Origin of the sequence: Anaeromyxobacter oryzae (assembly GCF_023169945.1) — a bacterium.
Taxonomy (GTDB): domain Bacteria; phylum Myxococcota; class Myxococcia; order Myxococcales; family Anaeromyxobacteraceae; genus Anaeromyxobacter; species Anaeromyxobacter oryzae.
In genome coordinates this window covers 4640852-4698522 of sequence record NZ_AP025591.1, presented here as the reverse complement: position 1 = coordinate 4698522, position 57671 = coordinate 4640852, and the positions used below count along the sequence as shown (strand labels likewise).

Annotated in this window: 51 protein-coding genes and 1 pseudogene (2 of these 52 running past the window's edge); 26 read left to right on the top strand and 26 right to left on the bottom strand. The window is 71.0% G+C overall.

Translation table 11 applies throughout. The features are described from left to right. The 4 genes from AMOR_RS20605 to AMOR_RS20590 all read right to left on the bottom strand — a co-directional run. Positions 1–2462, bottom strand: partial view of an efflux RND transporter permease subunit gene (locus AMOR_RS20605; protein ID WP_248353649.1) — the 5' portion only. It extends 622 nt beyond the left edge of the window; the window shows 2462 of its 3084 coding nt (coding positions 1–2462); its start codon is at positions 2460–2462; the stop codon falls past the left edge of the window. Between the two features lie 9 nt (positions 2463–2471). Next, on the bottom strand, positions 2472–3848 hold the full coding sequence (locus AMOR_RS20600; RefSeq protein ID WP_248353647.1) for an efflux RND transporter periplasmic adaptor subunit: 1377 nt from the start codon (positions 3846–3848) through the stop codon (positions 2472–2474). After that, the gene (locus tag AMOR_RS20595) at positions 3845–5068 is read right to left on the bottom strand and encodes a TolC family protein (protein WP_248353645.1); all 1224 of its coding nucleotides are present in this window, start codon (positions 5066–5068) and stop codon (positions 3845–3847) included. Before AMOR_RS20595 ends, AMOR_RS20600 begins: the two co-directional genes overlap by 4 nt. A gap of 116 nt (positions 5069–5184) precedes the next feature. Next, the gene (locus tag AMOR_RS20590) at positions 5185–5508 is read right to left on the bottom strand and encodes a hypothetical protein (protein ID WP_248353643.1); all 324 of its coding nucleotides are present in this window, start codon (positions 5506–5508) and stop codon (positions 5185–5187) included. A 214-nt stretch (positions 5509–5722) separates the two neighbouring features. Here AMOR_RS20590 and AMOR_RS20585 point away from each other — a divergent pair, with 214 nt between their 5' ends. From AMOR_RS20585 to AMOR_RS20570, 4 genes are all read left to right on the top strand, one after another. After that, positions 5723–6016 carry a GYD domain-containing protein gene (locus AMOR_RS20585; RefSeq protein ID WP_248353641.1) on the top strand — a complete coding sequence of 98 codons (294 nt, stop codon included), beginning with the start codon at positions 5723–5725 and terminating at the stop codon, positions 6014–6016. Between the two features lie 135 nt (positions 6017–6151). After that, positions 6152–7198 carry a 2-hydroxyacyl-CoA dehydratase subunit D gene (locus tag AMOR_RS20580; RefSeq protein ID WP_248353640.1) on the top strand — a complete coding sequence of 349 codons (1047 nt, stop codon included), beginning with the start codon at positions 6152–6154 and terminating at the stop codon, positions 7196–7198. Further along, positions 7195–8508, top strand: coding sequence for a 2-hydroxyacyl-CoA dehydratase subunit D (locus AMOR_RS20575; protein ID WP_248353639.1), 1314 nt, complete (start codon positions 7195–7197; stop codon positions 8506–8508). Before AMOR_RS20580 ends, AMOR_RS20575 begins: the two co-directional genes overlap by 4 nt. After that, positions 8505–9272, top strand: coding sequence for an acyl-CoA dehydratase activase (locus AMOR_RS20570; protein WP_248353638.1), 768 nt, complete (start codon positions 8505–8507; stop codon positions 9270–9272). Before AMOR_RS20575 ends, AMOR_RS20570 begins: the two co-directional genes overlap by 4 nt. 54 nt (positions 9273–9326) lie before the next feature. On the opposite strand, the gene AMOR_RS20565 is transcribed toward AMOR_RS20570, so the two are convergent. The 5 genes from AMOR_RS20565 to AMOR_RS20545 form a co-directional block, all read right to left on the bottom strand. Further along, on the bottom strand, positions 9327–10664 hold the full coding sequence (locus AMOR_RS20565; RefSeq protein WP_248353637.1) for a hypothetical protein: 1338 nt from the start codon (positions 10662–10664) through the stop codon (positions 9327–9329). A 126-nt stretch (positions 10665–10790) separates the two neighbouring features. Next, positions 10791–11984, bottom strand: coding sequence for a DUF3443 family protein (locus AMOR_RS20560; protein WP_248353636.1), 1194 nt, complete (start codon positions 11982–11984; stop codon positions 10791–10793). Position 11985: 1 nt separating this feature from the next. Further along, on the bottom strand, positions 11986–12444 hold the full coding sequence (locus tag AMOR_RS20555) for a DUF2844 domain-containing protein (RefSeq protein ID WP_248353635.1): 459 nt from the start codon (positions 12442–12444) through the stop codon (positions 11986–11988). A gap of 187 nt (positions 12445–12631) precedes the next feature. Continuing rightward, complete coding sequence (locus AMOR_RS20550) at positions 12632–13516, bottom strand: alpha/beta fold hydrolase (protein WP_248353634.1); 885 nt, start codon at positions 13514–13516, stop codon at positions 12632–12634. Further along, positions 13513–14916 carry a wax ester/triacylglycerol synthase family O-acyltransferase gene (locus tag AMOR_RS20545; protein WP_248353633.1) on the bottom strand — a complete coding sequence of 468 codons (1404 nt, stop codon included), beginning with the start codon at positions 14914–14916 and terminating at the stop codon, positions 13513–13515. The genes AMOR_RS20550 and AMOR_RS20545 overlap by 4 nt, the downstream gene beginning before the upstream one ends. A gap of 248 nt (positions 14917–15164) precedes the next feature. Between AMOR_RS20545 and AMOR_RS20540 the strand changes: the two genes are divergently transcribed. Beyond that, on the top strand, positions 15165–16250 hold the full coding sequence (locus tag AMOR_RS20540) for an aldo/keto reductase (protein ID WP_248353632.1): 1086 nt from the start codon (positions 15165–15167) through the stop codon (positions 16248–16250). Between the two features lie 38 nt (positions 16251–16288). Beyond that, positions 16289–16651: an MmcQ/YjbR family DNA-binding protein gene (locus tag AMOR_RS20535; protein WP_248353631.1), complete on the top strand. Its 363-nt coding sequence runs from the start codon at positions 16289–16291 to the stop codon at positions 16649–16651. Positions 16652–16762: 111 nt separating this feature from the next. Here the strand turns inward: AMOR_RS20535 and folB are convergent, their stop codons facing one another. The 8 genes and pseudogenes from folB to AMOR_RS20495 form a co-directional block, all read right to left on the bottom strand. Further along, positions 16763–17134: a dihydroneopterin aldolase gene (gene folB / locus AMOR_RS20530; RefSeq protein WP_248353630.1), complete on the bottom strand. Its 372-nt coding sequence runs from the start codon at positions 17132–17134 to the stop codon at positions 16763–16765. A 26-nt stretch (positions 17135–17160) separates the two neighbouring features. Beyond that, entirely contained in the window at positions 17161–17529 is a 369-nt protein-coding gene (locus AMOR_RS20525; protein ID WP_248353628.1) for a DUF488 domain-containing protein, read from the bottom strand. A 9-nt stretch (positions 17530–17538) separates the two neighbouring features. Further along, positions 17539–18105, bottom strand: coding sequence for a GTP cyclohydrolase I FolE (folE, locus tag AMOR_RS20520; protein ID WP_248353626.1), 567 nt, complete (start codon positions 18103–18105; stop codon positions 17539–17541). Further along, a complete protein-coding gene (gene folK, locus AMOR_RS20515; RefSeq protein ID WP_248353625.1) occupies positions 18086–18619 on the bottom strand; it encodes a 2-amino-4-hydroxy-6-hydroxymethyldihydropteridine diphosphokinase in 534 nt (177 codons plus the stop codon). The genes folE and folK overlap by 20 nt, the downstream gene beginning before the upstream one ends. Then, positions 18616–19398, bottom strand: coding sequence for an SDR family oxidoreductase (locus AMOR_RS20510; protein WP_248353624.1), 783 nt, complete (start codon positions 19396–19398; stop codon positions 18616–18618). The genes folK and AMOR_RS20510 overlap by 4 nt, the downstream gene beginning before the upstream one ends. 110 nt (positions 19399–19508) lie before the next feature. Then, complete coding sequence (dps, locus tag AMOR_RS20505; RefSeq protein ID WP_248353623.1) at positions 19509–20048, bottom strand: DNA starvation/stationary phase protection protein Dps; 540 nt, start codon at positions 20046–20048, stop codon at positions 19509–19511. A gap of 103 nt (positions 20049–20151) precedes the next feature. Next, positions 20152–21414 (bottom strand): TAXI family TRAP transporter solute-binding subunit, encoded by a 1263-nt coding sequence (locus tag AMOR_RS20500; protein ID WP_248353622.1) that lies wholly within the window; start codon positions 21412–21414, stop codon positions 20152–20154. A gap of 387 nt (positions 21415–21801) precedes the next feature. Next, positions 21802–22544: pseudogene (locus tag AMOR_RS20495) on the bottom strand (DUF899 domain-containing protein). Between the two features lie 290 nt (positions 22545–22834). Here AMOR_RS20495 and AMOR_RS20490 point away from each other — a divergent pair. Together AMOR_RS20490 and AMOR_RS20485 are read left to right on the top strand one after the other, a co-directional pair. Beyond that, entirely contained in the window at positions 22835–23293 is a 459-nt protein-coding gene (locus AMOR_RS20490; RefSeq protein WP_248353621.1) for a response regulator, read from the top strand. Positions 23294–23442: 149 nt separating this feature from the next. After that, positions 23443–27819 carry an acyl-CoA dehydratase activase gene (locus tag AMOR_RS20485; protein ID WP_248353620.1) on the top strand — a complete coding sequence of 1459 codons (4377 nt, stop codon included), beginning with the start codon at positions 23443–23445 and terminating at the stop codon, positions 27817–27819. Here AMOR_RS20485 and AMOR_RS20480 read toward each other — a convergent pair. Further along, the gene (locus tag AMOR_RS20480) at positions 27816–29255 is read right to left on the bottom strand and encodes a hypothetical protein (protein WP_248353619.1); all 1440 of its coding nucleotides are present in this window, start codon (positions 29253–29255) and stop codon (positions 27816–27818) included. The two genes, AMOR_RS20485 and AMOR_RS20480, sit on opposite strands and share 4 nt — an antisense overlap. Positions 29256–29678: 423 nt before the next feature. On the opposite strand from AMOR_RS20480, the gene AMOR_RS20475 reads away from it, so the two are divergent. From AMOR_RS20475 to AMOR_RS20465, 3 genes are all read left to right on the top strand, one after another. Beyond that, positions 29679–32660, top strand: a complete 2982-nt coding sequence (locus tag AMOR_RS20475) for a carboxypeptidase-like regulatory domain-containing protein (RefSeq protein WP_248353617.1) — start codon at positions 29679–29681, stop codon at positions 32658–32660. A gap of 172 nt (positions 32661–32832) precedes the next feature. Further along, a complete protein-coding gene (locus AMOR_RS20470) occupies positions 32833–33750 on the top strand; it encodes a substrate-binding domain-containing protein (protein ID WP_248353616.1) in 918 nt (305 codons plus the stop codon). Position 33751: 1 nt separating this feature from the next. Further along, positions 33752–35191: a sensor histidine kinase gene (locus AMOR_RS20465; RefSeq protein ID WP_248353614.1), complete on the top strand. Its 1440-nt coding sequence runs from the start codon at positions 33752–33754 to the stop codon at positions 35189–35191. Here AMOR_RS20465 and AMOR_RS20460 read toward each other — a convergent pair. The 3 genes from AMOR_RS20460 to AMOR_RS20450 all read right to left on the bottom strand — a co-directional run bounded on the left by AMOR_RS20460 (position 35188) and on the right by AMOR_RS20450 (position 37830). Further along, complete coding sequence (locus AMOR_RS20460; protein WP_248353612.1) at positions 35188–36795, bottom strand: sigma-54-dependent transcriptional regulator; 1608 nt, start codon at positions 36793–36795, stop codon at positions 35188–35190. The genes AMOR_RS20465 and AMOR_RS20460 overlap by 4 nt on opposite strands. Further along, positions 36782–37468, bottom strand: coding sequence for a hypothetical protein (locus AMOR_RS20455; protein ID WP_248353611.1), 687 nt, complete (start codon positions 37466–37468; stop codon positions 36782–36784). The genes AMOR_RS20460 and AMOR_RS20455 overlap by 14 nt, the downstream gene beginning before the upstream one ends. 188 nt (positions 37469–37656) lie before the next feature. Next, positions 37657–37830, bottom strand: a complete 174-nt coding sequence (locus AMOR_RS20450; RefSeq protein WP_248353610.1) for a hypothetical protein — start codon at positions 37828–37830, stop codon at positions 37657–37659. A 99-nt stretch (positions 37831–37929) separates the two neighbouring features. Here AMOR_RS20450 and AMOR_RS20445 point away from each other — a divergent pair, with 99 nt between their 5' ends. Further along, complete coding sequence (locus tag AMOR_RS20445) at positions 37930–38844, top strand: LysR family transcriptional regulator (RefSeq protein WP_248353609.1); 915 nt, start codon at positions 37930–37932, stop codon at positions 38842–38844. Between the two features lie 24 nt (positions 38845–38868). Here AMOR_RS20445 and AMOR_RS20440 read toward each other — a convergent pair whose 3' ends face one another. Then, positions 38869–39342 (bottom strand): cupin domain-containing protein, encoded by a 474-nt coding sequence (locus AMOR_RS20440; protein WP_248353608.1) that lies wholly within the window; start codon positions 39340–39342, stop codon positions 38869–38871. A gap of 192 nt (positions 39343–39534) precedes the next feature. Here AMOR_RS20440 and AMOR_RS20435 point away from each other — a divergent pair, with 192 nt between their 5' ends. From AMOR_RS20435 to AMOR_RS20425, 3 genes are read left to right on the top strand one after another with little or no spacing between them, the layout of a single operon-like run. Continuing rightward, positions 39535–39906 carry a YciI family protein gene (locus AMOR_RS20435; protein WP_248353607.1) on the top strand — a complete coding sequence of 124 codons (372 nt, stop codon included), beginning with the start codon at positions 39535–39537 and terminating at the stop codon, positions 39904–39906. Positions 39907–39953: 47 nt separating this feature from the next. Further along, a complete protein-coding gene (locus tag AMOR_RS20430) occupies positions 39954–40379 on the top strand; it encodes a YciI family protein (protein ID WP_248353606.1) in 426 nt (141 codons plus the stop codon). Positions 40380–40416: 37 nt separating this feature from the next. Beyond that, on the top strand, positions 40417–41715 hold the full coding sequence (locus AMOR_RS20425) for an RNA polymerase sigma factor (RefSeq protein ID WP_248353605.1): 1299 nt from the start codon (positions 40417–40419) through the stop codon (positions 41713–41715). Between the two features lie 573 nt (positions 41716–42288). Here the strand turns inward: AMOR_RS20425 and AMOR_RS20420 are convergent. Continuing rightward, positions 42289–42750, bottom strand: a complete 462-nt coding sequence (locus AMOR_RS20420) for a cupin domain-containing protein (RefSeq protein ID WP_248353603.1) — start codon at positions 42748–42750, stop codon at positions 42289–42291. A 339-nt stretch (positions 42751–43089) separates the two neighbouring features. Between AMOR_RS20420 and AMOR_RS20415 the strand changes: the two genes are divergently transcribed. Beyond that, entirely contained in the window at positions 43090–43473 is a 384-nt protein-coding gene (locus AMOR_RS20415; RefSeq protein ID WP_248353601.1) for a hypothetical protein, read from the top strand. A 7-nt stretch (positions 43474–43480) separates the two neighbouring features. Beyond that, the gene (locus AMOR_RS20410) at positions 43481–44443 is read left to right on the top strand and encodes an LruC domain-containing protein (protein WP_248353599.1); all 963 of its coding nucleotides are present in this window, start codon (positions 43481–43483) and stop codon (positions 44441–44443) included. A gap of 108 nt (positions 44444–44551) precedes the next feature. Here the strand turns inward: AMOR_RS20410 and AMOR_RS20405 are convergent, their stop codons facing one another. Next, entirely contained in the window at positions 44552–44767 is a 216-nt protein-coding gene (locus AMOR_RS20405; RefSeq protein ID WP_248353597.1) for a hypothetical protein, read from the bottom strand. Between the two features lie 149 nt (positions 44768–44916). Further along, positions 44917–45672, bottom strand: a complete 756-nt coding sequence (locus AMOR_RS20400; protein ID WP_248353595.1) for an SDR family oxidoreductase — start codon at positions 45670–45672, stop codon at positions 44917–44919. Between the two features lie 488 nt (positions 45673–46160). Here AMOR_RS20400 and AMOR_RS20395 point away from each other — a divergent pair, with 488 nt between their 5' ends. From AMOR_RS20395 to AMOR_RS20360, 8 genes are all read left to right on the top strand, one after another. Further along, a complete protein-coding gene (locus AMOR_RS20395; protein ID WP_248353593.1) occupies positions 46161–46790 on the top strand; it encodes an MEDS domain-containing protein in 630 nt (209 codons plus the stop codon). 35 nt (positions 46791–46825) lie between these two features. Then, positions 46826–48760, top strand: coding sequence for a sigma-54 interaction domain-containing protein (locus tag AMOR_RS20390; protein WP_248362569.1), 1935 nt, complete (start codon positions 46826–46828; stop codon positions 48758–48760). A 362-nt stretch (positions 48761–49122) separates the two neighbouring features. Continuing rightward, the gene (locus tag AMOR_RS20385) at positions 49123–50463 is read left to right on the top strand and encodes an epoxide hydrolase family protein (RefSeq protein ID WP_248353592.1); all 1341 of its coding nucleotides are present in this window, start codon (positions 49123–49125) and stop codon (positions 50461–50463) included. A 32-nt stretch (positions 50464–50495) separates the two neighbouring features. Next, the gene (locus AMOR_RS20380) at positions 50496–51185 is read left to right on the top strand and encodes a type 1 glutamine amidotransferase domain-containing protein (RefSeq protein WP_248353591.1); all 690 of its coding nucleotides are present in this window, start codon (positions 50496–50498) and stop codon (positions 51183–51185) included. 498 nt (positions 51186–51683) lie between these two features. Next, on the top strand, positions 51684–52739 hold the full coding sequence (locus AMOR_RS20375; protein WP_248353590.1) for an NAD(P)-dependent alcohol dehydrogenase: 1056 nt from the start codon (positions 51684–51686) through the stop codon (positions 52737–52739). 42 nt (positions 52740–52781) lie between these two features. Then, positions 52782–53759, top strand: a complete 978-nt coding sequence (locus tag AMOR_RS20370) for an aldo/keto reductase (RefSeq protein ID WP_248353589.1) — start codon at positions 52782–52784, stop codon at positions 53757–53759. A gap of 24 nt (positions 53760–53783) precedes the next feature. After that, positions 53784–54536 carry a carboxymuconolactone decarboxylase family protein gene (locus tag AMOR_RS20365; RefSeq protein ID WP_248353588.1) on the top strand — a complete coding sequence of 251 codons (753 nt, stop codon included), beginning with the start codon at positions 53784–53786 and terminating at the stop codon, positions 54534–54536. Next, on the top strand, positions 54533–54940 hold the full coding sequence (locus AMOR_RS20360) for an SDR family oxidoreductase (RefSeq protein WP_248353587.1): 408 nt from the start codon (positions 54533–54535) through the stop codon (positions 54938–54940). Before AMOR_RS20365 ends, AMOR_RS20360 begins: the two co-directional genes overlap by 4 nt. A 25-nt stretch (positions 54941–54965) precedes the next feature. On the opposite strand, the gene AMOR_RS20355 is transcribed toward AMOR_RS20360, so the two are convergent. Continuing rightward, a complete protein-coding gene (locus AMOR_RS20355; protein ID WP_248353585.1) occupies positions 54966–57017 on the bottom strand; it encodes a sigma 54-interacting transcriptional regulator in 2052 nt (683 codons plus the stop codon). A gap of 435 nt (positions 57018–57452) precedes the next feature. Between AMOR_RS20355 and AMOR_RS20350 the strand changes: the two genes are divergently transcribed. Further along, positions 57453–57671: the beginning of an epoxide hydrolase family protein gene (locus tag AMOR_RS20350; protein WP_404800908.1), read on the top strand. 1137 nt of this gene lie beyond the right edge of the window; 219 of the gene's 1356 nt are visible here — the first part of the coding sequence; its start codon is at positions 57453–57455; its stop codon lies beyond the right edge, outside the window.

Sequence of the window (57671 nt, the reverse complement as noted above, 5' to 3'; positions counted from 1 at the left end):
AACCCTCCGAGATCGCGCCCGCGGACGTTCGCCTCGACCACCACGCGGCGCATGCCGTTCTCGCGGCTCACCTGGGCCGGCGCCTCGACGAGCTTCACCCTCGCCAGCTGCGCGAGCGGGACCCGGGTCCCCTCCTGCCCCGGGACGAGCAGCCGCCCGATCTCGTCGATGTCCTTCCGGCTCTCCTCGGGGAACCGGACCGTGATGGCGAACCGGCGCTGCCCCTCGATGAGCGTGGACGCCACCCGCCCTCCGATGGCGGTCTCGATCGTGTCGTTCACGTCGCCCACGCGGATCCCGTACCGGGCGGCGGCCTCGCGATCGATGTCGAGGTCGTACTGCGGCATGCCCGAGACCTGCTCCACCTTCACGTCGCCGGCACCCCGGACGCCGCTCACGGCCGCGCCGATCCGGTCGGCGAAGCCCTTCAGCACGTCGAGATCGGGGCCGAACACCTTCACGGCGAGGTCGCTCTTCACGCCGGAGATCAGCTCGTTCACGCGGAGCGCGATCGGCTGCGAGAAGGACAGCCGGAGCCCCGGTACTTCGGAGAGCTCCTTCCGGATCGCCTCGACGAGCTCGGCCTTCCCGCGCCCGGTGCTCCAGGCCTTCCGCGGCTTGAGCATCACGAACACGTCCGTCTGCTCCGGGCCCATGGGGTCCTCGGAGATCTCCGCGCGCCCGGTCTTCGAGACGACCGTCTCGACCTCCGGGAACTCCCGCAGGCGCTTCTCCATGTAGCTCGCGACGCTCACGGAACCGGCCAGCGACGCACTCGGCAGCCGGACCACGTTGATCGCGATGGAGCCCTCGTCGAGCGGGGGCATGAACTCGGTGCCGACGAGCGGCACGAGCGCGGTCGAGAGGACGAGCAGCGCCGCGCTCACGGCGATCGTCCGGCGCGGGCGAGCGACGGCCCGCCCGAGGAGCCGGAGATAGCCCCGGTGGAACCGCCGGACGAGCCGGAACTCCCTCTCCGGCTCCTGATTCAGCAGGGTCGCGGAGAGCACCGGGACCACCGTGAGCGCCACGGCCAGCGACACCAGCAGCGCGATGAGCATCGTCGTCGCGAGCGGCGCGAACATCTTCCCCTCGACGCCCTGCAGCGCGTACAGGGGCACCAGGATGACGGCGATGACGAGGACCGAGAACGCGACCGGCCGGGCGACCTCCCGGATCGCCATCGCCACGACCTCCGGACGGCTCCGCCTCGTGTCCTCGGCGAGGTGCCTCCGCACGTTCTCGACGACGACGATCGACGCGTCCACCACCATCCCGACCGAGAACGCGAGGCCGCCGAGCGACATCAGGTTCGACGTCAGGCCCGCCCACCCCATCACGATGAAGGAGACGAGGAACGTGAACGGCAGCGAGAAGAGGACGACCACGGCGGTCCGCAGCTCCGCCACGAACAGGAACAGGACCAGGATGACGAGGATCCCGCCCTCGAGGAGCGCGTCCACGACGGTCTCGATGCAGGCCTCGATCAGCGAGGTCCGGTCGTAGAAGACGCTGATGCGGGCGCCCGGGGGCAGCGTGCCCCGGGCGGCCTCGATGGCGTCCTTCACCCCCGCGACGACGTCCTTCGCATTCGCGCCCTTCAGCATGATCACCATGCCGGCGACGGCCTCGCCGTTCCCGTCTCGGGTGACGGCGCCGAACCGCGGCTGCGCGCCGATCACCACGTCGGCGACGTCCCGGAGGTACACCGGCGACCCGTCGAACGCGCCGAGGACGATCCGCTCGATGTCGGGGACGTCGCGCACGAGGCCGACGCCGCGCAGGTACGTCTGCTCCCAGCCGGCGACGACGACGCCCCCGCCGGCGTTTCCGTTGGACCGCTCGATGGCCTCGGAGACGTCCCGCACCGTGAGCCGGTACTTCACGAGCCGGTCGGGAAAGACGAGCACCTGGTACTGCTTCACGGCGCCCCCGAAGCTGTTCACCTCGTTCACGCCGGGGATGGGCCGGAGCTGCGGCGCGAGGATCCAGTCCTGGATGGTCCGGAGGTCCATCGGCGAGAGCCCTTCGCCCTCGAGCGTGTACTGGAAGATCTCGCCCAGGCCAGTGGAGATCGGCCCGAGCTCGGGCTCCACGCCGGAAGGCAGGTGCTCGCGTGCGCCGGCGAGCCGCTCGAACACGACCTGCCTCGTCCAGTAGGTCTCGGCCCCGTCCTCGAACACCACGACGACCTGGGACATCTCCGCCTTCGACATCGAGCGCACCTGGACGACGCGAGGGAGCCCACGCATCTCCTGCTCGATGGGGAAGCTGACGCGCTGCTCGACGTCGACGGCCGCGAGGCCGGGCGCCTTCGTGAGGATCATCACCTGCGTGTTCGTCACGTCGGGGAACGCGTCGATGGGCAGGCGCTTCCACGCGATCCATCCCGCGATCGAGAGCGCCGCGGCGACGCCGAGCACGAGGAGGCGGTTCTTCAGGAGCGACTCGATGATGCGCATCGAAGGCCCCTAGTCCGCGCAGCCCGCGCCCATCTTCGAGCGCAGGACGTCCGACTTCAGGAGGAAGGAGCCGTCCGTCGCGACCGTCTCCCCGCCCGCGAGCCCGCCCCTCACCTCGACCCAGTCGACCCACCTCCGTCCGGGCTCGACCGGGCGGCGGATCCAGTAGTCGCCGTGGTGGTGCACGAAGACGAAGGCGCGCCCCTCGTCGGAGAGGACGGCCGCGGAGGGCACGGCGAGCGCCTCCTCCTGCCCGGGCAGGAAGATCCGGACGCTCGCGAACATGCCCGCGCGGAGCTTCGCGTCGGGGTTCGCCGCCGCGACGCGCACCTTCACGGTGCGCGTCCGCTCGTCCATCGTCGGTCCGACGAACTCGACGTTCCCCGGGAACGTCGAGTCCGGGAACGCCTTCACCCCCACGTCCGCGCGCAGCTTCCCGGCGCGCTGGGCGTCGAGCACGCGACCGAGCTGGTCCTCGTGCAGATCCGCCCAGACCCACACGGACGAGACGTCGCCGATCGTGAGGATGCTCTCCTCGGGCTTGACGAGCTCGCCCGGCACCGCGTGCATCTCGAGGACGATCCCGTCCGCGGGCGCGCGGACGACGAGCCCGCCGTCACCCGAGCTCCGGCCCGCGCTCGCGAGCCGCTCCACGTCACCCTTCGCGACGCCCAGCCGCGCGAGCTTCTCCTCGGCGGCCCGGGCGCGGATCTGCGCCGCCTCGAGCTCCTGGCGCGCCAAGAGGTACTCCTTCTCCGACGAGATCTGCTCCTTGCGGAGCTGCGCCTGCCGGTCCGCGCTCGCGCGCGCGAGCCGCAGCGTCGCCTGCGCCGAGAGGTAGTCGCTCTCCGCCTCGCCGATCTGGACGCTCTCGAGCTCCACGAGCCCCTGCCCGCGGCGAACGTGCTCGCCGAGGGTCGCGTGGACCTTCCGGACGGTCCCCTCGATGCGCGGCGAGACGTGCGTGACGCGGCGCTCGTCGAACCGGACCTCGCCGGTCACCGCGATCGGCGCCTCGACGCGCCGCCTCGAGACGATCGCCTTCCTCAGGAGCCCGCCCTCGACCAGCCTGGCGGGCGCGCGCACCACCCCGACCCCGTAGCGGCACTCGTCGCACTCGTACGTCTTCTTCCCGTGCTCGCAGGTCGCGGCGAGGAGCTCGTCGACCGGTCGATCCAGGTCGGAGACCTCCGCCTCGCGCCCGTGGCCGTGCTCGTCGTCCGCCGCCGTCTTCGCGGCCGGGGCTGGCTCGGAGCCGTGATTCCCGTGCTGGGCTTCGCCGGCGCTGCCGGCCGGCTCCCCCGAGTCCCCGTGCCCACCTCCGCGGCACGCGATCGCGACCAGCGCGGCGAGGACGGCGACGACGTTCGTGTGACTGCGGATCATGGCAACTCCCGACCGGACAGGAGGACGAGCGCGCCGCACTCCACGTCTCGCTCGCGGGCGCTGGAGAGGAGCTCGCGACGGGCCTGGAGCAGCACCCGCCGCGCATCGATGACGTCGAGGATCCCCGTCTCGCCGAGCTGGAACGTCCGCTCCAGCGTGCGCGCCGACTCCTCGGCGCGGGGGAGGATGCTCGTCTGCTGGCGGTCCGCGATCGCCCGGGCCCTTCCGCAGGACGCGAAAGCCTCGGCCAGCGCTGCGGCCAGCGCCCGCCCCTCGGCGTCCGCCCGGCACGCCTCCGCCGCCGCCGTGGCCTCGGCCCGTTGCACGCGTCCCGACTTCCAGTCCCACAGAGGAAGCTCGAGGGCGACGCGGCCTCCGACGGCCTCGCGGTCGAGCTCGCTCGCGTAGAAGGCGCCGACCGAGACTCCGGGGATGCGCGACCGGCGCGCGACGGTCGCCTCGGCCCTCGCCGCCTCGGCGCGCGCGAGGGCGGCCCGGAGGCGCGGGTGCCTGGCGAGCTCGACCGGCAATGCGATCGACCCGGGCGGCAGGGGCGACGCGGGGAGCTCGACCCGCTGGATCGAGACGCCCAGCCACGCGCCGAGCTGAGCGAGCGCGCCGTCGCGCGCCGCTCGCGCGGCCGCGACCTCGTTCCTGACCCGCTCCAGCTCGAGCTCCACGCGCGGGACCTCGACCGGCCGCCCCTCGCCTGCCTCCACCCTGCGTCGGACGAGCCGCGTGAGCGCCTCGACCTGCTGCTCGGTGGCCTCGAGGGTCTCCACCTCCGCCTGCGCGTAGCCCGCGCGCACGTGGAGCCGCCACAGCTCCGCCGTGACCTCGGCCCGGAGCATCTGCGCCTCGGCCGCGGCCTCGTCGACCGTCGCGCGCGCGGCATCGATCTCCGGGCCCCGGCGCGCCATCCACTCGAGCGGGATCGTGAGCGCGAGTCCCCATTCGTTCCGGCTCGCGGATCCTTCCCGGGCGCTGCCGCGGCCGGCGGTCGCCTCGAGCTCGGGGTTCGGCGGCGTGCGCGCGGCGGAGAGTCCCCCCTCGGCCGAGCGGACGCGGGAGCGCGACGCCGCGATCCGCGGATCGCGCTCGATCGCGGCAGCGACGTCCCCCCAGCGGAGCGGCGGCGGGGCTGGAGGAGCTCCCTGCGCGAGCGCGGGCGCCCCGTAAGCGAGCACGAGCGCGCACGCCCATCGACGATGTGCAGACAAGTCCGGTTCTCCTGGTGCGAGACGTTCGAGCGCCCGGCGCGCGCGCGCGGACGATCGGGGCGCGCAGGCGATCCAGGCCGAGGCCGGGCCGCTCGCGCAAGCGGGACGTCACTGCCTCAGGAGATCGGGGGGCGGAACGGACGCGCGGGCTCTCGCGGTGGGAGCGCCAGCTCGGCCGCGGGCACGGACGTGGGCTCGGGCGCGCTCAACGTCGCGACGACGACGGCGGCGGCGGGCACGACGACCTGGGTCGCGCAGCAGGTGCAGTGGTGCTGCGTCGTCCCGCACCCGTGCTCCGGCCCCTGATCGCCCAGGTCGCCGCGGTCGGCGGCCGTGTGCGCGACGTGCCCCGTGCGGACGTAGTGCACGACCGCTTCCCCGGCCTCTGCGAGGCCGGGGACGAGCCCGTGAACGAGCATCAGGACGAGGAACAGTCGCACGATCGTGCGAATCCTAGCGGCGCGGAGGCTCCCAGGCAAACGGCTGGGCGGCGCCCGGCCCGCCGTTCGCGCCCGCGCCGCCGCGTCGACGGCGTTCGCTGCCGGTGGCGCCCTCATCGAGCGACCCCATCACTCCGGTGATCGAGGTTTGACCTGCGCGCTCCGCGACGATCATTTTGCCCGCGCGCGAAGCGCGCTTGGGGAGGAGAGAACCATGGCGACCTACGTGAGCCTCATCCGGTACACGGACCAGGGCATTCGCAACGTCAAGGAGAGCCCGGCCCGGCTCGACGCCGCCAAGAAGGCGTTCCAGGGGGCGGGTGGCGAGCTGAAGCAGTTCTTCCTCGCGATGGGCGAGTACGACATCGTCATGATCAGCGAGGCCCCGAACGACGAGACGGTCGCGACCATCGCGCTCAGCCTCGGCTCCCTGGGCAACGTCCGCACCGAGACGATGCGCGTGTTCACCGAGAGCGAGTACCGGAAGATCATCGGCTCGATCCGGTGAGCCATCGAGCCCCGGGCGGCGTAAGCTGGGCGCGGCCACCGCGGCGCGGGTGACCACGCACTGCGAACCGCTTCTCGGGCCACGATGCGCGAGTCCTACATCCAGCGGCAACGGGCCGACCACGGCCGAAGGGCCGTGGCGGTGCTCCCCATCCATTACCCCAAGGAGCTCCTCACCGCGCTCGACCTGCTCGCGGTCGAGGTGTGGGGCCCGCCGGGCGCCCCGCGCGGCGACGCGGCCGGGCGGATCCAGACCTACGTGTGCCCGGTCGCCCGCAACGCGCTCGCGTTCCTCGCGTCGGGGGGCGCGGACGTGGTCGACGCGGCGCTCTTCCCGCACACCTGCGACTCCATCCAGCAGCTCGCGACGCTCGCGGCGGACTTCGGCGGCTGGAGCAAGCCCGCGCTCACGTTCCTCCACCCGAAGGGCTTCGGCCGGCCGAGCTCGCGTCGCTTCCTCGCCGAGGAGCTGCGCGCGCTGGCCGGGAAGCTCGAGGCCGTGGCCGGCCGTCGGCTCGAGCCCGAGCGGCTCTCCTCCGCGATCCGCCTCCACCGGGAGATCGACGCTCACCGCGCAGCCCTGCTCGACGGCCGGGCGACCCTGCCGCTCGACGACCCCGACCTGTACGCGCTCCTCCGGCGCGGCGAGTGGCTCTGGCCGGAGGACCACCTCGCGGAGCTGCGAGACGCGCGCAGGCTGCTCGGGACCGCCGCGCGGCGGGACGGCGTCCCGGTGCTCGTCACCGGCTACGTACCCGAGCCGATCGGCGCGCTCGCGGTCCTGAACGCTGCGGGCGCGTACGTCGCCGCCGACGACTACGCCGCTGTGGGCCGCCGGATCGTGCGCGAGCAGGACGACGCGATCGCCGACCCGTGGGACGCGCTGGTCGCCCGGTACGCGGCGGCACCCCCGTGCCCGACGCGCGCCGCCGACCAGGACGCGCGGATGCGCTACCTGGAGGGACTCCTCGAGCGGAGCGGCGCGCGCGGGGTGATCGTGCACGTCGTGAAGTTCTGCGAGCCCGAGCTGTTCGACGTGCCCGCCATCCGCAGGACCTTCGCGGCGCGCGGGGTCCCGCTCCTCCAGCTCGAGGGCGAGCTGGAGCGCCAGCTCTCGGGACAGACCGTCACGCGCCTCGAGGCCTTCGCGGAGCTGCTCTCGGGACCCGGGGGGCGGGCATGATCCTGCGGCGCGCGCAGTACGAGCTGGCCTCCCGGGCCGTCGGCCCCTTCCTCGCGGCGCTCGACGACTGGCAGCGCCGGCACAGGAAGCGTCCGCCGCGCGAGAGCCCGTTCGCCCCACCGCTCGAGTCGCTCCGGGCGCTCAAGGACCTGATGACGGTCCACTACTTCTCGGGGCGGTACGCGGACGGTGCCGTCCCCGTCGCGTGGGTGACGAGCGGGTTCCCGGTGGAGCTGCTCCGGCCGCTCGGGTTCCACACCGTCTACCCCGAGAACCACGCCGCCATGTGCGGCGTGCAGCGGCTCGTCCCGGCCCTCTCGGACGCGGTCGAGGCGGCCGGCTACTCGCGTGACCTCTGCAGCTACGTCCGCTCCGACCTCGGCTCGCTCGAGACCGGCCGCTCGCCGGCGGGGCGGCTCCCCAGACCGGATCTGCTCGCCTGCTGCACCAACATCTGCCAGACCGTCCTCTACTGGTACCGGGATCTGGCCCACCGCTTCGGGGTGCCGCTCGTCCTCGTCGACACGCCGTTCGTGTACGGCGAGGCGACCGCGCACCAGCTGCAGTACGTCGCCGATCAGCTCGAGGAGGCGGTCGCGGTCGCGGAGCGCGTCGCGAACCGGCGGCTCGACCGCGGCGAGCTCTCCGAGGCGGCGCGGCTCGCCCGCGACGGGAGCCGGCTCTGGGGCGAGTGCCTCGACACGGCCCGGAGCCGGCCCGCCCCCTGGACCGGCGTGGACGGCTTCTTTCACCTCGGGCCCATCGTGGCGATGCGCGGGACCGAGGCGTGCAACGCCTACTACCGCCTGCTCCTCGACGAGCTGAAGGACCGGGTCGCCAGGGGCATCGGCGGCCTCAAGGGCGAGGAGCGCCACCGGCTCCTCTGGGACAACCTCCCGGTCTGGTACGCCACCCGCGAGATCACCACCCTGCTCGCGTCGGGGGGCTTCAACTTCGTGTGCACGACCTACACCAACGCCTGGGCGGAGGCGTCGCGCCTCATCGACCCGGCCGATCCGATCCGCTCGGCGGCGCGCTGCTACACGCAGGTGCTGCTCAACCAGGACCTCCCGAGCAAGCTCCGGCTGCTCGAGCGGATGGCGCGGGACTTCGCGGTGGACGGCGCCGTGCTGCACAGCGACCGCTCGTGCAAGCCGTACTCGGTCGGCCAGGTGGACCTGAAGGACCGGCTGGCGAGCGACCTCGGCGTGAAGGCCCTGCTGCTCGAGGCCGACCACAACGACCCGCGCGCCTGGGCGAGCGAGGTCTCCACGAACCGCCTCACCGCCTTCATGGAGAGCTTCGCGTGAGCGCCCCCGTGGCGATCGGCGTGGACGTCGGCTCGACCACCTGCAAGGCGGTGGCGATCGATGCCGCGGGCGCGCTGCTCGCGCGGCGCGTCGAGCCGACCGATCCCCGCATCGAGCGGCAGGTCCAGCGGCTCGTCGGAGCGCTCCGCGAGACGGCGCCGGGAGACCTGCCGATCGGCGCCACCGGCTACGGGCGCAAGCGCGTCCCCGGAGCCCGGGCGCTCACCGAGATCACCTGCCACGCCCGCGGCGCGTTCGCGCGCACCGGCCGGCCGGGGGTGCTCGTGGACATGGGCGGCCAGGACACCAAGGTCATCCGGATCGGCGCCGCGGGCGAGGTGGTGGACTTCTCGATGAACGACAAGTGCGCCGCCGGCACGGGCCGCTTCCTCGAGGTCATCCTCGGGCGGCTCCAGGTGCCGCTCGAGGGCCTCGCCGAGCGCGTCGCGCGGGCGCCGCGCGCGGTGCCGGTCTCGAGCACCTGCACCGTCTTCGCCGAGAGCGAGGTCATCTCCCTCGTCGCGAGCGACGAGCCGCTGGACGGCATCGTGAAGGGGCTCCACGTCTCGCTGGCCTCGCGGGTCGCGTCGCTCGCCCGCGGCATGCAGGATCGGGGCGAGGTCCTGATGAGCGGCGGCGTGGCCTTGAACGGCGCGATGGTGGCCGCGCTCCAGGAGGCCCTCGGCCGTCCGGTGCGGGTCCTTCCGGATCCACAGCTGATCGGGGCGCTCGGGGCCGCGCTGTCGGTCGCGCCGGGACGCTGACGCGCCGGACCACCGCTGGAAGACGGTGGACGGACGCCTCGTCCTGGCGTTCGATCAGGGCCAGGTCCGCGAGACCGCGGCGACGCACATCCGTCCGCCGATGCTCCCCGTCTGCCCCGCCGAGAGCCTGCCGAAGTCCTGCTCCGCGAACAGCCACCGGCATTGCCCGCCGAGGAGCCACGTCTTCTCCACGGCGAGGTCGAGTCCTGCCGCCGCGTACACGCCGCCCGTGACGCCGCTCTCGGCCACCTCGCCGGGGAAGCCGAGCGTCGTTCCCGCGAGCGTGAGCTTCGACACGAGAACGGTCACGCCCCCTCCCGCCCACGGCCGAAGGATCCCGAGCGGCGCGATCCCGCGGACGCCCGCGCCGAGACCCAGCGACGACAGGCTCATGCGACTGCCCTTCGTCTCGAACGTCCCCGGTGGCGGGGCGGTGCTGGAGGAGAACTGACCGTACCCGTAGGTCAGGTCGAGGTCCACGCCGAGCCACGGCCGCGGGCGATACGTCCCCCCGAGCAGGAGCGCGATCCCGCCGCTCGGATCGTCGAGGGCGCCGGGCGTGCCGCGTGGCGAGAACCAGCCCACCGCGGCACGAAGCGCGGACGCACCCGGCGTCTGCGGGGCCGCCTTCACGACCGGCCTGGGCGCGGCGGGCGAGACGGGCCCGGGCTCCGACGCCGCGGTCGCCCACGGTTCCGGCGCTCCCTCCGGCTCGCTCGGCGGCGGCGGAGGCGCGCGGGGAGGCTCCGGAGCCGCCACGACGGCGATGCCACGCCTGTCCGTCCAGGCGCGCACCGCGGCGTCCGAGAGCAGCCGGTCCACGAACGCGCGGCCGGCGTCCTGGAGCGCGAGCGCCACCGCATCGCCGATGCAGGACCCGAGCGGCGGCGGCTGCTGCTCGCCGACGGTCTCCGTGGTCCAGCGCGCGATCGGCTCGCCGGTCGGTGTCGAGAGCTCCCAGCCGAGGGCGATGCTGGCCCGGCAGGCGGTTGCGTCGAACCCCGAGGGCGAGCGGAGCTCGAATGCGGCGAGCCGGACGTCGAGCACGGCGTCGACGCCTTCCGGCGAGGCAGTCGCCGAGAGGGGCTTGGTCCGCGCGAAGACGCTGGGGAGGAGCCGATCGCACAGGGCCTCGACGGAGCGCCCCACCGGCGTGACCGATCGGACGGAGGTCCAACCCCATCCCGGCCCCGAGGCGACGCCCGATCGCTCTGCGAGGCCAGGCTCGAACCGGACGCCCACGTTCGCCTCGATGCGCCGCGCGGGCGGCGGCTCGACGACGGGCTGCGGGATCGTCTCACGATGCGTGAACGTGCATCCGCCGCAGGCGAGCGCGACGATCGCGCAGGCGATCCGGACGCGCGCTGCCGCCCTCCACCGCTCTCCTGGCATCCCGACCTCCGCCGGACAGCCTAGCAGGCGGGAGGCGAGCGGTGCAGCCATGCGCCGCATGGCCGGGAAGGCGTTCGCCGAGCCGGGCAGGATGGAGGCGCGCGCGATGAGCGGGCGCGCTCGCGCTCACCAGGCCGCGAGGGGACCGGCGCCCAGGCGGCTCGAGTGCCCCTCCAGGCCCAGGTAGACATCGCGGCCCAGGTGAAACGGCAGCCCCCAGTCCACCCCGCTCGACGCCGCCGCGGGCCCGCCCACCTCCGAGGATACGTCGACGTTCGCGGGCAGGGCATCGAAGTCGGCGACCTGGAACGTCAGCGTGCTCGAGGGGGACCCGGCGGCTCCGGAGTCGGTGGCGGACAGCGTCGTCGTCGAGGCCGGGCAGAACCAGTCCGCGTTCGGCGCGGGGCAGACCGTGAGCCCCGTGCCGGGCGGCGCCGGGAAGAAGAGCCCGTTCGAGCCGGTGTCGAGGAACGCGGGCTCCGTCGCGCCGCCGAGCGTGCTGCGAAGGTTCCCCTGGGCGTCGAGCGGATAGGCCAGCACCGACGAGGGCGGGACGTTGTTGCTGCGGGTGCCGATGCCGAGGACGAGCTCACCGTCGATGGCGGTGGCGCCCGTCGCCGGGACGGCCGGGAGCCGGACGATGACGCCGTTCCCGTCGAGCGGCAGCGCGGCCACCGGGTTCTGGACCTGGGAGTCGACCGGGAGCGCGGCGCCGTCGCAGGTCGCGCCGCACGCGAAGTAGATCCCGTTGTCGGTGCTGGTGCAGGCGTCCCCGCAGTCCTGCTCGAACACGCCGACGCCGAGGATGCCGTTGTAGCCGGCGGTGGCGGGGTCGGGATCGGCGCCCTGGCAGGCGGATGGGCGGCTCGCGAACGTCGCGTCGACGAGCTGGATGGGAACGCGCACGGGCGCCTCGCCGCCGAGCACCACGCCCGCCTGGACCACCGGGCCCCACTGCGAGGAGCCGTCCAGGTAGCTCACGCACTCCGCGACGGCTCGACCGCCCGACGTGACGGGTGCGAGCGGAAGCGTCAGGACCTGCGAGAAGACCCGGAGGCCGGTGCTCCCGGTGTCGAGGAGCACGTCGTCGATCGTCTGGCAGCTCGAGGTGCCCGGCACGCAGACGGTCACGCTGACGCAGGGCTTGTTGAGGTACGAGCCCGCGGAGCACCCGGCGCCGTTCACGCTGACCGGCACGACGTTCGGGAGGGGGCCGGTCGTGCCCCCGGGGCCCGACGGCGATGCTGCCGGTCCACCACCACCACCACCGCCGCACGCCGCTGCGAGGAGCGGGATCCAGAGCCAGATCGCGCGAGACACGTCACCTGACCTCGTCCAGATTCACTCTCTGTGGAACGAGGGATGGGACGTACGCTCGGCCGTGCAGGTCGCGGGCGTGGCCCCAGGTCTCGACGACGAGGTGCGCCGACCGGACGCGCCGGGGGCCGCGGCCGTTCCGCGGGCCCGACGCCGCCGCTCGGTACTCGTGATCGTAGGTTCCGAGCAGCGGGGCGAGATCGGGACGCGCCAGCCCGGCCCAGGTGACGGCGAAGACGGTGCCGGAGGGATCGGCGAACTCCCGGACGACGACGGTCGCTCCCCGCAGCTCGTGGACCGTGACCCCGCTTCGCGCGGTGGCCGGTCCGCGCACCATCGCCAGGGCCTCGCGGTCCCGGTCCACGGTCGCCTGTGGCTCCCCCAGGGTGGCGCGAGCGCGGGAGCCGGCGCCGAGCAGCGCGACGACCACCCCGATCCCGATGAACAGCCTCTGCGTCGTCATCGCTCCTCCGATGGGCGGACCACCCAACCACAACCCCAGGGTGCGTCGTCGGTTACCTGGAAACCGCGAGGCGGCCCTTTCGGGTAGGTTGGGCACTCGCGGTCCGCGCCGCTCACCGGGCGCTTCCCCCCCGGCGCGGCGTCGGCGGATCGGGGATGGCACCGCTCGGGCGGTGAGCGCGAGCCGCTCAGGAGTGCGTGCGCAGCCACGGCTCGACGATGGCGAGGAACCGGTCCGGCACCTGGAGCTGCGGGACGTGCCCGACGCCCTCGAGCACCTCCAGCCGCCAGTCCGGCCGCTCCGCCGCGAGCGCCCGCGCGGCCGGGAGGCGGACGAGCCGATCGCGATCGCCCTGGATCACGAGCGCCGGGGCGCGGATGCCGGCGACCATCTCGAAGAACTTCCGGCGACGGAGGAGCCGGTTCATGAGGGAGCGCTGCGCGGCGAGGAAGTCCGCCGCCGCGCGCCGGCCGAGCGCGCCGTGCTCGGTCGCCACCGCGACGTGCGCCTCGTAGACGTCCCGCGCCAGCGTTCCGTGATCGACGCCGCAGAGGAGCAAGAGGTCCCGGACCCGCGACTCCGGGCTGCGCCGGGACCTGGCGAGCATCAGCGCCTCGCCCAGGACGGGCGTCGCCATCGCCGCGAACAGCGCGAGGACCCCGCGATCGAACCCGCCGCCCGGGGCGAGCGGCACGGCCGCGTCGACCAGGACGAGCGCCGAGACCCGCGCCGGCTCCGCGGCGGCCTCGGCGAGCGCGAGATAGCCGCCCATCGAGTTCCCAATCACCACCGCGGGCGCACCGGCCACGACCGCCAGGAACCGGTCGAGGAGGAGCCGGTTCGCGCCCACGCGCGCGGTGCGCCCGCGCGATGGGGTCCGGCCGTGCCCGGCGAGATCGAGCGCGAGCACGCGACCGTGGGCGCGGAGTCGCGGCGCGACGCAGAGCCAGTTCTGGAGCGCGCCGCCCAGCCCGTGGACGAGCACGATCGGAGGGCCCGACCCGCCGAAGTCCGCGTAGTGGACCGGCCCTCCGAGATCCGCGACGCGGTACTCGAGCTCGTACACGCTCACCCGTGCCCCCGCGCCGGCGCGACCGCGCGGGCCGCGGCCACGAGCTCGGCCAGCGCGGCCGGGATCGCCGCGGACAGCACGGCGAGGTCCCGCTCACGCTCGGCGCCTCCGAGCAGACCGACGCCGATCGTTCCGGCGTAGCTGAAGAGGCCGACGGAGAGGCTCTGGCCGCGGGCGAGCGGGATGGCCGGGTGGCAGGCGGCGAGCCTCCGTCCGAGCAGCCACCGCGCCGCCGGCGGGCCCGGGATGTTCGAGACGACCAGGTTGAAGGGGTGCAGCGCGAGCACGATCCGGATCGCCTCCCCGGCGACGAGCGCGGGCGCGAGCTCGCCGAGGTGGGTGAAGGCGAGGACTCCCGTCGCCTGCCGGTCCGCCTTGAGGCGCCGGGTCGCCTCCGAGATCCGGCGCAGGCGCGCGACCGGGTCCGGCTCGCCGAGCGGGAGCGGGCACAGCACGAGCGCGACCTGGTTGCCGTACGTGCCCCGCGCGGCCTCGGGCCGGACGTTCACGGGCACGAACACCCGGATCGCGTCCGGGACGGCGTCGCCGCGCGCGACGAGCAGCGTCCGGGCCGCCCCGGCGACGACCGCGAGGAGCACGTCGTTCACCGTGCCGCCGAGCGTCGCGCGGACCTCCTGCGCGTCGGCCAGGGAGAGCGCGGGCATCGCCCAGCTGCGCCCCGGCCCGGTGATGGTGTCGAGCGGCCACCGTCTCGCGGTGAGGCCCAGCGCGAGCCTGGCGAGTGGCCGCGCACCGAGGACGAGGTCGCGCAGCACGCTCCGTCCCTCGGTGCCGGGCTCCAGCGCTTCGCGTGCGAGGCGCACCGGCCGCGCGACCTGGTCGCGGAGCGCGTCGACGAGCCGCGCCACCGGGCCCGGCGCCGGCCGGGGGCGCCAGGGAGCACGCTCGGCCGCGGCGGGCGCGGCCCGCGTCGCGTCGGTGATCGCGAGCAGGAAGTCCACCCCCCCGATGCCGTCGAGGAGACAGTGATGCGTCTTCGAGAGGAGCGCGAAGCGATCGGGCCCGAGGCCCTCGACGAGCTCGAGCTGCCAGAGTGGCCGGCGGAGATCGAGCGGCTCCGCGAAGAATCGCGCCGCGCGCTCGCGCAGGGCGCCGGCGCCGCCAGGCGAAGGGAGGAGGCTCCGGCGGACGTGTGTGGCGACGTCGAGGCTCGCGTCGTCGACCCAGATCGGCCGCCCGAGCTGGAACGGCACGAACGCGAGCCGCTGCCGGTACCGCGGGACGCGGTCGAGCCGGGCGGTGATGTGGGCGAGCAGGTCCGCGTGGGACGGCGCCCCCCCCTCGAAGACGAGCACGCCGCCGACGTGCATGTGCGCGCACGGCTCCTCGAGGTCGAGGAACATCGCGTCCACCGGCGTCAGCCGCTCGGTCCCGCTCACATGGGCACCCCGTGCAAAGGTACGCCTGCTGGCGGGCCCGGACGTGCGGCAACTTCGGCGCCGCTCGACCGGGGCGCCTCGTCCGGCCAGGGGAAGCGACGTCGCGAGGGCGCACGCACCCAGGCGCCCGCCCCCTCCTCGCCATGCACGCTCTGCCGATGCCGCGTAGCGCGGCCCGCCGCTCTCGCCGAGCAGGCGACGCGCGCAGGAGCTCGTTAACTACAGCGCCGACTCGAAGGAAGGCGACCATGCCGCTCAGCCACTACGTCACCCTCGGCCGATCCGGTCTTCGCGTCAGCCCCGTCTGCCTGGGCGGCATGACGTTCGGCGAGGATCTCGGCTGGGGCTCCAGCGTCGAGACGTCGAACGCCATCCTGGACCGGTTCCTGGCGCTGGGTGGCAACTTCATCGACACCGCCAACGTCTACACGAACGGACACTCGGAGAAGATCATCGGCGACCACATCGGCCGTACGCCGTCCAGGCGCGACCGCGTCGTCATCGCCACGAAGTTCTTCGGGAACCTGTTCGCGGAGGATCCGAACGGCGGCGGCGCGGGGGCCAAGTCGCTCATCGCGGCCGTCCACGAGTCCCTGCGACGCCTCCAGACCGATTACGTCGACCTCCTGTGGATGCACGCGTGGGACCGCAACACGCCCATCGAGGAGACGCTGCGCGCGCTCGACGCCCTCGTCCGCGCGGGCAAGGTCCGGTACGTCGGGTTCTCGGACACGCCCGCGTGGAAAGTGGCGCAGGCCCAGCTCGTCGCCCAGTTCCGGGGCTGGACGCCGCTCGTGGCGCTGCAGATCGAGTACTCGCTGCTGGAGCGCACGGTCGAGGGCGAGCTCATCCCGATGGCGCGGGAGCTGGGCCTGGGCGTCACGCCCTGGTCGCCGCTGAAGAGCGGCGTGCTCAGCGGCAAGTACACCCGCGAGAACGCCGGCAAGGTGAAGGCCGACCGCGGCGCGTGGGTGGAGGGCAACCTGAACGAGCGGGCCTACTCCGTGATCGACGTGCTGCTGCGCGTCGCGAAGGAGCTGGACGCCTCGCCGGCGCACGTGGCGCTCGCATGGGTGAGCGGACGCCCCGGCGTCTCCTCCACCATCATCGGTGCGCGGACGCTGCAGCAGCTCGAGGACAACCTCGGCGCGCTCGAGGTGAAGCTCACCCCGGAACAGGTGGCCGCGCTCGACGAGGTGTCGAGGCCCACGCTGGACTTCCCCGCCGGCTTCCTCGAGAACGCGCCCGTGTTCATGCACGGCGGGCTCACCGTGAACGGCGTCACCGCGCCGCCGTGGCCGCTGGCGCCGAAGCCGGGCGCCGAGCGGTACTGAGCTCGGCTGGCGGCGAGGAGCGACGGAGGTCGGGGCGGATGAAGGAGACGACCGGAGGTGTCGCGGTGGACCCGCGGTTCGCCGAGGTGGTCCGGGCCTTCTCGTCGAAGCCTGGCGTCACCGCCGGGAAGACGATGGCGAGCCCCGGCCTGAAGGCGCGCGGGAAGATCTTCGCGATGCTGGTGCGAGGGCGACTCGTCGTGAAGCTCCCCCGCGAGCGCGTCGATGCGCTGGTGGCGGCCGGGCGCGGCGCGCGTTTCGACCCGCGGCGCGATGGACGGACGATGAAGGAATGGATCGTGGTCGAGGGAGATGACCCGCCCTGGACCGAGCTCGCTGGCGATGCGTACCGGTTCGTGCTGGGCACCGGAGGAGCGGCCCGGACCCGGCGGCGCCGATGAGAGCCAGGCGGACGACGAGCGGCCGACCTGCGCACCTTCGCCTCGACGGCGCGAGGCGCGCTTCCGCGGAGCTCGACCTCGGCGGAATCAGCCCTTCAGGTACGCGTCGGATCACGCTCCGGGAATATCCGACGGCTCGCGCGTGATCTCGACCGCAGCGCTGCGCGCGAACCGCAGGGATCCGGGCTTCTCGACGTGGACGTCGACGCGGCGCACGCCGACGTGCCCGAGGCAGAGCGCCGCGATGCGCTCGGCGAGCGCCTCCACGAGGCGGTAGCGCGAGCCTTCGGCTGCGGCCAGGATCTGCTTCTTGATGGCACGGTAGTCGATCGCGTCCTCGAGCCGATCACTCTGGCCGGCTCTTCGCAGGTCCGCGTGCAGCGTCACCGTGACGAGGACGTCCTGCATCTCGCGGCGTTCCTCGTCGTCCACGCCGAGCACGCAGCGCACCAGCAGATCCTTGATCATGATCCGGTCGTCCATTGGCCCCCTCCGGCTCGGCGCCTCGTCTACCGCGCGTGTTCCCGCAAGACGTCGTCGATGGCGTCGCGCAGGACGACCGCGCCGTTGTGCTCCTCGTCGCGCGCGCCGTACACCAGCGTGACCGTGCCGCGCGCGGCGCGCTGCGTCAGCTCGTTCAGGATGGCGCGCGCCGAGCCGGTTCGCAGCTCGGCGTGGTAGCGCCTCGCGAACTCGTGAAAGCGGGCGGGATCGTGCCCGAACCAGCGGCGCAGCTCGGGGGTCGGCGCAACGTCCTTCGCCCAGAGCGCGAGCGGGAGCGCCTCCTTCTTGATGCCCCTCGGCCAGAGTCGGTCGACGAGCACGCGGTACCCGTCGCTCCGGCTGGCCTTCTCGTACGCGCGCTTGATCTTCACCATCGCCTCTCCTCACAGGTGACGCCGGCCGACGAGCGTCAGGAACTCCGTCCTGGTCGCCACCGAGCGGCGGAAGCACCCGAGCACGGCCGACGTGGTCATCATCGAGTTCTGCTTCTCCACGCCGCGCATCATCATGCAGAGGTGCTGCGCCTCGACGACGACGCCGACGCCATCCGCGCCGACCGATTCCATGACGGCGGCCGCGACCTCCTCCGTGAGCCGCTCCTGGATCTGCAGCCGCCTCGCGAAGTGGTCCACCAGCCGCGCCAGCTTGGAGATGCCGAGGACGCGCCCCCGTGCGATGTAGCCGACATGCGCCCGTCCGAAGAAGGGCAGGATGTGGTGCTCGCACATGCTGTACAGCTCGATGTCGCGCGCGATCACCATGTTGTGGGTCGGCTGTGCGAACACCGCCTGGTGGACGATCTCGTCGATCGTCCCTCGATGGCCGGACGTCAGGAACGTGAGTGATCGCGCCACGCGCGCCGGCGTCTGCCGGAGTCCCTCCCGATCCGGGTCCTCGCCGAGCTCACGGAGCAGCTCCCGCACCAGCTCCTCAACCCTGGCGGTGTCCATGAACGACATACCTCCTGCGCAGCTCGCGCGTGAGCTGGACGAGCGGCTTCATCGGATACGGCGGAAGAGCTTGCGCCAGCGAAGCGAGGGGCACGCCCGCCCCGGGGAGCACGAGGTCGGGAGCCAGCTCCAGCAGCGGGAGCGCCACGAAGCGGCGCGCCGTGACGTCGGGATGTGGAAGCGGAAGATCGGCCGTGCTCGAGACGACGTCGCCGTACAGGAGGAGGTCGAGGTCGATCTCCCGTGGAGCGAAGCGGTCGGCCCCGCGCCGCCGCCCGACGGCCTCCTCGACGTCGCGCAGCAGGGTCTTCAGGCCGGAGGGCGTCGCGAGATCGCCGACCTGGGCGACGCCGTTGACGAATGGCGGATGAGTGGGCCGCTCGAGGGCCGGCGTGACGAAGAACGTGGAGAGCGCCAGCACGCCGACCGTGTCGCCGAGGCGCTGGAGCGCGTTCGCCACGTTCGTCTCCGGCGCGACGCTCGATCCGATGCCGATGAAGACCCGCGCCGTCATGCCGGCCTCGCGGAGGGCTCGAGCAGGTGGCGCCCTCCATCGACGAAGATGACCTGTCCCGTGATGAACCGGCTCTGCAACAGAAAGAGCACCGCGAGCGCGACGTCTTCGGGGGCTCCGTGGCGTTTCAGCGGCAGGTCGTGCGCGAGCCGCTCGAGATACGCCTCGTCCTCGCCGGGCGGCGGCAGGATGAGTCCCGGCGCGACGGCGTTCACCGTCAGGCCCGGCGCGAACGCGACCGCCGCCATCCGCGTCAGGGCGAGGAGGAGCTGCTTGCTGAGGATGTACCCGGCATGCGCGAGGTCGAGGCCGGCGATCCGCGTGTCGAGCAGGTTCACGACCCTGCCCTGACCGAACAGCCGCGCGAAGGCGCGCGTCAGGATGAACGGCGACCAGGCGTTGATCTTGACGCTCCGGACGAAGCGGTCGAAGGCGGCCGTCTCCAGCGTGTCGCGCTCGAAGACGGACGCGTTGTTCACGAGGATGTCGATCGGCCCGACGAGATCCCTCGCGCGTGCGACGAGCAGCTCCGCCTCGGACGGCTGCTCGAGATCCGCCTGGAGTACTGCCGTCTGCACGCCAAGTCGCCCGAGCTCCGCCGCAAGCGCCTGCGCCGCGGCTTCCGAGCGATGGTGGTGGATGACCACGTTCGCGCCTGCAGAGGCCAGGGCCAGCGATACCGAGCGCCCGATACGCTTCGCGCCGCCCGTGACGAGCGCCGTGGTTCCGGCGAAAATCGCTCCCACGGACCCACCGTATTCATCGACGGGCGACGTCACGAGCCTCGGGCACGGAACCTGGCTGCCGCACGGGTCATCGCCGAGCGCGCGCCGGCCTGGCCGCCCAGCGCGATCGTCGGTGCGACTTCCGTGCTGCGCCGTGCACGCCGTCAATGAGCGGCATCGCGCCCGGCTTCGCCCCGGTCTCCGCTGGACGGGCGCACCCATTCGCCCGTCTGACGGTGGGCCTCCACCATCCAGAGCCACTTGTCGGTTCCGCGCGAGATCTCGGTGAAGATGTCCGACGTGTCCTGATCCTTCGCGCTCGCCGCGATCTCTATCGCCTGGCGCGCCGAGCGGCCGAACTGACCGAGTGCGTCTGCCACCGCGTCGACGTGCTCCTGGCCGTTGCCGCCGCCCGTCGCTGCGTACTCGTCCAGCGTGCTGCGCTCCGCCACTTGCCGCGCCGTCCCGTCGGCGACGCCGCCGAGCTGCACGGCTCGCTCCGCGACGAGATCCACGTACTCGTCCGCGTCGTCGACGATCTCGTCGAACAGCTTGTGCAGGGCGATGAACTGGGGGCCTTTGACGTTCCAGTGCGCCACCTTCAGCTGCGTGCGGAGGTCGATGGCGTCGGCCAGGCGGGCGTTGAGCAGCTCGATCATGCGCTCCCGGATCGATGGCGAGAGATCGTTCAGCGTTTCGTACATGGCGATACCTCGTGTGTGATCGAAGCCCGTTGCCTTCTGCCTCGGAGCCGACAAAGCACGTCACGCACGGGGCAGTCGTGGATGGAGGCGCGTCTGCGGATCGTCACGCCTCTCCGAGGCGAGCGCGCACCAGCCGGATGTGCTGCTTCAGCGTGTAGAGCCACCGCGAGAAGCTGAGGGGAACCCGCAGGTGATTCGCCCTGCTCTCGAGATCGGCGGCGCGACGCTCCAGGTCCGCGGTGTCGGAGCCTGGCGGGCGCGCCTCCAGCTCGCTCTCGATCCGCTTCAGCTCGCGGTAGAGCCGCACGATCCGTCGTTGCATGATGCTGCGGTAGATCCCCGGAACGCCGCGCAGGAGCGGAACGGCGATGCCGATGAACGGGACCAGGACGATGATCAGTCGTTCCACTGGCACGGCCATCCAGTAGGGGAGGTGGCGGTTCAGGAATGGACGGCCCGACTTGTAGAACCGGCGCGCCTCCTCGCCGAGCGGCACGTCCACGCCTTCCGCCGCCGGGAACTGGCCCGCCTTCTGGAAGATCCCGGGTCCGCCGTGGATCTCGGAGGCCGCGTCGAGCAGCAGGTACTGCACCGCCGAGCTCAGGTCGTCGCGTACGACCAGGCTGGTCTTGGTGGCGAGCAGCGTCACGTCGTGGGGTGGCCGGTTCCGGGCGAGGTCCCCCACGCCGGCGGGCAGCACGAGCTTCTGCAGGGTCGGCTCGAGCGCGACGAAGGCGTCCGCCCGCGCGAAGCTCAGCACGCTGATGTCGGGAGCGGCCACGAGGCGCTGCACCAGCGGCGATTCCCAGGCGGCGACGAGCGCCATCCCGTCGATGCGCCCTGCCAGCAGCTCCTCGGCGGCGACGTCGGGACGCAGGGCCAGCGGCGCGTAGGAACGTGCCTCCGTGCCGAGGAGTCGCAGCAACCTCATCATCATGGCGCGCGTACCGCTGCCCTCGGGGCCGAACGAGACGCGGGGCCCGGCGAAGACCCGCCCCTGCGGCTCGCCTCGCCGGAAGATCCACACTGCCTGGAGGAACACCGTCCCGAGCGACACGAGCTCGTGCGATTCCTGCGCGCTGGTGGTCCCGGCCTGGAGGAGCGCCACGGCCACGCCCGAGCGCGGATCGCGCAGGAGCGCCAGGTTCTCGACGTCCCCCGCGGTCGGGCGGAGCCGCACCTCGAGCCCCTCGCGCGCCAGGATCTGGCGATAGCGCACGCCATACGCCGCGTAGGCGCCTCCGTCCGGTCCCGTCGCCATGACGACGACGCGGGGCGGCCGCGCTTGCCGACTCACGGCCCAGCCGATGCCGGCGAGGAACCCCAGCCCGACGAGCGCCAGGAGGACCAGGTAGGCGCCGCGCAAGCCGGGGTGTTCGACGGCGGTCGGTGCGATCGAGACGGGCTTCACTGAACGTAGCGCCGTGCGTTGTCGTTACGGGCGAAGGTCGTCGAGCCTCCCCGCGCGACGACCCTGACGCGGTGGTCGTTCCCTTGCTGGACCTCACCTGGTGGACCACTCGAACTGCGGATGAAAACGGGGTGCACTCTCGCGAGCCCATCGCGGCTCTTCCGCACCGGACGTGGAACGGACGCCCGATCGGCGCCGCTCTCCGCTGGCGCACGCAGACCGGACGTTCGAGCGGCGACACGGCTCGCCCCGCCCGCGGTCAGCTCTGGGTGAACGCTGCTCCGCCTCCGGAGGGTCCGAGGGTCACGACCGAGAGTTCCGCCGAAACCCCGGACTCACGGATCAGCCGCCGTACCGATCGTGGTTGCGCACCCAGGCCTGCGGCATCTCGAGGCCGTCCTCGTCGCGGCCCTTCGGGACGAGATCGAGCCAGTGATACGCACCGTTCAGGATGTCGATGTCGCGCGCGTTGGTCGAGTAGGAATGGAAGACGGCGCCGCTCGCGTCCCGGTAGAAGACGCTCGCGCCCTCGCGGTCGGTGTGGTCGTCGTCGGTGGTCGCGTAGTTGTACGTCACAGCCTTCCGCGCGAGGTCCTCGGGCCGGAACGAGACCTGGAAGTCGAGTTGAAGTCGCTCCGCAGCGAGGAGAGCCAGTCGAAGCGCCACCCCATCCGCGCCTTGAAGGCCTCGAGCTTCGCGAGCGGCGCCCGCGAGATCGCGACGAAGGTCACGTCGCGGTGGGCCAGGTGGACGGCGATCCCGTCGAAGTTGTCGGCCCAGAACGAGCAGTGAGGGCAGCCCTCGTCCCACTCCGGGGCGAACATGAAGTGGTACACGGCGAGCTGGCTGCGGCCCGCGAAGAGCTCCGGCAGCGTTCGCGGTCCGCCCGGTCCGTCGAACAGGTAGGGCTTCTCGACCCGCTCCCACGGGAGCGCGCGCCGTTGCCTGCTCAGCTCGTCCCGCAGTCGCGTGAACTCCTTCTCGGTGGCGAGGAACGCCCGCCGCGCCGCGAGCCACTCCTCGTGCGAGACCACCTCGTGGCCCTGGATGCGGCTCTGGCCGGACTGCTCCGTGCTGGGCTCCATCGTGTGTCCTCCTCTCCCCCGACCCGTGACACGTGACCCGCTCCAACGCTCGCCCCGACGTGCGGCAGGCCCACCTGGGCCGCCACGAGCTGGGACCAGATCCCCGCGCGGCGTGACGATGGATCCCGGGCGACGGGGCTCCCGACGGTCACTGGTCCCGGGGGACCACCTCGATCCCTGTCCGCTCAGGGAACGGTCGTCAGGGGGGAAAGCACGGGCTTACGCCCCGAACCGGCAAGCCACTGGGGAGTAGCAGGCGCGGGACTCGCTCCCAACATTCTCTGGTTCCCATGCGGCGCCAGCGGAATCGCACATCCGGGCAACGGCAGGTCCTCGTCGTCGACGACGACCGCGACCTCCGAGGCGTCCTCGTCGAAGCGCTCGGCGAGTCGGGTATCGGTGCGGTCGACGCGTTCGATGGCGTGGACGCGCTGGAGAAGGTCCGAGCCGGGGCGCCCCCGTGCGCCCTCTTGCTGGACCTCGACATGCCCCGCCTCACCGGACACGACGTCGTCGCCGAGCTCCGCGGCGACCGGGCGCTTTCGCGAATCCCGGTCATCACGATGACCGCCGCAGCCGCGCCGCTCGGCCTCCAGACGCACGGACATCTGGCGAAGCCGTTCGCGCTCGAGAGCATGCTCGGGCTGCTGTTCCGGGCCTGCCGCTGCTGTGCGCTCTGCGACGGCGCGGGCCCCGTGGTCGGGTCCATCTTCGCGGCACGCCGCGCTGCGGACCGGATGCGGCACTGACCGGCGCCGGTCACCGTCCACGACCCCCGGTGCACGGTTAGGGGCCGCGCCATGGGAGCGCACGCGCGCGAGGCGCCCCGCCGATGGCGATCCTGCCGATTCCAGCAGGGCGACAATGAGCGCCGTTTCTCGCACGCCCGGGGGGGCAGATGGCCACCACATCGGTGCAGCGCGCCTTCGGCCTCTGCGTGGGCGCGTCCACCGTCACCGCCGTCGAGCTGCGGCGGGATCGGGAAGACGAGGCGCCGCGGGTCGCGGGAGTCGTGCGGCGCAACCACCAGGGCAACCCGAAGGACGTCCTCGTCGACGTCATGGCCGGGCTCGCCACCGGCGACGCGCCCGTGCTGATCACCGGCCGTAGCCTGCGCACCTCGGTGGAGCTGCCCTCCATCGCCGAGCCGGAGGCGACCGAGTACGCCCTGCGCCAGGTGGCCCGCGGCGAGCGCTACGACACGCTCGTCTCCGCCGGCGGCGAGACCTTCATGGTGTACGCGCTGGACACCGAGCAGCGCATCGCCGCCGTGCACACCGGGAACAAGTGCGCCTCCGGTACCGGCGAGTTCTTCCTGCAGCAGACGCGCCGCATGGATCTGTCGCTGGAGCGGGCCGTCGAGCTCGGCCTGAAGGGCCGGCCCTACGCGGTGTCCGGGCGTTGCTCGGTGTTCTGCAAGTCGGACTGCACGCACGCCCTGAACAAGGGCGAGCCCATCGAGAACGTCACCGCCGGCCTGTGCGAGATGATCGCGTCGAAGGTCGCCGACCTCTGCGCGCGCATCCCGCACCGGAAGGTGATGCTCGTGGGCGGCACGGCGCTCAACGCCGCCGTGGTCCGCCATCTCGAGGCCCGCCTCGGGGGGCGGGTCCACGTGCCGCCCGAGGCCGCGTGGTTCGAGGCGCTCGGCGCTGCCCTGGCCGCGTTCGAGCGCGGCTCACCCGTCGCGCCGGGCCGCCCGCTCGTCCGCGCCGGCCACTCGAGCTTCGACTTCCTGCCGCCGCTGCGCGGTGCGGAGTCCCTGGTCCGCTTCGAGTCGCTGGAGTACGCCACGGCCGCGCCCGGCGACCGCTGCGTGGTGGGCCTCGACGTGGGGTCCACCACCACGAAGGCGGTGTTGCTGCGCGTCGGCGACGACCGCTTCCTCGGCTCGATCTACCTGCGGACCAGCGGCGACCCGGTGGAGGCCTCGCGGGCCTGCTTCCGAGCCCTGCTGCAGCGGCTCGCCGGCACGCGCGTGGAGGTGATCGGGATCGGCGTGACCGGCTCGGGCCGCCACATCGCCGGTCTGTACGCGCTCACCGAGGGCGTGGTGAACGAGATCGTGGCCCACGCCGCGGCCGCCGCCTTCTTCGACCCCGAGGTGGACACCATCTTCGAGATCGGCGGCCAGGACGCCAAGTACACCCACCTCACCCACGGCGTGGCGTCCGACTACGCGATGAACGAGGCCTGCTCCGCCGGGACCGGCTCCTTCCTCGAGGAGTCGGCGTTCGAGTCGTTCCACCTGCACGCCGACGAGATCGCGCCGCTCGCCCTCGCCGCCCGCCGGCCGCCGAACTTCAACGACCAGTGCGCCGCGTTCATCTCCTCCGACGTGAAGAACGCGGTGCACGAGGGCATCTCGCGCGAGGACGTGCTGGCCGGCCTCGTGTACTCGATCTGCCTCAACTACATGAACCGCGTGAAGGGCCACCGCCCGGTGGGCGAGAAGATCTTCATGCAGGGCGGCGTCTGCTACAACGCGGCGGTGCCGCTGGCGATGGCGGCGGTGCTGGGCAAGCCCATCGTCGTGCCGCCCGAGCCCGGGCTGATGGGCGCCTTCGGCGTCGCGCTGGAGGTGAAGAAGCGGATCGGCCTCGGGCTGCTCGAGGCGCGCCGCTTCGACCTCGCGGCGATCGCCGCGCGCCAGGTGGTCCACGAGGAGCCCTTCACCTGCCCGGGCGGGCGCGAGCGCTGCGACCTGAAGTGCCGCATCAGCCGGGTGGTGGTGGAGGGGAAGACCTATCCGTTCGGCGGCGCCTGCGCGAAGTACTACGACCTGCACCGCGGCCACGGCGCGGTGGACGCCGAGCGGCAGGATCTGGTGAAGGTCCGCACCCGGCTCCTCTTCGAGAAGTACGCCACCACCGCGCCGGCCGGCGCCGGCCCCACCGTCGGCATCAACCGCGCGTTGCTCACGCACGGCGTCTTCCCCCTCTACCATCGCTTCTTCACGGCGCTGGGTTGCCGGGTCGTGGTGCCCGATCGGATGAACGAGGCGGCGCTGACCCGCCAGACCACCTCGCTCTGCTACCCGTCCCAGCTCGCCATCGGCTTCTTCGATCGCCTCACCGAGCAGGCGCCGGACTGGTACTTCCTCCCGCAGGTGCGCGAGCTGTGGGTGCCGGGCGGCGACGACCGGCAGGACTTCTGCGCCACCTGCCTCTTCTCGCAGGGCGAGCCCTACTGGCTGCCGGCGGCCTTCGAGGACAAGGCCGTGCGCGGCCGCGTGCTCGCCCCGACGCTCAACTTCCGCGAGGGCTACGCATCGCAGGTGCGGGCCTTCGTGGACCTGGGCCACCGGCTCGGGTTCTCGCGGCGCGCCGCGGAGGCGGCCTTCGGCTCGGCCGTCGAGGTGCAGCACGCCTTCGAGCAGGAGTGCCGCGAGATCGGACGGGCTGCGCTGGAGCGGCTGCGGGCCACGCCGGGCGCCTTCGCGTGCGTCCTGTTCGGCCGCCCGCACAACGCGCTCACCGACGACGCCAACAAGGGCATCCCGCGGAAGCTCGCCAGCCGCGACGTGCTCGTCATCCCGTACGACATGCTCGACGCCCGCGGCGAGGAGCTGCCGGATCCCTTCCGCGCCAGCATGCACTGGGAGATCGGCCAGAAGCTGCTGCGCACGGCCCGGCTCGTGGCGCGCGACGAGCAGCTCTACGCCGTCTACGCCACCAGCTTCCTGTGCGCCTTCGATTCCTTCCTCGTGCCTCACGTGCGCCGCCTGCTGGGGCCCAAGCCCTCGCTGACGCTGGAGCTGGACGCGCACACCGCCGACGCCGGGATCAACACTCGCATCGACGCGTTCCTCGACGTGGTCCGGAACCACCGGCAGCTCCGGCGGACGCCTCCGGTCAGCGGCGACTTCCGACCGTCGCGGCTCGAGGCGGACGGCGATCAGCAGGTGTTCGTCGACTCGGCAGGCCGTCGCACGCCCTTCAAGGACCCTTCGGTGAAGGTGCTGCTGCCCTCCATGGGCGACCTCAGCACGCGCGCGCTCGCGGCCGCCATGCAGAGGGTGGGCGTGCACGCCGTGGCGCTGCCCCCGGGCGACGAGGAGGTGCGCCGCCTCGGCCGCTCGGTGCTCACCGGCAAGGAGTGCATCCCGCTGATCGCGATCCTGGGCTCCTTCCTGCGCTACCTGGAGCACCACCGGCGGCCGGGCGAGAAGTTGGCCATCTTCATGCCGCGGGCGCACGGCTACTGCCGCCTCGGCCAGTACTTCGTCACGACCGAGCTGCTCATTCGCGAGCGGCGCATCCCGGACGCCGTCCCGTTCTACTTCGCGGGCGAGGTCGGCTACGCGGGAATGGGATCCGAGTTCTCGCTGGTGGCCTGGAAGGCCATCGTCGTCTCGGACGTGCTCGACGACGTCCGCAACGCCCTCCTCGCGCTGGCCGTGGACGTCCCGGGGGCCCTGGCCGTCCTGGAGAAGGAGTTCGCCCGCGTCGTGGAGATCATCGCCGGCCGCTCCGACGTGGACCTCTACCGGCAGCTGGAGGCGACGTCGGCCCGCCTCGCCGCGATCCCGCTGCGCCTGCCCCTCGCGGACGCACCGCAGGTGGTGATCACCGGCGAGATCTTCGTGCGGCGCGACGGCTGGTCCAACGGAGGCCTGGCGCGGATCCTCGCGGAGAAGGGCTTCGTGGCGCGCAGCGCCTCCATCCACGAGTGGCTCTTCTACAACAACCACCTCATCAAGAAGGGCGTCTGGAAGCCCCGGTACCGGCTCAAGGACTGGTTCGAGTTCTACGTCTCGGACGCTGTGCAGCTCGTCACCGAGCGGAAGATCAAGGACATCCTCGGCCGCTCCGGCCTCTACGACCCCGAGCGGATCGACGTCTCGGAGTACGACCGGTACTCCGAGCACCTCATCTCGCACCGCCTCACCGGCGAGCCGGGGCTCTCCACCGGCAAGATCCTCAAGGACGGCCTCGACAAGGTGGCGGGCTTCGTCAACATCGGCCCGTTCGGCTGCATGGTGACCCGCTTCACGGAGGCGGTGGCCTCGAACCACCTCCGCCAGGAGGACAGGGCGCGGGCCTACGCCCAGGCCGGCGTGCCGTACGAGGGCGGCCGCTTCGGGCCGGACGACCGGATCCCGTTCCTCACCATCGAGGTGGACGGCAACCCGTACCCGCAGCTGCTCGTGGCCAAGCTGGAGAGCTTCTGCCTCCAGGCACGGCGGATCGCCGAGCGGCAAGGAAAGACGGTCCTCGAGCGCGGTCACCTGGCAGGACCGCGGCGCTGCGACGGCGGGGCCGTGCGCGGCTAGAAGCCGGTCATCGCCCGGACGGTGAAGCCGTCGTCCTTCAAGGTCGAGCTCCCGCCCGTGATCCGGTCGTCGAACTCGTGGTGCCGGTACTCGCCGATGAGCTTGAGGTTCTCGAGGACGAGGAACTGCAGCCCGCCGATGAGGTCCCATTCGCGCGGATGAGCCTTGCTGTCGCCGCCCGCGCCGGTGTCGTCGAAGTAGTCCCCCAAGATCCAGTCGTAGCGTGCGTAGACGACCGACCTCTTCGTCGGGAAGTAGTTGAGCTGGTGGAACCCGCCCCACCAGGCGAACTCCTTACCGTAGCCGGTGGGGTTGCTCTCGCGGCTGTAGAGTACGTTGTTCTCCAGCGAGACGGGGATCTTGAACGGCGCGAGGCTGAGCGTCGCATCGGGGCCGGCGCTGACCCGGGCGCTCTGGAAGTGTCCGTCCTTGATGATCCGGGCGCCGCCCGGGCCGGTCAGCGTCGCGGCCGAGATCATCGCGTCGTCGACGAGGTTCGGCGTCCAGATCCCGAACACCCCGAGCGCCTGGCCGTACCAGCGTCCCACGAACCGTCCGTACACGCCCTTCGCGAGGTTTCCGTCGGATGCGGCGTTGGACGCGGTCGTGCCGCCGACGTGGTACTCGAGCCACGGCGTCTGCGGCTTCGCGACCGCATCCACCGGGGCGCCGGGGACGATCATCCCGTTCACCTCGAGCAGTCCCTGCGGCTCGCTCAGCCGGAAGAGCCGGTCGGAGATCGCGGGATCCGTGAAGAGATCATCGACGCGGCGCGGGCTGATGTAGTCGAGACCGCGCCGCTCGTACACGAGGTACTGATTCACCGACAGTCGTACCTTGCCGGATGGATACGCGAGCGGCAGCTGGGTGATGCCGCCGAGGAGGTTCACGCTGTCGCGCGGCGCTCGGCTGCCGAGCAGGTTGTTCCACCAGAACTTCGCGACCTCGAAGACGGGCGTCTCGGTCGGCAGCTGGATGTTCCCGTGCTGCGCGACGCGGGCCTCGCCGGGCCCGGTCGGGGTGAACTCCCACGCCTTCGTCTCGAACATCGGGAACTCGATGAAGAACGAGAGGTGCTTGCCGAGCGGCGCGCTGAGGAAGATGGACGCATCGGCGACGGTGAAGTTGGACCCGGCGCGCGTGATGGGGCCGCTCTCTCCCGGCGGATCGCGCAGCGCCGCCGGCGCGTCCCGCTGCTCGCGGCGGTACTCGATCGCCACCCCGGTGATGAGCGAGATCGGGAAGACGCCCGGGAGCGACACCGCGCCTCCCTTGCCGATCTCGATCGGCTTGTCGAGCGGCGGGAGGTCCTGGCCTGCCATCGCGCGGTAGCCGCTCAGCCGGAACGTCGCGCCGTTGACGTTGAGGGATCCCCACATCGAGTGGCAGTTCGAGCAGTCCACGCCGTAGAGACGCGCGTAGGTCGGAACGGCCAAGGCGTTGGGGGCGAGACAGAGGCTGGATGCGACGGCTGCGACGAGGAGTCCTGCGCGGGCAGCGCTTTTCACCTGATGCTCCTCTTCCGTTGATCACCGGTCCGTGACCGGGCACGGCCAGAATCCGGCCAGCGACGCTGGGTACGCGCAATCTCGCCACGCAGGTCACGGGTGGTGACCGGCTCCGGGGGGTGTCACCCTGCCGGTGGCGCGCCGTGGCGTTCCTCCCGGAGCGTCACCTCACGGTAGCGGCTCTTTCCGCCACGTTACCCGCCGGTAACGTCGCCCATCGCCTCTCGCGAGAAGCCATCGTCGTGTCCGGGGGTTGGCGTCCGGAACGCGGCGCCGATCGATGGCCAACGGCGTGCAGATGGGGTCGCCCAGACTTCTGGCGTTGGTCCCCATCTCCTCGGGAGGAGCAGCATGAAGAGAGTCCTCGTCGTCGCAGTCGCCCTCACGTTCATGGCAGCCTGTCAGGGCTCGAAGGGCCCCGCCGGCCTGCAGGGCGAGCCGGGTCAGCCCGGGCAACCGGGCCAGCCCGGCTCCAGCCGCGGCAACCTGGCCGGCCGGGTGAAGGACGCGGGCGGCGCTCCGCTCGCGGGCGCCACGGTCCAGACGGATCCGCCGACCACGACGGCGACGACCGCGGCGGACGGCACGTTCACGATCCCGGACGTCGCCATCGGCGCCTACGCCGTCACGGCGACGAAGGACGGCTTCGCCCCGTTCACGCTTGCCAGCGTCGGAGTCGTGGCGAACGGCACGGCCAACGTCAATCTGGTCCTCCAGCTCCCCGCGACCGCCCCGGGCTCCATCGCGGGCAAGGTCACGGACGCGACCTCGGCGGCGAGCCCGCTGGCGGGCGTCCTCGTGACCGCCGGGTCCGGCCAGAGCGCCACGACGGGCGCGGACGGTGCGTTCACCCTCGCCGGCGTCCCGCCCGGTCCGGTGTTCCTGAGCGCCAAGGCGCCGAGCGCGAGCTACCTCGACGGTGAGACGCGCGGCGCGGTATTCGTCACGGCGGGCGCGAGCGTCTCGGACGTCACGATCGTTCTCTCGGCGCGCTCGAGCGACGCCGCCCGGTTCACGGGCATGACCCTCTGCCAGGCCTGCCACGGCAGCGTGGCCACGACCCACCAGAGCTCCGCGCACTTCCGTTCGCTCACCCGCGTGCAGCGCGACGGCACCGGCCACGCGGTGGCGGGTGCGTTCTCCCGCATGCTCAACGCGACGCTGAAGACGCCCCGCGTCGTGATGGTCCCGCTCGCGGGCACCATCTCCGTCGCAGCCGCGTCGTCCGCGGTGGTCGGCGCGGGCACGTCGTTCACGACGCAGGTCCAGGTCGGCGACAAGCTCGGCTACACACCGGTCGGCCTCGGCTGGCAGCAGCTCGGCACGGTCCTCTCGATCGCGGACGACACGCACCTCACGCTCTCCGCCCCCGCGACCTTCGCGCCGACGGTGACCTCGCTCAGCAACGCGAGCTACGGCACGGCCGCCGCTTCGCGCACGTACACCAAGATGCTGCCGCAGGACTCCAACGACATCGTCGCGCCCAACTGGCCGGGCGTGAAGGCGACCAACCCGAACTACGACGCGAACGACCCTTGCATCTACGGCAACGCTCCGAGCGGCGCCACCTGCGCGGCTGGCGGCACGACCAAGTACGCCGACGGGCAGGTCAACGTGTACCTCTGCAACCTCAAGGACGGCATCACCATCGTGAACGACGAGTACGTCCAGAAGTTCGGCGGCTCGCCGTACACGTGCAGCGACGGCAGCATCTTCGATGCGGTCGCCAACACGAACCCGGCCGTGCCGATGGTCCGCATCGCCGTCATCTACGGCGGGCAGGGCGACAAGGACGGGAACGGGAACGCCCACCAGAACATGGGCGTCTTCAAGCAGCGCTTCCAGGGCCCGCTCTCGGACGTCAAGGCGGCCGCCGCGTGGGGCTACACGGCCGGCAAGGATCTCGACAGCCTCACGCTGCCGATCCAGTTCGTCGAGTCCGGTGACCGCAACAACGGGGTCTACGGCATCAACGGCTACCACCCCACCGAGCAGAAGTTCCCCGGCGAGTCGTGGTCGAGCCGCGCCCGGACCTTCTCGCACGCCTGCGCCGGGTGCCACAACACCGGCCTGACGCTCGACTGGGACCTCCTCGATGTCACGCTGCCCTTCGGCCGCGATGGCGCCCCGAACAACAGCCCGTTCCGGTTCGCGGCCATCAAGGCCTACGCGTTCCTCGACGAGAACGTGACCTGTGAGCAGTGCCACGGGCCCGGCTCGGAGCACGCCAATGCGGGCGGCGGCCGTGGCAACGCGATCATCAACCCGAAGTACCTGACGGCGTCCTCCGAGCGGCAGCTCTGCGGCAAGTGCCACGCGTTCGACGCCGGCACGAACGTCAACCCGGCGCAGGACTACGGCTTCGAGTTCCCCTGGAACGCCGGCAACGCGAGCCTGGTGGGCGGCGGGAGCTACGTCCCCGGCGTGTACGACCTCGGCTCGTTCTTCGATAACTGGCAGGAGCGGCTCACCGACGACGAGACGAGCTGGGATCCGGCAGCGAACGGCGGGAAGGTCTACGGCCTGCAGCACCGGCAGCAGTACATCATGCTCGAGCAGTCCGCCCACGTGAACAACCCGTACCTGAAGACGACCTGCGGGAGCTGCCACGAGCCGCACTCGCTGTTCAAGTCCTCACCCACCCTCCAGTCGGGCCAGGACCAGGTCGCGCTCACGGCCGCCGACTACCGGAACAACGTGGCTTGCCTGGGCTGCCACGCCGGCATCCCCGGGACGCCGTTCGCAAGCGTGTCCAAGCTGGACGTCGCCAACATCCACGCGGCGTCGGGCGGCGCCGCCGCGCTGAACGGGGTCGCCTACGCGCCCACCGCCGACGAGATCCTGGGCTCCCAGATCGCGGTCGCCAGCGCGGTGGGCCAGCACATGTTCGACAAGGCGAACATGATGGCGAACTACGACCCGACCAACGAGTCGATGCCGGTCGGCCGCTGCACGTCGTGCCACATGCCCAAGGTCGCCAAGTCCGGCGGGTACGTCACCGGCACGGACGCGAACGGCGCGAAGACCGTCATCGAGGGCGACGAGGCCTCGCACGTGTTCGACATCATCTGGCCCTGGAAGGCGAACGCCGTGTCGCGCTTCGGCCCGACGTACCAGTCCGCCTACACCGCCCAGTTCGTGAGCGCGTCCGGCACGAAGTACGACCGGTTCGACTTCATGCCGAGCTCGTGCAGCAAGTGCCACGTCGGCTCGCGCCGGGCGTCGATCGTGTGTCCCGACACGACGGCCCTCTATCCGTCGTACTTCCCGCTCAGCGAGCACCGGGCGGATCCGTTCTGGAGCTCCTGCTTCACCTCGGTGACCGCGCCGTAACGAGGTCTGGTCGTTCGTCCGGCGCCCCGCCCGCGTTGCAGCGCGGACGGGGCGCCGCTGCCATTCGCGGCCTCGACGACGGCGGAGACGGTGCGCGGCCGCTCGCCTGCTCGCCCCGGTGCGGTGGCCGGCTGGCGTGCGGGTCCAGTCCGAACCGAAGTACCATGACCACGTGCGGCTACTCTCGATGGCGTTCCTGACCTTCGTCGCGGCGGCGCTCACCGCCTGCGAGACGTCTCCCTACCGGACGGCGGTCGTCGAGACCCGGACGCCGCCGTCGAAACCCGCTCCCGCGCCGTCGTCGTCCCAGGCAACCGTGCTCCGGTTCTCGGTCGCCGCGATCGAATCGCCACGCGACACGTATGCCTCGTACACCAGACTCTTCGATCGGGTCGGACGGCTGCTCGACCGGACGGTGCAGTTCGAGCAGCGCCGGACGTACCGCGAGGTCAACGAGCTGCTCATCTCCGGCGAGCTGGACGCTGCCCTCCTCTGCACCGGCGGGTACCTCGATCTCCAGAAGCGTGCGCCGCGCGCGGTGGAGATCGTGGCCGTTCCGGTGGTGGCGGGTGGGGAGTCCTACGAGTCCGTGATCGTCGTCTCCGCCGCGAGCGACATCAAGGACATCGGCGGCCTCCAGGGGCGGCGCTTCGCCTTCACCGACGAGCTGTCGTTCTCCGGCCGCCTGTACCCGGTCCGGCTCCTGCGGGATCGCGGGTTCGATCCGGATCACTTCTTCGGCGGCATCACCTACACGGGCAGCCACGACCGCTCGATCCATGCAGTCGCGAGCGGGCTCGTGGACGGCGCGGCCGTCCACGGGGGTGTGCTCGCCGAGCTCGAGGCCCGCGACCCGACGCTCGAGCAGCGGCTCCGTGTCATTCACAGGTCCCCTCCCCTCGGCGCGATGCCGGTCGTCGTCTCGACGCGCCTGCCCCCTGAGGCCCGTGCCCGCCTCCGCGAGGTCCTGCTGGGCCTCGACCGCGACCCCGAAGCCGCCGCCACGCTGAAGCTCCTCCGGTTCGATCGGTTCGCCGAGCCTTCGCCCGGGCTGTACGCGTCGGCCGCGCGCATGCTCGACGGTCGCTGACGTGCCGAACCGTCGACCGCGGTTCCGGCTGTGGATGAAGCTGGCGCTCCTCGCCGCGCTCGGCGTGGTCGCCATGCACGCCGTCCACCTCGTCATCGGGAACCGCATCGCCTCCCGAGCGCTCCTCGACGCGCAGGCCGAGCTGGGCCACCGCGTCGCCCGCCTCGTGGCGGAGCAGGCCGACGATCCGCTGCTGGTGAACGACGTGATGACGCTGTACGGCCTCGTTCACAGCGCGGCCGCGAGCTCGGGTGACGTCAGCTACTGCTTCATCGTCCGGGGCGATCACGTCGTCGCGTCGTCCTTCGACGGTCACACGCCCGAAGGTCTCCTGCGCCTCCGTGGCGCCGGCGACGTCTCGCCGGTCCTGGTGAAGCTCGACGGCGCCGAGGTCCTCGACCTCTCCGAGCCCATCCTCGGCGGCAGCCTCGGACAGGTCCGGCTCGGGCTCGGCATGAAGTCGCTGGGCGTTCTCCGCCGCGAGCTGGCCATCCACCTCGGCGAGCTCGCCCTCGGGGTCATCGTGGCCGGGTTCGCGGCGGCGTTCCTGGCCGGACGCGCCATCGCCCGGCCGGTGAACGAGATGCTGGAAGCGGCGGATCGCTTCGACCCCGCGGTCCTCGTCGAGGGACCGATCGTGGAAGCCCGCGGCTCGGACGAGGTCGCCGTGCTCGGGCACCGCTTCAACAAGATGATGCGCCGCCTGGAGGCGGCGCACGCGGAGCAGGAACGGGCCCGCCAGAAGGCGGTCGAGACCGAGCGGCTCGCCGCGCTGGGCTCGCTCGTGGCCGGCGTCGCGCACGAGGTGAACAACCCGCTCGCCGGCCTCAAGAACTGCGTGCGGCGGCTCGAGCGCGGCGACCTCGCCGAGCCGAAGCGCCGCGAGTACCTCGCGCTCATGGACGAGGGGCTGTCCAGGATCGAGGAGGTCGTCCGCCGGCTCCTCGACTACGGCAGACCGCACGCGACGCGGCTCGAGCCGCGCAGCGCGCCTGAGCTCGCGGAGGACGCCGTGCGGCTCGTCCGCCCGCTCCTCGAGCGGCGCCGGATCGGCGCGTCGGTCGCGGTCGACGGCGTTGGCGACGCGACCGTCCTCGCCGACCGCCGGCAGGCGGGCCAGGCGCTCGTGAACCTCCTGCTCAACGCGGCCTACGTGACACCGGAGGGCGGCGAGGTCCGCGTCCGCATCCGGCATCGCGACGGCCAGGTCGGGCTCGCGGTCGAGGACGACGGTCCCGGGATCCCGCTCGAGATCCGCGACCGCATCCTCGACCCGTTCTTCAGCACGAAGCCCGAGGGCGAGGGCACCGGCCTCGGCCTGTCGGTGACGCGCACCATCGCCGACGCCCACGGGGGCGAGCTCGGGTTCGAGTTCCCCGAGCGCGGAGGTACGGTCGTCACGCTGTGGCTTCGCGCCGTCGCGGCGGCGCGCGCCTCCTAGCGCTCGTTCGCGTCGTCCTCGCCACCGTCCCGCGTCGCGTCGCGAAGCCGCTCCCAGAGGTTCTTGCGCGAGATGCCGAGCAGCGCCGCCGCGCGCGTCTTGTGCCCTCCGGCCTTGTCGAGGACCCGCTGGATGTACTCCCGCTCGAACACCGCGACGGCCTCCCCGAGCGGCTGGACATGCTCCAGTGACGGCGCGCCAGAGGGCTCTCGCGCGAACGTCGCGGCGATGTCCGCCGGAAGGTGGTCGAGTTCGATCGGGCCGCCGCGAGACAGCGCGACGCCTCGCTCCAGCGCGTGGAGCAGCTCGCGGACGTTCCCGGGATAGTCGTACGCAGCCAGGGCGGCGACCACGTCCGGCGCGAGCTCCGGCACCGGGCGTCCCTGGCGGCTCGCGATCTCCTCCGAGAACGCGCGGACCAGCACCGGGAGGTCCGCCCGGCGCTCTCGCAGTGGCGGGACGTGGAGGTCGATGACGTTCAGCCGGTAGTACAGATCGCGGCGAAAGCGACCCTGGGCGGCGTCCGCCGCGAGATCGCGGTTCGTCGCGGCGAGGACGCGAACGTCCACCTTGACCGGACGGCTCGAGCCGACGGGCTCGAACGTGGAGGACTCCAGCACCCGAAGGAGCTTCGCCTGGCTTGCAGCCGCGAGCTCTCCGACCTCGTCCAGGAGCAGCGTCCCACCGTTCGCCGCCTCGAACCGCCCGACGCGGCGCCGGTCGGCGCCAGTGAACGCCCCCTTCTCGTGGCCGAAGAGCTCCGCCTCGAACAGCGTGTCCGGTATGGCCGCGCAATTCACCGCGACGAAGGGTTTGTCCGCCCGACGACTCCGCTCGTGAATCGTACGAGCGCAGAGGTCCTTGCCGGTGCCCGTCTCGCCCGTGAGGAGCACCGCGACCTCGCTCTGCGCTGCGGCGTCCACGCGCTCGCGCAGGCGCTGCATCGCGGGCGAATCCCCGCGGAGCGGCTCCGGCCGCGTGGGGCCCTGTCCCGTCTCCATGCGGGCGCGAAACGCGATCTCGTCCCTGACGCGCCTGATGCGAAGGAGGAGCTCGTCGATCTCGAACGGCTTCTGGACGTAGTCGCGGGCGCCCTCGCGCATCACCGCGACGGCGTCGTCGGCGTCCGCGAACGCGGTCATCAGCACGACTGCGGCGCGCGGGTTGATCTGCCGGACGGCTCGGAACAGCGCGATGCCGTCCACGCCCGGCAGGCGAACATCGGACAGCACGATGTCGAAGACTTCCGCCTGCACGGCGTGGAGCGCCGAGGTCCCGTCGGCGCATTCGGTGACGGCATACCCGTCGTCCGCGAGAGCGTCGCGTACCGTGATCCTGACGATCCGGTCGTCCTCCGCGAGCAAGAGCTTCATGCTTGACACTCTAGCCCCGGGACATGGACTGGACACGTCCATCGAGGCGCCTGCTTGCACGGCAGGCCGTCTCGCGAGATACGCGTCGAGCCAAGGCCACGCCCAGCCGATGCCGGCCAGGCCCCCGACGAGCGCCACGACGAGCAGGTAGATGCGGCGCAGGACGGAGAACCGTCGCCGGCCGATGGCACCGACCTGCCTTTCACCAACGGTCGACTCAGCGGGTTCCACCGGAGCCAGTGCCGGTCTGCGGCGTGCCCACCGGGGCCGTCTGCGCCTCGAGCTCGCTCTTCGCGTCGCCGTACACGCGCTGGGCCTTCTGCGCCCACCACTCCTGATCCTTGGCCTTCTGCTGCGCCGACCGGTAATCCGCCTCGGCGCTCTGCACGCGCTGCTCGAATCCGGTCATGTCGTACTTGCCCGCCGTCTGGACGTTGGCGTTCTGCAGCGCCTGGAGCTTGGCGACCTCGAGCTTCGCCTCCTCGAGCGTCGTCTTCTTTTCGGCCGCCTGGGCCGAGGAGAGGCGAGCGTCGATCAGCTTCTTCGCGTAATCGGCGCGTGCGGCCGCTGCGCGCTGCTGCATGCTGGCCGTCTCCATCTGCGCCCGCGCCTGCTCGAGCTTGGCCTGATCGCGGGGCTCGTTGGCGATCTGCTCTTTGGTCCTCGCCTGCTCGATCGCGGCCTGGGCGCTCTTTCCATCGGCCGCGGCCAGCTGATCCTCGTGGTACGCCTCCTTGAGGCGCAGCTGCGCGCGGGCCTGCTCGTCTTTGGTGCGGAGCACGGCCTGGCGCGCCAGCTCCACCGACCCCATTTGAGCGGCCTGGAGCTGCGCGAAGTCGGCATCCGCCACCGTCGCCAAGCCGTGGTTCCCGCCGCTCGTCGCGCATCCGGTCGCGAGCGCCACGGCGACCGTCGTGACGCCGAACCTCACAGCATCGAGCTGTCTCATGCCCCGTCCCCCTTGCAGCGGAAGGTAGGGTGGGGGACGCGCCCCGAGAAGACTCCAGGTGAAGAACCCGCAGGGCCTACGCCCCTTGGGCCGTCAGCTCGTACCCGCGGGCCATCTCGTACCCGCGGGGCCAACGTCCGCTCTCACAGCGGGCCGGCACACGCAACGACCGGCGTCGTGTTGAATGCCACGCGCCGCGTCGCGCCGACCTGGCGGACGCCCACGAGCCACGTCATCGCCGCCGAGAACGCAACGACGGTCGGGTGACCTGTCTTGCAGGTTGCGCTCGCGATCGTCGAGGTGGTCGGGTGGCGCATCGCCGGCCTCGTCGACGCGCTCAGCCTCCCCATCGCGCCGGTGGCCGGAAGCGCGCGCCGCTGGCGCCGGACAGCGCGCTCGTGTAGGAAAGCTTCACGGTGGCCTTCACGCCGCTCAATGCCCTGAACTCGTTCATCGCGGTCGCGCGCCACCGCAGCTTCGCGGCTGCTGCGAAGCACCTCGGCGTCTCCACCTCCGCCCTGAGCCAGTCCGTCCGGCAGCTCGAGGCGCGCCTCGGCGTCACGCTGCTCACGCGGACGTCGCGGACCGTGGGGCTCACGGACGCGGGGCAGCGCCTGCTCGAGAACGCAGGCGCAGCGGTGGACCAGGCGCTGGAGTCTCTGAAGACGGTGTCGGCCCGGCCCGGAGAGGTCACGGGGCGGGTCCGGCTCTCGGTACCGGCCGTGGCCGTGACGCTCGTCGTCGCTCGACTGCTGCCGCGGTTCGTCGAGCGGTATCCGAAGGTGGAGGTCGAGGTCCAGGTCGAGAACCGGTTCGTGAACATCGTCGCCGAGGGCCTCGACGCGGGCATCCGCCTCTCCGAGGCCATCGAGCGGGACATGGTCCAGGTCCGCCTCACGGACCCGGGCCGCTTCGTCGTCGCGGGCGCTCCCGCGTACCTCGCGCGACGGGGCGTCCCGGAGAAGCCGCAAGACCTCCTCCACCACGACTGCCTCTGCATCCGCGCGTCCACGAGCGGCGCCCGTTACGCGTGGGAGCTCGAGCGCGGGAGGAAGGCGTGGCGCGTTCCCGTCCAGGGAACGGTCACGACCAACGACACCGAGCTCATGCGACTTCTCGCCGTCGCGGGAGTGGGCCTCCTCTACGCGTTCGAGCCGCAGATCGCCGACGAGCTGCGCCGCGGGAGCCTGCGCCTCGTCCTCGAGCCGTATGCGGCGGCCGTGCCGGGGTTCTTCCTCTACTTCCCGAGCCGAGCCCAGGTATCGCCCGCGCTCAGGGCCTTCGTGGACGTCGCGCGCGAGATGGCGACCGGGTCGAGGCAGCGCGCCTGAGCTCGTCGCTTCCCTGCCCGCTTCTCATGGATGCCGATGCGACCCAGGCATCCCGAGGCGGTTGACGGTGTCCCCCTCGAAGTCGAACTCGATCAGCACGGCCGGCGCGTCACCGAGCACGGCCCCGTCGTGGCCGGGGTCGATCGCCACGATCTGCGGGGCCTCGTACTCGACGGTGCAGCCGTCGGGGTACTCGATGCGGAGCGCACCGCTCGCGAGGAAGCCGACGTGCGCGTGCATGCAGAGGTCCGAGCGGACGACCGGCTTCATGTCGACCGACCAGCGAAACCCCGGCGGATAGATGGCGCGCTTCACGCGTGCGGCGCCGGCTCGACCGATCTCGAGCTGCACGGCGCCGGCGTCTCGGCGCGTGGCCCCCTTGACGGCGACGAACCGCGGCTCGGGCCTCGGCGCCCGCCGCCGCGTCGGAGCCGTCCTCCGGCTCGCGACCCTCGCCCGTTCGCTCAGCTTCCTCTTCACCAGCTTCGTCTTGGCCATGGATGCCCGCCTAGCGCGGTCTCGATGCCCTGGATCATTCGCGCGTCGCTGCGCGGAGGGCACCGGAGAAACGCGACGTCGATGAGCCTGAACGGGGTTCGAACCTGCATGGGGCCTGATCGTCACCGGAACGGTGTCATGTCGATCCCGCCCGTGCTCGTTCGTCGCGTGATCGAACCCACCGGAGGAGCCATGAAATACCTGACGTTCATTCGCCATTCCGAGTCGTACCGCTCGTCCCCGCCCCCGCCGGCGCTCATGGAGGCGATGGGCAAGTTCGTCGAGAAGGCGTTCAAGGACGGCACGCTCGTCGACACGGGCGGCCTGCTGCCGAGCAAGGACGGGGTCCGGCTGCGGCTCGCGAACGGCAAGATCACCGTGACCGATGGCCCGTTCACCGAGGCGAAGGAGGTCATCGGGGGCTGGGCCATCCTGAAGGCGGACTCGAAGGCCGACGCGATCCGGATCGCCACCGAGTTCATGGAGCTGCACCGGAAGCACTGGCCCGGGTTCGAGGGCGAGTCGGAGGTCCGGCCGATGTTCGACCCCGGCATGGGCCCGTAGCGCACGACGACGCGAGCAGGCGACCCTGGATTCGAGAGGAGCAGACGATGCGCGTGATGGTGTTCGTGCCCGGCGACGAGAGCTCCGAGGCCGGGAAGATGCCGAGCGAGGAGCTGATCGCGAAGATGATGAAGTTCAACGAGGAGCTCGTGAAGGCGGGCGTGATGCTCGCCGGCGACGGGCTCACCCCGACCTCGAAGGCGAGGCGCGTGAGGTTCTCGGGGTCGCAGCGGACCGTCCGCGACGGCCCGTTCGCCGAGTCGAAGGAGATCATCGCCGGCTACTGGATCTGGCAGGTCCGGTCGATCGACGAGGCCGTCGAGTGGCTCAAGCGCGCGCCGTTCGACGGCGGGGTCGAGGTGACCATCCGGCCCGTGTTCGACCCCGAGGATTTCGGCAAGGAGCTCACGCCCGAGCTGCGCGCCAAGGAGGAGAGCCTGCGGGCCGAGGTCGCGCGCCAGCGGAAGCCGTAGTCGTTCCGGGCGCGACGGCGAGCGCGAGGAGGACGGGGTGACCGTCAGCGGTGCGGGTGCCACCCGCGAGGCGATCGAGGCGGTCTGGCGGATCGAGTCCGCGCGGCTCATCGGCGGGCTCGTCCGCCTCGTCCGCGACGTCGCCCTCGCGGAGGACCTCGCGCAGGAGGCCCTCGTCGTCGCGCTGGAGCGGTGGCCCGCCGCTGGCATCCCCGAGAACCCCGGCGCGTGGCTGATGGCGACCGCCCGGAACCGCGCGGTCGATCAGGCCCGGCGGCGGCAGCTACAGGCTGCGAAGCACGATGAGCTGGCGCAGGACGCCTCCGGCTCGCTGGCGCGCCCCGACCTCGAGGCCGCCATCGACGACGACGTCGGCGACGATCTGCTTCGGCTCATCCTCATCGCCTGTCACCCCCTCCTCTCGACCGAGGGGCGCGCCGCGCTCACGCTCCGCCTGCTCGGCGGCCTCACGACGGCGGAGATCGCCCGGGCCTTCCTCGTCCCCGAGTCCACCATCGCCCAGCGCATCGTGCGCGGGAAGCGGACGCTCGCCGAGGCCCGCGTTCCTTTCGAGGTGCCGCGCGGAGCGGAGCTCTCCGAGCGGCTCTCCTCCGTGCTCGAGGTGCTGTACCTCGTCTTCAACGAGGGGTACACGGCGACCAAGGGCGACGACTGGACGCGCCCGGAGCTGTGCGAGGAGGCGCTGCGGCTCGGGCGCATCCTCGCCGAGCTCGCTCCGCACGAGGCCGAGGTCCACGGCCTGGTCGCGCTCATGGAGCTCCACGCGTCGCGCCTGCGCGCGCGCGTCGGCCCGTCGGGCGAGCCGATCCTCCTGCTCGAGCAGGAGCGCTCGCGCTGGGATCAGCTCCTCGTTCACCGCGGCCTCGCCGCGCTCGCGCGCGCCGAGGCCCTGCGACAGCCGCTCGGGCCGTACACGCTGCAGGCGGCGATCGCCGGGGTCCACGCGCGGGCGCGGACCGGCGCCGAGACGGACTGGCCTCGCATCGTCGCGCTCTACGACGCGCTGGCCGAGCTCACCGGATCGCCCGTGGTCGAGCTGAACCGCGCGGTGGCGGTGTCGATGGCCTTCGGGCCCGCCGCGGGGCTGGAGCTCGTCGACGCGCTCGCGAGCGAGCCCGCCCTCGCGACCTACCACCTGCTCCCGAGCGTGCGCGGCGACCTCCTGCTGAAGCTCGGCCGGGCCGACGAGGCATTCGCCGAGTTCGCGCGAGCGGCGGCGCTGGCGCAGAACGCCCGCGAGCGGGAGCTGCTCCTCGCGCGCGCCCGGGCGTGCGGGTGCACGGGGGTCGATGCGGAGCGACGCCGCAAGCCGTGACGCCGTCTCCTGGGCCCTGCCTCCGCCGGTTCGCCGCGACCTGCGCCCGCGCGAGCCGACCATGAACGGCTCCGTCACGCCGGGTGAGCGCGCTGGCACGTCTCGAGGGAGCTGACGCTCGCCAAAGTTCCGTCTCGCGGCAACGGGCGCCGGGAATGGCCAGCGATCACCGCGTCCCGGCCGCGCGAGCCGCTCGGACCTGCTCGACGAGCCGGAAGCACTCCGAGCACGGGAAGAAGCGCGAGAATCGCGAGGCGGGCACTCCGACGACAGCGTGCCCGCACGCCATCAGCACCACTCGCACTCCATCCTGAATTTCCCGTCGAACAATCTGCCGCAACGGGAAAGCACGATGCGGTTCACGTTTCTTGGAGCGCTTTACCGCATGTCCTCGGTCGAGCATGAACCATCACGGTAATCGGTCCAGAACCCAGACGCCAAGGGAATTCCCTAGTGCCGGTGCAAAATCATCGAATCCGCGCCGATTCTTGTCCAACTGAGTCAAACCCGCATCGACTGAGAGCAGCCGAGTCTCGACCGTAATTTGGCCGGGCCGCGCTCCGTGCGAGGTCGTCAGCTCTTCGGCGGGAGGCAATGGGAGCTGCCCTCGAGGTTCGCGTCGACCTGATAGCTGAGGTCGGTCACCGTGTACGGGTAACCCACCTCTGTCGTGTACCAGACCAGAATCTTCACGCCCTCGGGGCCGGCCTTCCCAACGTGCCAGGTGTTCACGAGCTCGGCGAACGCCTGCCCCTTGGTGAAGGTGGACGACTTCCGGACGACGAGCCGGCCATGGACGAGCTCGCCCTCCTGAACCGTGACCTGACCCTCGAGGATGTAGGCGTAGTTGTTGACCGGGTGCAGGTGGAGCTGTGTCGAGGCATTCGCCGGAATGTCCACGATCACCGCGTCCACCTCCGGGCACTTGGTCTCGAAGTACTTGATCTGGGAGCCGTTCCAGGTACGGCTCGTCTTCAGCACGGTGGTGGTCCCCGCAGACGCCGACGTCGCGAGGCCGACCGCACACAGGGCCATCAACAGACGCAGTCTCATGGGTCACCCCCGCCCTCATGCTGCATGGGCCCACTCATGATCTCGCCGGACGTCGGCCGGATCCAGCCGGTCATCGCGGGGTTCACGCTCCGGTGAGGACGCCCCCGGGCGCCGCTGGCAGGCACGATTTCCGATCCCTCTCATGGGGGTCAGCTGCCGCACACTGCCGCAATACCTTCCCGTGAGCCGCAGGCACCGTTCGTGATGCGGTCTACTCCTTCCCCAGTCCAGAGGGACTGACGAGCAAGACGGTCGCAGTGTGAGCCGAGCGCTCTTCCGGCTCATGCGAAGCGACTTCGGCCTTCGGGGGGAGGCGGACGTATGCAAGTGCTCAATAGGGCCATCGTGTTACTCACCGTTGCAGCCGCGCTGTCGTGCGGCTCTTCGTCCAAGGGTCCGCAACGGATCGAGGACGTCGTCGTCCCAGCCGGGTTCGCGTTCGACACTTCGCGCCCAGTCATCGTCGAGGCGCGCGTCGCGGACGGCATCATTGGTAGCGACGCAAGCGCTGCCGTCATCGTCACCAACGTAGCGGGCGAAGAGCTTTACCGTCGCCCGATCCGGTCGGGAGTCCTCTGGCGGGCGCACTGTGCGGTGGCGACGACGCAGAACGAGCTCAGGGGTCGGCTCCTTTCCGCCTCGGGAGAGCGCGACGCGAGCGCAGAGATCAAGAACGACGGGTCGGCGATTCTCGAGTTCAAGTGAGGGTGCCATGGGTACGTCAAAGTACATTGCGCTCGTCGTGCTCGCGTGCGCCGGGACGGCGCTGGCGGCGGACACCGACAACGACCAGGCCGCGGACTCCAGCGATGCCTTCCCGTGCGACTCCAGGTACGCCGGCGTCTCCTTCGCCCCGGCGAAGGGCGACTTCGGCGTCCTGCTCTTCGAGGACATGTGGCCGCGAGACGGCGATCGCGACTTCAATGATGTCGTGCTTGCCTACAACTACGCCTTCGCCCTTGGCCTCGATGGCGACGTGAGGGCCATCCAGCTCAACCTCACGGTCCTGGCGGCAGGCGCGTCGCTTCACAACGCCGTCCTGCTCCGGTTACCCAACGTTCCAGCCACGGCAGCGGGGCGGATCACCAAGAACGTCTCGGGGCAGGGAGAGGTGAGCCTCTCCCCGGAGCCGGGCGAGCAGGATCTCGTGATCCGGCTCGTCCCGGACATCACGCAACTGTTTCCGGTCGTCGGTTTCGCGAACACGGTTCCGGGAAGTACGAGCCTACCGGTTCGACCCGTGAACGTGATCATCGAGCTGAACGGCCCGGTGCAGCTCGAGCTCGGGTACGCGCCTTTCGACCTGTTCATCGCCAGGGACGGCGACGATGGCCACCAGATCCACTTGCCGGCGTATCCAGGGACCGCGCGGATGGACGCGGGATTGTTCGGGACCGAGAACGATAGATCGGATCCGAAGCTGGGGATCTATTTCGTGAACGAGCGCGGTCTGCCGTTCGCGCTGCACATCCCGACGTTGGTTGCCTGGGCGGCCGAGGGCGTTTCACTCGACAAGCTCTATCCGGATATCGTCGCCTTTGCGGCAAGCGGAGGCACCCGAGGGACTGACTGGTACGTCTCGAACGTCAGCCCAGGATACGCGTGGACGGCCACGGACTCGCAACCGAAACCGTCGCTCATCGGTCCAGGGTTGGGTCAGGCCTGTCCTCCCTGAGGTCCGGGCGTACGATCACTGCCGCCTGGAGGATCGCGAGGCGAGCGGTAGCGCTGCATCCAGGACGAAAGGCCCGCCGGAGCGGGCCTTTCGTTCTTCCACCGCATCTCAGCGACCCGCGCCTCGCTCCGTCTCGATCCAGGTCCGGATGAAGGCTGGACAGTTGCGTAGCTCGACCCCCGCTCCCTCGGCGTCTTTCAGGAACCGGACGACATCGACGTCGACGAGCGTCACCTCGTCCAGGTCCAGTACGACCGATCGGCTCGCGGCGGCGATCTGCTCCTCGAGATCGCGGACGTTCTCGCGCTGGATCCGACCGATCAACCTGAACGCCACTCCTCGCGCGCCGGCCGTCGCATCGATCCGAAACGTCATCATCCCTCGCTTCCGTGACGACTTCGTTCACCCTATGCATGTGGCGCGCCGTCCACGACGTCTCCTGGTTCGCGTCGTCTCGGGCTCGCTGGTCGCGCTCACCCCTCGACGAGCTGCTGGCCGCCGTCGATGTCGAAGGTCGCGCCGGTGACCGCCGTGTTCGTCATGAGGTGGACGGCCAGTGCCGCGACGTCTGCCGGGCCGACGACGCGTCGGATCGGCAGCGTCGTGCGGAGCTGCTCGCGGCGCGTGTCCAGCCGGTCGCCGAGGATCGCCGCCGACAGCGGCGTGTCGACGAACCCCGCCGCCATCAGGTTCACGCGGATGGGCGCGAGCTCGAGCGCGAGATTCTTCGTCAGGGCGGGGAGCGCAGCCGTGAGCGCCGAGATGAAGGCGAGGCCCACTGCCGTGCGGCGGCCACCGGTGCCGCCCATGAAGAGCAGCGTCCCTCCCGGCCGCACCTTGCCCGCGGCGTACCGCGCGACGTGCAGCGGCAGCAGGAGATGAGCGTCGACGTCGCGGCGTACCTTGGCGACGTCGAGCTCCGCCAGCGGCGCGTAGTAGGGACCGGGGCCCGTGACCAGCACGTGGTCGATCGGCGTGGGCAGCTCGTCGAAGAACCGTCCGAGCCGTTCGAAGTCGGTGGCGTCGAAGGCGACGGTGCGCGCCCCGAGCTCGAGGCCGGCGCGCCGCAGGCGGTCCGGATCCCGCGCGGTGAGGATCACGACGGCCCCCTCCGCGCGCGCGCGCCGGGCGGTCTCGAGCCCGATGCCCGCGCTGCCGCCGATCACGACCACGGCCTGCCCGGCGAGCTCCGGCTCGTGGCGGCCCGGAGCGGTCGTGGACTCGGTCATCGTTCCTCCTTCCGCCGAAGCTGGCCGGGGCTGAGGCCGCGACGGAACGCCTGCCTGGCTGGTTTCGATGAGAGGTCACCTCGACGTCCATCGCAGCCCCCTGCGGTCGAGTGGCTGCGCTGCACCTCGCGCGCCAGCCCCGAGCCGGCGCCCGCGCGACGACATCGGGGCTGGGCAGCGCCACGCGCGCGCCTGCGGACGGTGCGGCGCGTGCGTGCACCGTGGCAGCGTGCCGAAGGATTGGCATTCGCCCACTTCTCGGCGACTCGAGTGGACTCTCGAAGCACGCTGCAGGACGTGCCCGTGAGCCGAGCAGACATTCGCCGTGCGCTGCCACGGCTGCGTGTCGTGCCGCCCTCTTCCCGGGCGACAGCCGCCAAAGTGAGTGTCAGAGCGTGCTTGCACCCCGAAAGACGTGTCGAGCGGACTCTGCGTGGAGTTAGCTCCCGGCGCGGGAGGAAACGCCCAACCTCCTCCTGGGGGTGCCCATGAGCGCGTCCGCGACACCGATTCCGTTCGCCGGGTCCCAGCTGGACGGCAAGTCGCGTCACGTCTGCGCGTTCTTCAGCAGCGACGACGAGGAGTATCGCGTGCTGCTCCCGTTCATCAAAGGCGGGTTCGAGCGTGGCGACAAGGCCGTCCACGTCGTGAATCCCGCTCGCCGCGCCGATCACGTGCGACGGCTGGAGGCCGCGGGCATCGACTCGACCGCGGCCGAGCGCGCCGGGCAGCTGGAGCTCCGGAGCAACACCGAGACGTACCTCCGCGAGGGACGGTTCGACAAGGATCGGATGATCGCGGCGTTCGAGGAGCTCGCGAGTCGAAACGCCAGGGGAGCCTTTCCGCTCAGCCGCATCGTGTGCCACATGGACTTTGCGGTCGAGGATCGACCGCGCCTCGACGCCCTCGTGGAGTTCGAGTCGCGCGTGAACGAGGTGTGGGCTCGCCACGACGACGCGGTCATCTGCGTCTACGACCTCGCGAAGTTCGGCGGAGCGACCGTGGTCGACATGATACGGACGCATCCGCTGCTCATCATCGGCGGCATCCTCCAGCAGAATCCGTTCTTCGTCCCGCCGGACGAGTTCCTGCGCGAGCTTCGCGAACGGCGCGCTTGAGCCTCGGCCACCCTGCACGACCCCGCGAAGACGAGATGGAGCCCACGATCGAGAGCAGGCGGCTGCAGGCCTGCATCAACGATCTCGTCAGCGTCGTGGCCCTTCCGGCGATGTGGACCGGTCAGGACCCGTCGCAACTCGTCGGCACGCTCCTCGACGCGGTCGTGGGCATGATGCGCCTGGACTTCGCATGCGCCTGGTTGAAGCTGGAGGGGAGCGCACCGTACGTCGCGACGGTACGTCTCGGAGAATCAGGAAGCTCGTCGGGCGCGGAGCGGCAGGTCGCGAACGCGCTCGACCGCTGGGTCGCGGAAGAGCCGAGTCGATGGCCGCCGACGGTGCGGAACCCCGTGGGCGCGGGCGAAGTCTCGCTCGTGCCGCTTCGACTCGGGATCAGGGACGACATCGGCGTCATCGTGGCGGCCTCGACGCGCGCCGGGTTCCCTCATGACACCGAGCGGCTCCTGCTGAGCGTGGCGGCGAACCAGGCGGCGATCGGCCTGCACGAGGCGCGGCTCCTCACCGATCAGAAGCGCATCGCGAAGGAGCTGGACCTGAGGGTCGCCGAGCGGACCCGGGAGCTCGCGGCCGCCAACGAGGAGCTTCGGCGCATCACGGACGCCATTCCGCACGCGATCCTCGTCCTGGCGCCGGATGGGAGCGTGGTGTACGTGAACGCGTTCGTGCTCGCCTATGCCGGGCTGAGCGTCGACGTCGCGAATGCCGAGACCGCTCGCGAAAGCATCTTCCACCCCGACGATCTCGAGAGGGTCCTGCACGAACGTGAGGTGGGGCTTGCGCGCGGTGAGCCGTTCGAGTCGGAGCTGCGCGCGCGTCGCAAGGATGGGCAGTACCGCTGGTTCCTCGTGCGGTACCGCCCGCTTCGTGGCGCCAGCGGAGACATCCTTCGCTGGTACGCAACGGCGACCGACATCGAGGACCGCAGGCGTACGGAAGAGCGGGTTCGCAACGAGAACCTCGCACTCCGCGACGAGATCGACCGCTCGTCCATGTTCGAGGAGATCGTCGGCTCGTCGAGAGGGCTCCGCCGGGTGCTCGCGCAGGTGGCGAAGGTCGCACCGACGGACTCGACCGTTCTCATCGTCGGCGAGACCGGGACGGGGAAGGAGCTCATCGCTCGCGCCATCCACAAGCGGTCCAGCCGCGCGGGCCGGGCGTTCATCCGGGTGAACTGTGCGGCGATCCCTCCGTCGCTGGTCGCCTCGGAGCTGTTCGGACACGAGAAGGGCGCCTTCACCGGGGCGCTGCACCGCCGCGTCGGACGGTTCGAGGCGGCCGATGGCGGGACGATCTTCCTGGACGAGGTCGGCGATCTGCCGGCCGACACGCAGGTCGCGCTGCTCCGCGTCCTCCAGGAACGGGAGTTCGAGCGCGTCGGCAGCAGCCGTACCGTGTCCGTCGACGTGCGCGTCCTCGCCGCGACGCACCGCGATCTGGCGGCGGCGGTGAAGGCGGGCTCGTTCCGAGAGGATCTCTTCTATCGGCTCGATGTCTTTCCGCTCGAGATCCCTCCGCTGCGCGAGCGACAGGACGACATCCTGCTGCTGGTTCGATACATGATCGAGCGCTACGCCAAGAAGGCGGGCAAGCGCATCAAGAGGGTCGACGAGGATACGCTCGAGATGTTCCGCGCCTACGCATGGCCCGGAAACGTGCGCGAACTCCAGAACGTCATCGAGCGTGCCGTCATCCTGAGCGACGGCGACACGTTCGTCGTGGAGGAGTCGTGGTTCAGGCGAGAGGCGAGCCAGGGACCTGCACCGTCCGCCTCCCTGACGGGCACGCTCGCCGCCAGCGAGAGAGAGCTCATCGAGGCTGCGCTGGCGGCGTGCAAGGGACGCGTCTCGGGCGAAGGTGGAGCCGCTGCGCGGCTGGGAATTCCACGGCAGACCCTCGAGTCGAAGATCCGGGCACTGCACATCGACAGATACAGGTTCAGGACGCCCTGAATGCAGCTCACTCTCCCGGAAACCTAGGCGCGCTCCTGCAGTTCTGAAGCGCGCCAGGACCTGACGGGCGCCGCCACCCACGGCCGCCGCCCGCGACGCGTTCGCGCTCCGGGCAGCGCCCGGCACCCGGCGCGTGTCGTCTCACCGCCGGTCGCGCGCGCGCCCCGTCCCAGCGTGACGAACGATCGGCAACCGCCGAATTCTCGGCGTTCGCGATCGCAGGCTCAACGTCGACTCCCTTCCCCTGCACGCGATGATGACCACCGAGATCACGCCGCTCACGCAGCACCCGGGCGACCCGGCGATCACCGCCGGCTGACGTAGGGCACGAACGTTGCTCGGCACGACGAGCGGGAGACACCATGTCGGCACGCTATTCGATGATCGGCAGACACCGCCTTCTCGCCTCCACGCTGATCGGGACCGTGTTGGCGAGCACCTCGCTGTTCGCGGGCGCCTCCTTGGCGGAGCAGAGCGGCGACGCGTCGATCCGGCCGTTCAAGTTCCGTGCGTCCGATGAGGCGCTCGCGGACCTGCGCCGGCGGATCGGCGCCACGAAGTGGCCGACCCGGGAGCTGGTGCAGGACGCGTCGCAGGGCGTTCAACTCGCAACGATGCGCGAGCTCGCGCGCTACTGGCAGACGACCTACGACTGGCGGAAGTTCGAGGCGCGGCTGAACGCCCTGCCACAGTTCACGACGACGATCGACGGCGAGGAGATTCACTTCATCCACGTTCGCTCGAAGCACCCGAACGCGCTGCCGGTCATCATCACGCACGGCTGGCCCGGATCGATCGTCGAGCAGCTGAAGATCGTCGATCCGTTGACCAACCCGACGGCTCATGGCGGGAGCGCATCGGACGCCTTCGACGTCGTGATTCCGTCATTGCCGGGCCACGGCTTCTCCGCAAAGCCCACCACACTGGGCTGGGACCCCGTTCGAATCGCCCGCGCCTGGATCGTGCTGATGAAGCGCCTCGGATACACGCGATATGTCGCTCAGGGCGGCGATTGGGGCAACGCCGTGACGGAGCAGATGGCGCTGCAGGCCCCGTCGGAGCTGGTCGGCATTCACACCAACATGCCCGCCACCGTCCCCGACGACATCGCCAAGGCGCTCCAGGCCGCGCTCCCGGCACCGTCCGGCCTCTCGGCCGACGAGAGGCATGCGTACGATCAGCTCGACTCCTTCTACAAGCACGGCCTGGCCTATGCCCAGGAGATGGGCAACCGCCCCCAGACGCTGTACGCGATCGAGGACTCGCCGGTCGGCCTCGCCGCCTGGATGCTCGACCACGACGCGCGCAGCTACGCGCTCATCGCGCGCGTCTTCGCCGGACGGGCCGAGGGCCTGACCCGAGACGACATCCTCGACAACATCACGCTCTACTGGCTGACGAGCACGGCGGTCTCCTCGGCTCGTCTCTACTGGGAGAGCAAGCTGGCCTTCTTCGCGCCGAAGGGGGTCGCCATTCCCGTCGCCGTGAGCGCGTTCCCTGACGAGATCTACACGGCACCGCGGAGTTGGGCGGAGAGAGCCTACCCGAAGCTCATTTACTACAACCGGCTCGCAAAGGGCGGGCACTTCGCGGCGTGGGAGCAGCCGGCGATCTTCACCGAGGAGCTCAGGGCGGCGTTCCGGTCGCTGCGCTCGCCCGGGGACCGTCGTCCTGCCGCGGCGCACGCTCGCCGCACGCCGTAGCGGATGTTTCACCAGCAGGAAGGAGTCGACCGATGAACATACTCATGGTGCTGACCTCGCACGACCAACTGGGTGACACCGGACGCAAGACCGGCTTCTGGCTAGAGGAGTTCGCAGCGCCGTACTTCGTCTTCCGGGACGCGGGCGTGGACTTGACGCTCGCCTCGCCGAAGGGTGGCCAGCCGCCCATCGATCCGAAGAGCGATCTGCCCGAGAACCAGACCGAGGCGATGGCGCGATTCAAGCAGGATGAGGCCGCGAAGAAGGCGCTCGGGAACACGAGCAAGCTCGCCGACATGAGGGCGCAGAACCACGACACGGTGTTCTACGTGGGCGGGCACGGGCCCATGTGGGACCTCGTCGACAATCAAGACTCCATCCGTCTGATTGAATCCTTCTACGATTCCGGCAAACCCGTGGCGGCGGTGTGCCATTCGCCGGCCGTGTTCCATCGGGTCGTCCACCACGGCGCTCCGCTCGTCAAGGGCAAGCGGGTCACCGGGTTCACGAACGGAGAAGAGGAGGCCGTTCACCTCACCCGGGTGGTGCCGTTCCTGGTTGAGGACGAGCTGAAGAGAGTCGGCGGCCTCTACGAGAAGGCGCCCGACTGGCAGAGCTTCGCCCTCGTCGACGGGCGCCTCGTCACCGGGCAGAATCCGGCGTCCTCGACCGCCGCTGCCCGCTCGCTCCTGAAGGTCCTTGAGCAGCAAGCTTCCGCCTGAGGCCAGGCCCCTGAGCGACGGCTTCGTCCTTCACGTCGCCCTCGCGGACCGTGGCGCTCACGAACGCTTGGCAACGCCTCGTCGAGAACGCAGGCCCGGGAGTCTGATAGGCCGATCGCTCGGGTTCGGACGCCCGGCGGCGCGAGCCGCCGGGCCTCTTCGCACTTCGTGGTGGCGCGGCCGGACGGGCGGAAGCCGACCGCCCGGGATCGAGCTTCGCGGAGGGCCTGGAAGGTGCTGCGGCGTATGCGATCTCGAAGGCAGCCCTGAATGCCCTGACGGTCCGGCTGGCACAGAGGCGCGCGGCGAGTTGAAGGTAAACGCCGTTTCTCTCCGCGGGCACGGACGTGACCGCCGCTGGACCCTCGCGGAGGCCGTTCCTCGAGCGTGAAGATTTCCCGAACGGCCCATCCGCTTTCCGGCCGTTTCCGGACGATGGGCGCGCGCGTAGGTTCACCTCGTTCTCAACGACTCCGAACCCGTTCGCAAGGACCGTCCATGTACAACGCGAAGGCCTACTCCGTCGCCAGCGCGACCTCGCCGTTCACGCGCACCACGATCGAGCGGCGCGACCCGACCCCGCACGACGTCCAGATCGAGATCCTGTTCTGCGGGATCTGCCACTCGGACCTGCACCAGGCGCGGAACGAGTGGAGCGGCATGCCCACCGTGTATCCCTGCGTCCCGGGCCACGAGATCGTCGGACGCGTGACGAAGGTCGGCTCGGCCGTCACGAGCTTCAAGCCGGGCGACCTCGCCGGCGTCGGCTGCCTGGTGGACTCGGACGGCACGTGCCCCGAGTGCCGGTCGCACCACGAGCAGTTCTGCGCGAGCGCCGCTTACACCTACAACGCGCCCGACAGGCACACCGGCAAGGTCACGTACGGCGGCTACTCGGACAGCATCGTCGTGGACGAGCGGTTCGCCCTCCGCCTTCCGAAGAACCTCGACCTCGCCGGCGCGGCCCCCCTGCTGTGCGCGGGGATCACGACCTGGTCGCCGCTGCGGCGCCAGGGCGTGGGCAAGGGCAAGAAGGTCGGCATCGTCGGGCTCGGCGGGCTCGGTCACATGGGCGTGAAGCTCGCCCGCGCCCTCGGCGCGCACGTCGCGGTCTTCACGACCTCCCCCGCGAAGACGGAGGACGCGCTCCGCCTCGGCGCGCACGAGGTGGTCGTCTCGCGGAACGCGAACGAGATGGGGAAGCAGGCCGGGACGTTCGACATGATCCTCGACACCGTCTCCGCGGTGCACGACCTCCACCCGTACCTGCGCGCGCTGAAGCGGGACGGAAACCTCACGCTCGTCGGCGCGCCCGACCAGCCGCACGCGGTCTCGGCCTTCGGCCTCATCTTCGGGAACAAGAGCCTCTCCGGCTCGCTCATCGGCGGCATCCAGCCCACGCAGGAGATGCTCGACTTCTGCGGGGAGCACGGCATCACCTCCGACGTCGAGGTCATCCCGATCCAGAAGGTGAACGAGGCGTACGAGCGGCTGCTCCGGTCGGACGTGAAGTACCGCTTCTCGATCGACATGGCGTCGCTGAAGGCCGAATGAGGCCCTGAAGCCCAGGGCCATGACCACGTGAAGGAGGACGCAATGCAGAAGCGCAAGCTGGGCAAGAGCGGTCTCGAGGTCTCGGCAATCGGCCTCGGTTGCATGGGGATGAGCTACGCCAACGGCACGCCGCCCGACCGGAAGGAGATGATCGCGCTCCTCCGCGCCGCGGTCGATCGCGGCGTCACGTTCTTCGACACGGCCGAGGTGTACGGCCCGTTCACGAACGAGGAGCTGGTCGGGGAGGCGCTCGCGCCGGTCCGCGACCAGGTCGTCATCGCCACGAAGTTCGGTATGAAGCTCGGGACGAGCGCGATGGACAGCCGGCCCGAGCACATCCGTGAGGTGGCCGAGGCGTCGCTGAAGCGGCTCCGGATCGACACGATCGACCTCCTCTACCAGCACCGCGTCGATCCCGACGTTCCCATCGAGGACGTCGCGGGGACGGTGAAGGACCTCATCCGCCAGGGCAAGGTGAGGCACTTCGGCCTGTCCGAGGCGGGCGTGAAGACGATCCGCCGCGCGCACGCCGTGCAGCCGGTCACGGCGCTCCAGAGCGAGTACTCGCTCTGGTGGCGGAAGCCGGAGGAGGAGCTGCTCCCCACGCTCGAGGACCTCGGGATCGGGTTCGTCCCTTTCAGCCCGCTCGGGAAGGGGTTCCTCACCGGGAAGATCGACGAGAAGACGACGTTCGAGAAGGCCGACTTCCGGAACATCGTCCCGCGCTTCGAGCCGGCGGCGCGCAAGGCGAACCAGGCGCTGGTCGACCTCCTCGGCGAGGTCGCCAAGCGGAAGCAGGCGACGCCGGCCCAGATCGCGCTCGCGTGGCTCCTCGCGCAGAAGCCGTGGATCGTGCCGATCCCCGGGACGACCAAGCTCCACCGGCTGGAGGAGAACCTCGGCGCCGCAGACGTCGCGCTCACGCCGGAGGATCTCCGCGCCATCGACCAGGCTGCCTCGAAGATCCAGGTGGAGGGCGCTCGCTATCCCGAGGAGCTCGAGAAGCGCACCGGGCTGTAGGCGCTCTCCCGCGCACTCAATCACATGCCCATCAGCGAAGAAGCGCAGCGCAATCACGAGCTCCTGTTTCCGGATCACGCATCCACGCTGAAGGACACGGACCCCGAGCTCATCGAGGTCTTCGACAACTGGGCGTTCGGCGAGGTGCTGAAGGACGAGACGCTCGACGTCCGGACCCGCGTCATGGTGCAGCTCGCGGCGCTCATCGCGAGCTCGGCGCTCGGCGAGTACCGCGTCATGCTCGGCGCTGCGCTGAACGTCGGCGTCTCGGCGGTGGAGGCGAAGGAGATCCTGTACCAGGCCGTCCCGTACGTCGGCATAAGCAAGGCCTTCGACTTCCTGCACGCGACGAACGACGTGCTCCGCGGCAGGGGCATCGCGCTGCCGCTCCCGCCGCAGTCGACGACCAACCGCGAGACGCGTCGCGAGAAGGGCCTCGAGGTCCAGCGGCGCATCCTCGGCGAGAAGATCGACCAGCTGTACGCGCAGTCGCCGAGGGACCAGCTCCACATCCAGGAGTTCCTGACCGCGAACTGCTTCGGCGACCACATCACACGCGGCGGGCTCGACCTGAAGACCCGCGAGCTGCTGACGCTCTCGATGCTGGCCGCGCTCGGCGGGTGCGAGCCGCAGCTCGCGGGGCACGTCGCCGCGAACCGCGCCGTAGGCAACGACCGGCGCGTGCTCGTCGGCACGATCACGCACCTGTTGCCGTTCATCGGTTACCCGCGCACGCTCAATGCGCTCCGCGTCATCGACGAAGGGACGTCGACATGAAGAACATCGAAGGGAAGGTCGTCGTCATCACCGGCGCGAGCAGCGGGCTCGGCGAGGCGACCGCGCGCCACCTCTCCGCCGAGGGCGCCACGGTCGTGCTCGGCGCCCGCCGGCTCGACCGTATCCAGGCGATCGCGCGCGAGCTCTCCGAGCGCGGGGGAAAGGCCGCCGCGCTCCGCACCGACGTCACCGATCACGCGCAGGTGAAGAAGCTCGTCGACCTCGCCGTGGAGAGCTACGGGCGCGTCGACGTCATCCTGAACAACGCCGGCCTCATGCCGCACTCGCCGCTCGAGCGGCTCAAGATCGACGACTGGGACCGGACCATCGACGTCAACATCATGGGGGGCAGCCGGCATACGAGCGCGGTCGCGCCCTTTGACGGCTTGCCAGTCCACGAGTGAGCCGGAGCTGGGAGGGCCGACCAGATCAGCCCGGCTGGAAACGGTGCCTGTTGATGTTGAGGACCCGGATCTTCGACTCGAGCGTCTGTCGAGGAACTCCCAGCCTGGCGGCCGCCCCGGATGGACCGGAGACGCGCCCCCTGGAGTCCGCGAGCGCCGCCTCGATGATCTCTCGCTCGCGTTCGGCGAGCGTGCAGGCGAGCGAGGCCGTCCGCTCCGGGAGCAGTCCTCCTCTCGCGTCCCGCCGCAGCCAGGACTCGTCGACGACGAACGTCTCCGCGTCGGACAGGATCACCGCGCGCTCGATCACGTTCTGGAGCTCGCGGACGTTCCCGGGCCAGTCGTATGCCGTGAACACGTCGAGCGTCCTCTTGCTGATCGCCCCGAGTCTCTTGCGCGCTCGCTTCGCATACCGCTCGATCAGGTACTGCGCGATGAGGGGGATGTCGTCCCGTCGCTCGCGCAGCGGCGGTATCCTGATCGGGAAGACGTTCAACCGGTAGAAGAGCTCCTGCCGGAACGACCCTGCTGCCACGGCCGCCTCCAGATTCCGGTTCGTCGCGGCGACGACCCGGACGTCGACTGGGATGGGCCGGCTGCTGCCGATGCGCTCGAATTCCCGTTCCTGGAGCACCCGCAGCAACGCGACCTGCGTCTCCATCGACAGATCCCCGATCTCGTCGAGAAGGATCGTGCCGCCGTTCGCCGCCTCGAAGCGCCCGAGGCGCCGCTGCACCGCGCCCGTGAACGCTCCCCTCTCGTGCCCGAAGAGCTCGGAGGTGACCAGCGACGAAGGGATCGCCGCACAGTTCACGCGGATGAACGGCTCGGCTGCGCGCCTGGACCGCTTGTGAATCGCGCGGGCGATCAGCTCCTTGCCGGTCCCCGTCTCGCCGAGGACGAGCACGGTGGAGTCGGTCCCGGCGACCTTCGATACCTGCGACAGAACCCGGCGGAGCCCCTCGGACGAGCCGACGATCTCCTCCAACATCGACGAGCGATCGAGCTCCTCTCGGAGCGCGAGGTTCTCGTTGCGCACCCTCTCCTCGACCTGCTTGCGATCGTGAATGTCGGTTCCGGTCGCGTACCAGCGAAGCACCCGTCCCCCCGGATCGCGGACGGGGCTGTAGCGAACGAGGAACCACCGATACTGGCCATCGCGGCGCAGCAGGCGCTGCTCGTTCTCGAACGGTGCATCGCCGCAGAGCGCTCTCTGGCGTTCGTCCTTCAGCCGCTCCACATCGTCCGGATGGAGGATGCGCGAGCGAGAGCCCGGGGCCACCACCTCGTCCATCGTGAGGCCTGTGTAGTCGAGCAACGAGCGGTTCGCGTACAGCGTGCTGCCGTCCGTTCCCAGGACAGTGATCGACTGAGGGATCGCGTCCACGATCGAACGAAGCTCGTGCTCCTCCTGGCGCAGCCTGCTCTCGGCGCGCTTGAGGTCCTCGATGTCGGTGTTCGTGCCGTACCACTGGACGACCTCGCCCTTCTCGTCGCGCACGGGCTCGGCCCGCACGATGAACCAGCGATACTCGCCGTCGTGACGGCGAAGCCGGACCTCGAACTCCCCAGGCAAGCCCTCGGGGAGGATCCGCAACCACTTGGCGACCGCACCCGCCGCATCGTCCGGATGAACGATGCGCCGGAGGAGATCCGTCGCGTCGGCTTCCGACGCCGCCGCGCTGCTCGCCCGCGCGCGATACGCCTCTTCCCGCGTGATGCCGGTGTATTCGTGCCAGCGCTGGTTCAGATAGGCGACGGTTCCATCCGGGCGCAGGCACCACGCCTGGGCGGGAATCGCGTCGATGATCCGCCGAAGCCGGGCTTCCGACGTCTTGAGCTTCTCGAACGCGTCGCGGACCGCGGCTTGCGCGGTGTGGTCGGCTGGCGCGAAGCGACGGCCCGCTGCGTACCCGCCGGCCGTGGCAAACGGCGTTGCATCTGGCTCGGGCGGAGAGCCTGGAGAGGTCATCGATCCATCTCCGCAGTGAAGGTGCCGGGCAGCGCACCGGTCGTGGGCGTCCGTGCTCCACTTACTCGGGTCGCGGGTGAGAGCCCCGGTCTCGAGTGGGAACACCTCATCGGGTCGCGCACGCGACGCATGCCCGGTGGCGAGGCGGCACGTTGTTCCGGCGCCCGGCGAGCAACAGGTGCGTCGTCTCCCTGCCCAGGAGGACGGGCGCGCGCGCCGTGGGCGCCGGCCTGCATCCTCGCGGCGAAGACGCCGACCGAGGGGGCGAGCGGGCGCGAGACGGGGTGGACGCACGGGCCGAACACTCGGCGTTTGCCGAGCTCTCGGCGTGGGCGTGTCGGTCGCAGGCGACGCGCCGCCGTGGCCGACGCGCGCCACGGACGCGCGTCACGCGCGAACCATCGGCGGATGCTCGAGGTGCGAGAAGTGGGCACGAACGTTGCTGGGCACGACGAGCGGCGGGTTCATCCGCGGGAGCACCGCGAGGAGGAGGATGTCACGTCCGCAGTACCGTCGACGCCCGTCGGGCGCAGTTCCGTCGTGAGCCCGGTAGCCGCGAGTGCCCTCGCCGCCTTGCTGCTCCTGGGCATCGGCTGCACCCGAACTGTTTCGGCTGCGGATGCCGGCGCTTCCGCCGCACCCGGCGTCGGCCCGGCCGAGCGCGGGAGCCCCTCCGGCGGAACCGAGATTCGCCGCTTCCAGGTTCACGTCCCGGACGCGGCGCTCGTCGATCTCCGCCGACGCATCGCGGCCACGCGG

Bases quoted from the DNA above. Each gene is read 5' to 3' on its own strand.
- AMOR_RS20600 (WP_248353647.1), bottom strand. From the start codon at position 3,848: ATGATCCGCAGTCACACGAACGTCGTCGCCGTCCTCGCCGCGCTGGTC.
- AMOR_RS20585 (WP_248353641.1), top strand. From the start codon at position 5,723: ATGGCGACCTACGTGAGCCTCATCCGGTACACGGACCAGGGCATTCGC.
- AMOR_RS20575 (WP_248353639.1), top strand. From the start codon at position 7,195: ATGATCCTGCGGCGCGCGCAGTACGAGCTGGCCTCCCGGGCCGTCGGC.
- AMOR_RS20565 (WP_248353637.1), bottom strand. From the start codon at position 10,664: ATGCCAGGAGAGCGGTGGAGGGCGGCAGCGCGCGTCCGGATCGCCTGC.
- AMOR_RS20555 (WP_248353635.1), bottom strand. From the start codon at position 12,444: ATGACGACGCAGAGGCTGTTCATCGGGATCGGGGTGGTCGTCGCGCTG.
- AMOR_RS20540 (WP_248353632.1), top strand. From the start codon at position 15,165: ATGCCGCTCAGCCACTACGTCACCCTCGGCCGATCCGGTCTTCGCGTC.
- AMOR_RS20535 (WP_248353631.1), top strand. From the start codon at position 16,289: ATGAAGGAGACGACCGGAGGTGTCGCGGTGGACCCGCGGTTCGCCGAG.
- folB (WP_248353630.1), bottom strand. From the start codon at position 17,134: ATGGACGACCGGATCATGATCAAGGATCTGCTGGTGCGCTGCGTGCTC.
- AMOR_RS20525 (WP_248353628.1), bottom strand. From the start codon at position 17,529: ATGGTGAAGATCAAGCGCGCGTACGAGAAGGCCAGCCGGAGCGACGGG.
- folE (WP_248353626.1), bottom strand. From the start codon at position 18,105: ATGGACACCGCCAGGGTTGAGGAGCTGGTGCGGGAGCTGCTCCGTGAG.
- folK (WP_248353625.1), bottom strand. From the start codon at position 18,619: ATGACGGCGCGGGTCTTCATCGGCATCGGATCGAGCGTCGCGCCGGAG.
- dps (WP_248353623.1), bottom strand. From the start codon at position 20,048: ATGTACGAAACGCTGAACGATCTCTCGCCATCGATCCGGGAGCGCATG.
- AMOR_RS20490 (WP_248353621.1), top strand. From the start codon at position 22,835: ATGCGGCGCCAGCGGAATCGCACATCCGGGCAACGGCAGGTCCTCGTC.
- AMOR_RS20485 (WP_248353620.1), top strand. From the start codon at position 23,443: ATGGCCACCACATCGGTGCAGCGCGCCTTCGGCCTCTGCGTGGGCGCG.
- AMOR_RS20475 (WP_248353617.1), top strand. From the start codon at position 29,679: ATGAAGAGAGTCCTCGTCGTCGCAGTCGCCCTCACGTTCATGGCAGCC.
- AMOR_RS20450 (WP_248353610.1), bottom strand. From the start codon at position 37,830: ATGCGCCACCCGACCACCTCGACGATCGCGAGCGCAACCTGCAAGACA.
- AMOR_RS20440 (WP_248353608.1), bottom strand. From the start codon at position 39,342: ATGGCCAAGACGAAGCTGGTGAAGAGGAAGCTGAGCGAACGGGCGAGG.
- AMOR_RS20435 (WP_248353607.1), top strand. From the start codon at position 39,535: ATGAAATACCTGACGTTCATTCGCCATTCCGAGTCGTACCGCTCGTCC.
- AMOR_RS20430 (WP_248353606.1), top strand. From the start codon at position 39,954: ATGCGCGTGATGGTGTTCGTGCCCGGCGACGAGAGCTCCGAGGCCGGG.
- AMOR_RS20420 (WP_248353603.1), bottom strand. From the start codon at position 42,750: ATGGCCCTGTGTGCGGTCGGCCTCGCGACGTCGGCGTCTGCGGGGACC.
- AMOR_RS20415 (WP_248353601.1), top strand. From the start codon at position 43,090: ATGCAAGTGCTCAATAGGGCCATCGTGTTACTCACCGTTGCAGCCGCG.
- AMOR_RS20410 (WP_248353599.1), top strand. From the start codon at position 43,481: ATGGGTACGTCAAAGTACATTGCGCTCGTCGTGCTCGCGTGCGCCGGG.
- AMOR_RS20400 (WP_248353595.1), bottom strand. From the start codon at position 45,672: ATGACCGAGTCCACGACCGCTCCGGGCCGCCACGAGCCGGAGCTCGCC.
- AMOR_RS20395 (WP_248353593.1), top strand. From the start codon at position 46,161: ATGAGCGCGTCCGCGACACCGATTCCGTTCGCCGGGTCCCAGCTGGAC.
- AMOR_RS20390 (WP_248362569.1), top strand. From the start codon at position 46,826: ATGGAGCCCACGATCGAGAGCAGGCGGCTGCAGGCCTGCATCAACGAT.
- AMOR_RS20385 (WP_248353592.1), top strand. From the start codon at position 49,123: ATGTCGGCACGCTATTCGATGATCGGCAGACACCGCCTTCTCGCCTCC.
- AMOR_RS20380 (WP_248353591.1), top strand. From the start codon at position 50,496: ATGAACATACTCATGGTGCTGACCTCGCACGACCAACTGGGTGACACC.
- AMOR_RS20375 (WP_248353590.1), top strand. From the start codon at position 51,684: ATGTACAACGCGAAGGCCTACTCCGTCGCCAGCGCGACCTCGCCGTTC.
- AMOR_RS20370 (WP_248353589.1), top strand. From the start codon at position 52,782: ATGCAGAAGCGCAAGCTGGGCAAGAGCGGTCTCGAGGTCTCGGCAATC.
- AMOR_RS20365 (WP_248353588.1), top strand. From the start codon at position 53,784: ATGCCCATCAGCGAAGAAGCGCAGCGCAATCACGAGCTCCTGTTTCCG.
- AMOR_RS20360 (WP_248353587.1), top strand. From the start codon at position 54,533: ATGAAGAACATCGAAGGGAAGGTCGTCGTCATCACCGGCGCGAGCAGC.